The following is a 55,020-nucleotide window of genomic DNA, read 5'->3' on the forward strand; positions in this document are numbered from 1 at the left end:
CCGTGACCTTGCCGACCAGCCGGATCTCGTCCGAGCCCTCGCCGCCGTTATAGACGTCATGGCCGAAATTGGTGCCGCCGATATAGAAGTAGTCGTTGCCGCTGCCGCCGTTCAGCGTGTCGTTGCCGGACCCGCCGATCAGCGTATCGTTGCCCGCACCGCCGTTCAGCACGTCGTTGCCAGCACCGCCATCGACATTGTCGTTGCCGGCATAGCCGGTGAAGGTATCGTTGCCGTCGAACATGTAGATGCGGCTATAGCCCGACACATAGGTCATGCCGCTGATGTCGAACACGTCGTTGCCGCCGGTGCCCTCGACGCCGTAGCCATAGAAGTTCAGCGTCTCGGTGCTGATCACGTTGGCACTGGTCAGCGACAGGTTCGAGACCTTCAGGGTGCCGTTCAGCCGGATCTGATCCGCCCCGTCCCCGCCATCATAGATATCGTGGCCGATATCCGTGCCGCCGATCAGGAAGGTGTCGTCGCCCGATCCGCCATGCATCGTGTCATTGCCGCTGCCGCCGGTGATCGTGTCGTTTCCGCCCAGCCCGTTGATCAAATCCGCATTGGCGGTGCCCAGCAGGGTTTCTGAATTGTCCGTTCCGGTAATCGTCGCCATGAACCGTCTCTCGCGTAAATTGATAGAGATATGTGCGCCGAATAGCGCCGATCCCGCGGCCGATGTCAAAAGAAATTGGCGCGCCCGGCCCGTCTGGGCCATACCCCGCCGCCCGGCCCGGAGAATCGCGCCGGATCAGGCCCGGAACCGGGGTTTTCGAGGCGCGGAAGGATGCCTCGACGACTTTTGTGATCGCAGCGCCGAAGGCTGTGATCACAAAAGCGGGAAACCATGCGATTTTATGCAACTGCCCAAGCATAGTGCTTTGGGGGCGGCGCGGAGTGTGGCACAAGCCCCGCCAACCGACAACTGCGGGGAAGAACCATGAACATCCATGAATACCAGGCCAAGGCGCTGCTGCGCCAATACGGCGCGCCGGTCTCCGACGGGCGGGTGGTGATGAAGGCGGACGAAGCCAAGGCGGCGGCGGGGGAACTCGACGGGCCGCTCTGGGTCGTCAAGGCGCAGATCCATGCCGGCGGCCGTGGCAAGGGTCACTTCAAGGAAAAGGAAGCCGGTGAAAAGGGCGGCGTCCGCCTGGCAAAATCGGTCGAAGAGGCCGAGGAACTGGCCCGCCAGATGCTGGGCCGCACCCTGGTCACCCACCAGACGGGCGAGACCGGCAAGCAGGTCAACCGCATCTATATCGAGGACGGCTCGGACATCGAGCGCGAGCTTTACCTGGCGCTGCTGGTCGACCGCGGCACCTCGCGCGTCAGCTTCGTCGCCTCGACCGAAGGCGGCATGGACATCGAGGAAGTCGCCGCCTCGACCCCGGAAAAGATCGTCAGCTTCAGCGTCGATCCGGCCTCGGGGCTTTCGGATTTCCACGGCCGCCGCGTGGCCTTCGCCCTGGGTCTTTCGGGCGCGCAGGTCAAGCAATGCGTGGCGCTGGTCAAGAACCTGTATCGCATGTTCATCGAAAAGGACATGGAGATGCTGGAGATCAACCCGCTGATCGTGATGAAGGACGGCAACCTCAAGGCGCTGGACGCGAAGATGGGCTTCGACAACAACGCCCTGTATCGCCAGCCCGACATCCTGGCGCTGCGTGACGAGACCGAGGAAGATCCGAAGGAACTGGCGGCGTCCAAGTTCGACCTGAACTACATCGCGCTGGACGGCGAGATCGGTTGCATGGTGAACGGCGCCGGCCTGGCCATGGCCACCATGGACATCATCAAGCTGTTCGGGGCGGAACCCGCGAACTTCCTTGACGTGGGCGGCGGCGCCACCAAGGAAAAGGTGACCGAGGCGTTCAAGATCATCACCTCGGACCCGAACGTGAAGGGTATCCTGGTCAACATCTTCGGCGGCATCATGCGCTGCGACATCATCGCGGAAGGCATCATCGCCGCCGTGAAGGAAGTCGGGCTGCAAGTCCCGCTGGTCGTGCGTCTTGAGGGCACCAACGTCGAGCTGGGCAAGCAGATCATCGGCGAGTCCGGCCTGAACGTGATCGCGGCCGACGACCTGTCGGATGCGGCGCAGAAGATCGTGAAAGCGGTGAAAGGATAAGAAGATGGCCGTTCTCGTCAACAAAGACACCAAAGTCATCTGCCAGGGGATCACCGGGTCTCAGGGCACCTTCCACACCGAACAGGCGATCGCTTACGGCACGCAGATGGTCGGCGGCGTGACGCCCGGCAAGGGCGGCACCGAGCATCTGGGCCTGCCCGTGTTCAACAGCGTCCACGAGGCCGTGGCGAAAACCGGCGCCAATGCGACCGCGATCTATGTCCCGCCGCCCTTCGCGGCCGATTCGATCCTGGAAGCCATCGACGCCGAAATCCCGCTGATCGTCGCCATCACCGAGGGTATCCCGGTCCTCGACATGATGAAGGTCAAGCGCGCGCTGGAAGGCAGCAAGTCGCTGCTGATCGGCCCGAACTGCCCCGGCATCATGACGCCCGACGAATGCAAGATCGGCATCATGCCGGGCAGCATCTTCAAGCGCGGCTCGGTCGGCGTCGTCTCGCGCTCGGGCACCCTGACCTATGAGGCGGTCAAGCAGACCTCGGACGTGGGCCTTGGCCAGTCCTCGGCCGTCGGCATCGGCGGCGACCCGATCAAGGGCATGGAGCATATCGACGTGCTGCGCATGTTCCTGGACGACCCCGAGACCGAATCGATCATCATGATCGGCGAGATCGGCGGTTCGGCCGAGGAAGAGGCCGCCGAGTTCCTGGCCGAGCAGAAGCGCAAGGGCAAGTGGAAGCCGACCGCCGGCTTCATCGCCGGGCGCACTGCGCCGAAGGGCCGCCGCATGGGCCATGCCGGCGCCATCGTCTCGGGCGGCAAGGGTGACGCGGAATCGAAGATCGAGGCCATGAAATCGGCCGGGATCGTCGTCGCCGACAGCCCCGCGGGCTTGGGCGAGGCCGTGCTGAAGGCTCTGGGCCGGTAACTTTGCCGCAAGGCTTTTGACTTGGGCGCGGCCCCTGCCTACCTTACTTGGGGCCGCGCCAGACCTTACCAGCAGGTGCCAGATTGGACCGCCGTCGTCGCCAGATCGTCGCCAGAACCGCCGGGGCAGCGCCTTGCCCGGCTCGCGGCCCTGCCCTGCCAAGGCGAGGTGCGGCATGACCATGCAGCCCCCGCCGCCCGTGCAATGTCCCGCCGCGCCCATGGCGGCACAGGACCGGGCGCCCTGCATCCCGACCCATAACCGCGGCAGGCCGCTTGGCGGTCGCGCGCGCATCGCGCCGGCCTCGGCCGAGCGGCCGGCCTTGCCCGGCATCGCCCGTTTTCTCCGCCGCCATTCCGGGCGGCAGGGCCGCGACCCGGGCCACCATGCGCCGCACTGTCGGCCGATGGTGCCTGCCGAACCACCCAAGGACATCGCCCAAGGCCGTCGGGATTTGCCGCAATCGCGCGGCGCCCAGATGGCCGGGCGCACCCTGCCCGCCCTGCCGCGCCAGTCGCGCGCGGGGCTGTCGGCATGGTATCAGGACATTCAGACCAGGCTCATGACCGGGCGCGTCCCCGGCGTGGCCAGAACGATACGACCGCCCCAGATCAAGGCGCGAACGGACAAGGATTCCCCGGAGGCAAGCCAATGAACGATCAATCCCCCAACTCGGCCTTCCACGATTCAAGCTTCCTGCAAGGCCATAACGCGGCCTATGTCGAGCAGCTTTATGGCCAATGGGCCCAGAACCCCGCGGCGGTCGATCAGGCGTGGGACGCCTTCTTCCGCAGCCTGGGCGATGACGAGGCCGTGGTCACCCGCGAGGCCAAGGGCGCAAGCTGGCATCGTGCCGACTGGCCGCCGGTGCCCGCGGACGACACCACCGCGGCGCTGACCGGCGAATGGCCGATGCTGCCCAAGACCGAGGCCAAGGCTGCACTGGACAAGATCGCCGCCAAGGCCGGCGAAAAGGGCGTGAACCTGACGGACGATCAGCTCAAGCGCGCCGTGCTGGACAGCGTCCGCGCCATCATGCTGATCCGCGCCTTCCGCATCCGCGGCCACCTGCATGCCGACCTGGACCCGCTGGGCATGCGCGAGATCCCCGACCACGGCGAGCTGGACCCCAAGACCTATGGCTTCTCCGAGGCCGATCTGGACCGGCCGATCTTCATCGACAACGTGCTTGGCCTGCAGATCGCCACGATCCGCCAGATCGTGGACCTGATGAGCCGCACCTATTGCGGCACCTTCGCGCTGCAATTCATGCATATCTCGAACCCCGAGGAAGCCGCCTGGCTCAAGGAGCGGATCGAGGGCTACGGCAAGGAGATCGCCTTTACCCGCGAGGGGCGCCGCGCCATCCTGAACAAGCTGGTCGAGGCCGAGGGCTTCGAAAAGTTCCTGCATGTCAAATACATGGGCACCAAGCGCTTCGGCCTTGACGGCGGCGAGGCGCTGATCCCGGCGATGGAGCAGATCATCAAGCGCGGCGGCGCGCTTGGCGTCAAGGACGTGGTGATCGGCATGCCGCATCGCGGCCGCCTCTCGGTCTTGGCCAACGTCATGGGCAAGCCCTATCGCGCCATCTTCCACGAATTCCAGGGCGGCAGCTACAAGCCCGACGACGTGGACGGGTCGGGCGACGTGAAATACCACCTCGGCGCCTCGTCGGACCGCACCTTCGACGACAATACCGTGCACCTGTCCCTGACTGCGAACCCCTCGCACCTCGAGGCCGTGAACCCGGTGGTGCTGGGCAAGGTCCGCGCCAAGCAGGACCAGCTTTCCGACCACACCCACCGCACGGCAGTGCTGCCGATCCTGCTGCATGGCGACGCGGCCTTTGCCGGCCAGGGGATCGTGGCGGAATGCTTCCAGCTTTCCGGCATCAAGGGTCACCGCACCGGCGGCTGCATCCATATCGTGGTGAACAACCAGATCGGCTTTACCACCGCGCCGCATTTCAGCCGCACCTCGCCCTATCCGACCGACATCGCGCTGATGGTCGAGGCGCCGATCTTCCACGTCAACGGCGACGACCCCGAGGCGGTGGTGCACGCCGCCCGCGTCGCGACCGAGTTCCGGCAAAAGTTCCACAAGGACGTGGTCATCGACATCTTCTGCTATCGCCGCTTCGGTCACAACGAAGGCGACGAGCCGATGTTCACCAACCCGGCGATGTACAAGGCGATCAAGGGCCACAAGACCACGCTGCAACGCTATACCGAGCGGCTGGTCGCCGACGGGCTGGTCCCCGAGGGCGAGATCGAGGAGATGAAGGCCGCCTTCCAGTCGCACCTGAACGAAGAGTTCGAGGTCGGCAAAAACTTCAAGCCGAACAAGGCCGACTGGCTGGACGGCAAGTGGTCGGGGATCGAGGCCGAGCATGCCGAGGAAAACCTGGGCCAGACCGGCATCGCGCCCGAGACCATGGCCGAGATCGGCAGCGCGCTGACCCGGGTGCCCGAAGGCTTCGACCTGCACAGGACCGTGGGCCGGCTGCTGGAATCCAAGAAGCAGATGTTCGAGACCGGCAAGGGCTTCGACTGGGCGACGGGCGAGGCGCTGGCCTTCGGCTCGCTGCTGGTCGAGGGTCATCCGGTGCGGCTGGCCGGCCAGGATTCGACCCGCGGCACCTTCTCGCAGCGCCATTCCGCCTTTGTCGATCAGGCCACCGAGGAACGCTGCTACCCGCTGAACCACATCCGCGGCGGGCAGGCGCGCTACGAAGTCATCGACTCGATGCTGTCGGAATATGCGGTTCTGGGCTTCGAATACGGCTATTCGCTGGCCGAGCCGAACAGCCTGGTCATGTGGGAAGCCCAGTTCGGCGATTTCGCCAACGGCGCCCAGATCATGTTCGACCAGTTCATCACCTCGGGCGAAAAGAAATGGCTGCGCATGTCCGGCCTCGTCATGCTGATGCCGCACGGTTACGAGGGCCAGGGCCCGGAGCACAGCTCGGCCCGGCTGGAACGCTGGCTACAGATGTGCGCCGAGGACAACTGGATCGTGGCGAACTGCACCACGCCGGCGAACTATTTCCACATCCTGCGCCGGCAGCTCAAGCGACCCTTCCGCAAGCCGCTGGTGCTGATGACGCCGAAATCGCTGCTGCGCCACCCGCTGGCCGTGTCCACGGCGGACGAGTTCCTGACCGGCTCGACCTTCAACCGGGTGCTGGTGGACGATGCCGACCGCGGCAAGTCCGAGTTCAAGCTGGCCCCGGACGACAAGATCCGCCGCGTGGTGATCTGCTCGGGCAAGGTCTATTACGACCTCGCGCAGGCCCGCGACGCGGCCGGCGCCGAGGATGTCTATATCCTGCGGCTGGAGCAATTCTATCCCTTCCCGGCCCAGACCATGTCCAAGGAGCTGGAACGCTTCAAGGACGCCGAGATCGTCTGGTGCCAGGAGGAACCCAAGAATCAGGGCGGCTGGACCTTCGTCGAGCCCAATATCGAATGGGTTCTGTCGCGCATCGGCGCCAAGCATGGCCGGCCGCGCTATGTCGGACGCCATGCGGCGGCCTCGCCGGCCACCGGGCTTGCCTCGCGCCACAAGGCCGAGCAAGAGGCCCTGGTCCACGAAGCGATCACCATCGGGGCCTGACATGGCAGTGGAACTACGCGTCCCCACGCTTGGGGAATCGGTATCCGAGGCGACGGTGGCCACCTGGTTCAAGAAGCCGGGCGACCGCGTCGCCGTGGATGAAATGCTGTGCGAGCTGGAAACCGACAAGGTGACGGTCGAGGTGCCCTCGCCCGTCGCCGGCAAGCTGGCCGAGATCGTCGCGCCCGAAGGCGCGGTGGTCGCACCCAACGCGCTGCTCGCACAGATCATGGAACAGGGCGATGCCGGCCCGGAAGAAATGTTGCCCAAGGCTGATGCGGGCACGAAGGCTCAGGAAGGACAGAGGAATATGAGCGGAAAATCCGTCGATGTGATGGTGCCCACCCTGGGCGAAAGCGTGACCGAAGCCACGGTGGCGACCTGGTTCAAGAAGGTCGGCGACAGCGTCGCGCAGGACGAGATGCTGTGCGAACTGGAGACCGACAAGGTCTCGGTCGAGGTTCCCGCCCCCGCCGCGGGCGTGCTGGCCGAGATCCTCGCCCCCGAGGGCGCAACGGTCGATGCCAGCGCCAAGCTGGCCATCATCACCGAGGGTGCAGCCGGTGTCGCCAAGGCCGAGGCCCCTGCGGCCGCCGTGCAATCGCCCGGCGCCGGCCCGGAAACGCCCGCGCCGCGCAAGGATGTCGAGGACGCGCCCTCGGCCAAGAAGGCCATGGCCGAGGCCGGCGTCAGCCGCGACGCGGTCACCGGCACCGGCCGCGACGGCCGGGTGATGAAAGAGGACGTGGCCCGCGCGGCATCCGCGCCGCAGGCCGCCTCGCCCGCCCCTGCTCCGGCCCAGGCCCCGCGCGCGCCGAGTTCCGCCGACGACGCCGCCCGCGAGGAACGCGTCAAGATGACCCGCCTGCGCGCCACCATCGCCCGCCGGCTCAAGGACGCGCAGAACACCGCCGCGATGCTGACCACCTATAACGAGGTGGACATGAAGGGCATCATGGACCTGCGCAACACCTACAAGGACCAGTTCGAGAAGAAGCACAAGGTCAAGCTGGGCTTCATGTCCTTCTTCGTGAAGGCCTGCTGCCACGCCCTGAAGGAAGTGCCCGAGGTCAATGCCGAGATCGACGGCGGCGACGTGGTCTACAAGAACTTCGTCCACATGGGCGTGGCGGTCGGTACGCCGAACGGCCTGGTGGTGCCCGTCGTGCGCGACGCCGACCAGAAGAGCTTCGCCCGGATCGAGAAGGAAATCGCCGAACTGGGCACCCGCGCCCGCGACGGCAAGCTGACCATGGCGGAAATGCAGGGCGGCACCTTCACCATCTCGAACGGCGGCGTCTACGGCTCGCTGATGTCCTCGCCGATCCTGAACCCGCCGCAATCGGGCATCCTGGGCATGCACAAGATCCAGGACCGCCCGGTCGTCGTGGACGGCCAGATCGTCATCCGGCCGATGATGTATCTGGCGCTGAGCTACGACCACCGCATCGTGGACGGCAAGGGCGCCGTCACCTTCCTGGTGCGCGTCAAGGAGGCGCTGGAGGATCCGCGCCGCCTGCTGATGGATCTCTGATCCCTGCCTTCCGGGGGCGGCAGGCCCGCCCCCGGATCGCAAGGCGCCGCGCAACTCTTTCCGGCCCGTTTCCGTTGACCCGCACGGGACCGCCTTGCCGCTCATCCCGACGGGAAGCCGGGCCGAAACAGAGGAGTCTCCCATGACGCAGATGATCGCCCATTACAGCATTGCCGACTATGCCCGCTTCCGCACCGCCTTCGACGCTGATGCCGAGGATCGCGGCAATAACGGCCTGTCGCTTCTGCAATTGTGGCGCGAGAACGACCAGAGCGCCTGGGCGCTGTTCCAGGTCGGGGACGCCGCTGTCGCGAGGGCCTATCTGGAGGGCGCGGCGGGCGTCTTCAACAGCCAGGCCGGCGTCTCGGCCACCGCCTTCCACTTCGTCGAGACCGCCTGATGGCCGCCGAGACGACCGCACTGGCGTTGGCCGCCCTGCTGCAAGCCGTGCAGATCGGCCTCGCCGCCGCCTTGATGAACCGCGACGTCGGCGCAAACTGGAACGCAAGCCCGCGCGATCGCCAGCCGGAATTCTCGGCCCTGACCGGCCGGCTGCGCCGCGCCGTGGATAACCATTTCGAGGGGCTGATCCTGTTCACCATCGCCGTCGTGCTGGTGGTGCTTTCGGATGCCGGCTCGCCCCTGACCGTGCTTTGCTCCTGGAGCTATCTGCTGGCGCGGCTGCTCTACGTTCCCGCCTATGCCTATGGCTGGTCGCCCTGGCGCTCGGTCATCTGGGGGGTAGGCTTCATCGCCACGCTGGTGATGATCCTGACCACGTTATTCACCTGAATCGAACGGGCGGCACCGGAACGGGCGCCGCGAACTGCAAGGAGACCTGAATGTCCACCTATGACCTGATCGTGATCGGCGCCGGTCCCGGCGGCTATGTCTGTGCGATCCGCGCCGCCCAGCTGGGCCTGAAGGTCGCCTGCGTCGAGGGACGCGAAACACTGGGCGGAACCTGCCTGAACGTCGGCTGCATCCCCTCCAAGGCGCTGCTGCATGCCAGCCACATGCTGCACGAAACCCACGAGAACTTTGAAAAGATGGGCCTGATGGGCGCCAAGCCCAAGGTCGATTGGGGCAAGATGCAGGGCTACAAGGCCGAGACGGTCGGCGGCAACACCAAGGGCATCGAGTTCCTGTTCAAGAAGAACAAGATCGACTGGCTCAAGGGCTGGGCCAGCATCGAGGCGCCCGGCAAGGTCAAGGTCGGCGACACCACCCATGAGACGAAGAACATCGTCATCGCCACCGGCTCGGAGCCGGCCAGCCTGAAGGGGGTCGAGGTCGACAACGACGCCGGCATCGTCGTCGATTCGACCGGCGCGCTGTCCCTGCCGAAGATCCCCAAGTCGATGGTGGTGATCGGCGCCGGGGTGATCGGGCTGGAGCTGGGCTCGGCCTATGCCCGGCTCGGCGCCGAGGTGACGGTGGTCGAGTTCCTCGACGCCATCACCCCCGGCATGGACGGCGAGGTGCAAAAGCAGTTCCAGCGGATCCTGGCGAAACAGGGGCTGAAATTCGTCCTCGGCGCCGCCGTGTCCGGGGTCGAGGTCGAAAAGGGCAAGGCCGAGGTCAAGTACAAGCTGCGCAAGGACGACAGCGAGCATGAGATCAAGGCCGAATGCGTGCTGGTCGCGACCGGCCGCCGCCCCTATGTCGCGGGGCTGGGGCTCGACAAGGTCGGCGTCGCGCTGACCGACCGCGGCTTCGTCCAGATCGACGATCATTGGCAGACCAGCGTCAAGGGCATCTATGCCATCGGCGACGCGGTGCCCGGCCCGATGCTGGCCCACAAGGCCGAGGACGAGGGCATGGCGGTCGCCGAGGTCATCGCCGGCAAGCATGGCCATGTGAACTACGACGTCATTCCCGGCGTGATCTACACCACACCCGAGGTCGCCTCGGTCGGCCTGACCGAAGAGGCCGCAAAGGAAAGCGGCCGCAAGATCAAGGTCGGCAAATTCCCCTTCATGGGCAATGCCCGCGCCAAGGCGCTGTTCCAGGCCGAAGGCTTCGTCAAGATGATCGCCGATGCCGAGACCGACCGGGTCCTGGGCTGCCACATCATCGGCCCGAACGCCGGCGAGATGATCCACGAGGTCTGCGTGGCGATGGAATTCGGTGCCTCGGCCCAGGACATCGCGCTGACCTGCCATGCGCATCCGACCTGCTCGGAGGCGGTGCGCGAGGCGGCGCTGGCCTGCGGCGACGGCGCGATTCACGCCTGATCGGCGGATCGCCACCGAAACCGCCGCCGCGCTGCGGCGAAAATCCGCCGATGGGCCGCCCTGAACCGGGCGGCCCATTCTTTTGAATTCCCCGACTCTGGCGGCTGTGGCTAATCCTTCGGTCAATGAAAAGCCAAGGGGCAGTCATGAAATCCATTATCGCATTGTTGGCGCTGGGCGGCGTGCTGGCTGTTGGCGCCTGCGGCGACAATCGGGTCGATCCCGACCGCCGCTATCTGGTCGAACCCCGCGCCTCGGCCGCCCAGGTCGCCGCGCTGCATCCGAACGAGACGCCGGAACTGCGGCGGCTCATCAACAAATACGCCGCGGAATACGAGGTGCCGGTCGATCTGGTGCATCGCGTCATCATCCGCGAATCGACCCATCGCCCCGGGGCCCGCAACGGCCCCTATTACGGGCTGATGCAGATCCTGCCCGCCACCGCGCGCGGCATGGGCTATCGCGGCTCGCCCGCCGGGCTGCTGGATGCCGAGACGAACCTGAAATACGGCGTCAAATACCTGCGCGGCGCCTATATGGTCGCCGACGGCAACAAGGATGCCGCGGTAAAGTGGTATGCCCGCGGCTATTACTACGAGGCCAAGCGCAAGGGCCTGCTGGAAGCAACCGGCCTGCGCTGAGGCGAGGGACAGCGGATCGCGGGGGCGGCCTTCGGGCCGCCCTTTGCATTACAGCTTGCGATTGTAGCGGATAAAGGGCGACTTCTGCCCCACGCGGTCGTAAAGCATGCGGCCCGGATAGTTGTCCTCGGCCGTCAGCCAATAGACGGCGGGAGAGCCGGCACGATCCGCCTCGGCATAGACGGCCTCGATCAGGGCGCGGGCGATGCCCCGGCCGCGGGCCTCGGGGGCGGTAAACAGGTCCTGCAGATAGCAGACCCCTTCGTCGCGCCACAGGTTCGGGTGAAAGACGTAATGCGTCAGCCCAACCAGCCGCCCGTCCGCCTCGGCCACCAGCCCGTGAAAGTCGCGCGGATCGCGCGCCATCAGCCGGGAAAAGGCACGGTCGTAAAAGGACGGCGGCCGGTCGTCGAAGCCGTAGAATGCCTGATAGGCCTCGTAAAGCCGCTGCCAGCCCTTGCGGTCCTCGGGGCGCAGAGCGCGGATCATCGCTGCCGCCCTCAGCGTTGACGGCGGGCCATGAAGGCCAGCCGCTCGAACAGCGCCACGTCCTGTTCGTTCTTCAAGAGCGCGCCGTGCAGTTTCGGCAGCATCTCCCCGGCCGGACGCTTCAGGTCCTCGGGCGACAGATCCTCGGCCAGGATCAGCTTGAGCCAGTCCAGAAGTTCGCTGGTCGAAGGCTTTTTCTTCAGCCCCTGCACCTCGCGCAGTTCCAGGAACTGGCTCAGCGCCTCGTCGAGGATGCGATGCTTCAGGCCGGGATAATGCACCTCGACGATGCGCTTCAACGTCTCGGCATCGGGAAAGCGGATATAGTGGAAAAAGCAGCGGCGCAGAAAGGCGTCCGGCAGTTCCTTTTCGTTGTTCGAGGTGATGATGACCACGGGCCGGTGCCGCGCCTGAACCATCTCTCCGGTCTCGTAGACATGGAACTCCATGCGGTCGAGTTCCTGCAGCAGGTCGTTGGGGAATTCGATATCGGCCTTGTCGATCTCGTCGATCAGCAACACGACCTTGCCCGGCGCCTCGAAAGCCTGCCACAGCTTGCCCTTGCGGATGTAGTTCGCAATATCGTGAACCCGCGCCTCGCCCAGCTGGCTGTCGCGCAGCCGCGACACGGCGTCGTATTCGTAAAGCCCCTGCTGCGCGCGGGTGGTCGATTTCACGTTCCATTCGACGATGGGCAGGTCCAGGCTGGCGGCCACCTGCCGCGCCAGTTCGGTCTTGCCCGTGCCCGGCTCGCCCTTGACCAGCAAGGGCCGTTCCAGCGTGATCGCCGCGTTCACGGCCATGGCCAGATCGGGGGGCGCCACATAGGTTTCGGTCGAGGAAAACTGCATTCGCCTGTCCTTTGCGCAATCTGCGCGACCCTAGCCAGCACCCGCCGCCTTCGCAAGCCGCGGGGCACAACCTGTCGGAATGGCCTAGTGACAATTGGTCTGCCATACTTTATGGGGGCCGCAAGGATCGGGCATCCAGTCGCCCGGCTCCCGGAGGAACGATGAAAGCCCAGACCTTTCTGCCCGAAGATTATCGCCCCGCCGAAGACGAACCTTTCATGAACGAGCGGCAACTCGAATATTTCCGCCGCAAACTGATCGCATGGAAGCAGGAACTTCTGGACCAATCCGCCGAGACACTGGAAGGCTTGCAGGACAGCGCCCGCAACGTGCCCGATCTGGCCGACCGCGCCTCCGAGGAAACGGACCGCTCGCTGGAGCTGCGCACCCGCGACCGCCAGCGCAAGCTGGTCAGCAAGATCGACGCAGCGCTGCGGCGGATCGAAACCGGCGAATACGGCTATTGCGAAATGACGGGCGAGCCGATCAGCCTAAAGCGGCTGGACGCGCGCCCCATCGCCACCATGACGCTGGAAGCGCAGGAACGCCACGAGCGGCGCGAGCGCGTGCATCGCGACGACTGAACGCCGGCCCCTGCGGGGGCCGCTTTCGCAGGTAAGGCGCCATGTCCGGCCTGAAGCAGCATCCCGTCACCATCATCGGCGCAGGCGTGGCCGGCCTGACCGCCGCCTGCGCATTGGCGCAGCGCGGGGCGCAAGTCACGGTGCTGGAGCGCGCGGGCGCCCTGCGCGAGGTCGGCGCGGGCTTGCAGATTTCCCCCAATGCGGTGCGGGTGCTGGCGGCGCTGGGGCTGGAATCGCGGTTCCAGGCAATCTCGGTCCCCTCGGAGCGGGTCGAGCTTTGCGATTCCGTCGGTCGGCTTGTCGCGCGGCTGGACTTGGCACGCCACCGCCCACGCGACCCGTTCCGCCTTGTTCACCGCGCCCGGCTGGTCGCGCTGCTGGAGGAAGCGGCGCGTGAAGCCGGCGCCCGCATCGAGCTGGGCCATGAGGTCGCGGACCCGCCCGATGTGCCGCTGCTGATCGGCGCGGATGGCGTGAAAAGCCGTTTGCGCCCGCAGCTGAACGGCGCCGAGACACCCTTCTTCACCGGCCAGACCGCCTGGCGCGCCCTGATCCCGGCCGATCCCGATGCCGCGCCCATGGTGCAGGTCTTCATGGGGCCGGGACGGCACCTGGTCAGCTATCCGCTGGGCCACGGCCAGCGCAACATCGTCGCCGTCGTCGAGCGCCCCGACTGGCACGAAGAGGGCTGGTCCATCCCCGGCGACCCCACCGAGCTGCGCGCTGCCTTCGCCCGTTTCGGCGGTCCCGTGCCGGGCTGGCTGGAACAGGTTCGGGAGGTCGGCATCTGGGGCCTGCACCGCCACCCGGTCGCCGCGCATTGGCAGGACGGCAGGCGGGCGCTGATCGGCGATGCCGCGCATCCCACCCTGCCCTTCATGGCGCAAGGCGCGGTCATGGCGATCGAGGATGCCTGGGTGCTGGCCGCATGCCTTGACGCCGGTCCCGACCAGCAGGCGGCGCTGGCCCGCTTCCAGGCGCTGCGCCAGCCGCGTTGCCAGCGCATCGTCGAGGCGGCCAACGCCAATGCCCGCAACTATCACCTGCGCGGCCCGACCCGCGCCGTCGCCCATGCCGGGCTGCGCGCGGTTTCTCGCCTTGCTCCCGCCCGGCTGATCGAGCGTTTCGCCTGGCTCTACGATTACGAGCCGACGGCGGTTTAGGAAAACCGCCGCCGGCTTTCTGGTTGCCCAAAGACGTATGCCGAGGCCGCCACCAAGGGCAGCGCGGCAGCCAAGGCGCCCTTCAGGCCGCCTTTTCGACCGCCGCGACGATATCCTCCACGACCTCGCGCAGCACGGTTTCGTCCTCTGCCTCGGCCATGACCCGGATCAGGGGTTCGGTGCCGGACTTGCGGATCAGCACCCGGCCAGAGCCGTTCAGCCGCGCCTCGGCCCGCGCGATCTCGGCCTGCACGCTGTCCTTGGACAACGGATCGGCTCCGACGGCATAGCGCACGTTCTTCAGAAGCTGCGGCACCGGCTCGAACTGCGCCACCAGTTCCGAGGCGCGCTGGCCGCTGTCCGACAGCGCCGCCAGGAATTGCAGGCTGGCGATCAGCCCGTCGCCGGTGGTGGCGTAATCGGTCATCACGATATGACCCGACTGCTCGCCGCCCAGGTTGAAGCCCGCGCCGCGCATCCGCTCGACCACATAGCGATCGCCGACGGCGGTTCGTTCCAGCCGCAGCCCGCGGCCTTGCAGGAACCGTTCCAGGCCCAGATTCGACATCACCGTCGCCACCAGCGCGCCCCCGCGCAGCCGGCCCTGCGCCGCCCAGCGAGCGGCCAACAACGCCATGATCTGGTCGCCATCCGCCACCTGGCCCTTTTCGTCCACGATCATCACCCGGTCGGCATCGCCGTCCAGGCTGATGCCCATGTCGGCGCCATGCTCCAGCACCGCGCGGGCGCAGGCCTCGGGATGGGTCGAGCCCAGCCCGTCATTGATGTTGTGCCCGTTCGGGGAAACGCCCAGCGGGATCACTTCGGCGCCCAGTTCCCACAGCACGTCCGGGGCGGCGCGATAGGCGGCGCCGTTGGCGCAATCCACAACCACCTTCAGCCCCTCCAGCCGCTGGCCCGACGGGAAGGTGGTCTTGGCATATTCGACATAGCGCCCGCGCCCGTCGTCGATGCGCTTGGCGCGGCCGATGTTCTGCGGCTGGGCCGGGATGATCTCACCCGCCACGATGGCCTCGATCCGGGCCTCGGCCTCGTCGGACAGCTTGAACCCGTCCGGGCCGAAGAACTTGATGCCGTTGTCATGTGCCGGATTGTGGCTGGCCGAGATCATGATGCCCACATCCGCCCGCATCGAGCGGGTCAGATAGCCCACCGCCGGCGTCGGCACCGGCCCCAGCAGCAGCACGTTCATGCCGGTGCTGGTCAGCCCGGCGGTCAGCGCGTTCTCCAGCATATAGCCCGACAGGCGGGTGTCCTTGCCGATGACGACGCGGTGGTGATCCTCGCCGCTCCGGCGGAAATAGCGGCCGGCGGCCGCGCCCAGGCGCAGCGCCATCTCGGCCGTCATCGGATGGGTATTGGCGCGTCCACGGACGCCATCGGTGCCGAATAGTTTCCTGCTCATTTTGCCCCGCTCATCTTGTCTCTGCGGTTACGGCCCGCCAAAGAGCGAGGCCCTGCCGTGTTTCTGCCGCGTCATGGACGCGGTGGATCTGTATCCCCTGCGCGATCCCGGCCAGCGTCAGCGCCAGCGTTCCCGCCACCCGGTCGGCCGGGCGCTCTGCCCCGCCGATGCTGCCGATGAACCGCTTGCGCGAAACCCCCAGCAGCACGGTGCAACCCAACCCATGGTAGAGCGAGATGCGCCGCAGGATGGCCAGATTATGCGCCTGCGTCTTGCCGAAACCAATGCCGGGATCGATCACGATCCTGTCGCGGGGGATGCCCGCCGCCTCGGCCCGCGCGATACGCTCGGCCAGGGCGTCGTAGACGTCCAGCAGCACATCGCCATAGGTCGGGTTGTCCTGCATGGTTTCGGGAATGCCCTGGGCGTGCATCAGGCAGACCGGCACGCCGGCCGCCGCCACCAGCCCGGCCATGTCCGGGTCGAAGTCGAAGCCCGAAACATCGTTGACCAACCCCGCCCCGGCCACGATGGCGGCCCGCGCCACCCCTGCCTTGCGGGTATCGATCGAGACCGCCGCCAGCCCCCGCGCCGCGGCAATGGCGGGGGCCACGCGGGCGATTTCCTCGGCCACCGGCACTTCGCGGGCACCCGGCCTGGTTGATTCGCCGCCGATATCCAGGATCTCGGCCCCCTGCCCGGCCAGCAGCCGCGCCTGCTCGGCCCCGTCATAGCTTCCGCCGTCCGAGAAACTGTCGGGCGTGGCGTTGACGATCCCCATGATGCGGGGGCGATCCATGGAAAGGCCCAGAAGCGGCGCGCGAGGCGCGATCAGCGCCGCCAGCACCGCCTCGGGGACGCTGTCCACCACGCGGGGCACCTCGCCGCGGCGCAAAAGCTCGAATTGCGAAAAGCGCACCCAACCGCCGGCCAATTGCCAGCGACCCGTCTCACAGGGAATGGGGCGAAAATAATCGGTCATGCTGCGCGTCTGTAAGCCGGCGGGCGGGCGATTCAAGCACGAAGTCAAAGATGCCCGGTCGGGACGCGGAAACCCGCCGGCAGCACCGGCTCCGGCGCACCCTCCGGCAGGGCCCAGTCGAGCCGGATCGCCCCCAGCCGCTCGGCCAGCCACAGCGCCAGCGCATGCGGCTCGGCCGGCAGGCCGGCCACGTCGCGCACCATGCGGGCCGGAGCCCAAACCACGGCGCGGCCCTCGCTTGCCGCCCAGTCAAGCTCGGTGCGACTGTCGGCCACGGTCAGGCCGAGATGGCCGGCCAAGGCCCAGGCGGCCTGGTCCAGCGCCAGCAATTCGATTTCGCGCGCGTTGCCGCCCTGCGGCAAAGGCAGGCCGGGCGCGTCGGGGACCAGCGCCACCGCGCCCTCGGGCAGCACCAGTTCGCGGCCGTGAAAGATCACCCGGATCGGCGCCTGGACCTGATCGGCCTTGACCCGGGGCTGGCGGCGCACCAGCGTCACCCCCAGCGCCCCGGGGATGCGGTCCAGCTTTTCGACCGTGACCGACACCTGCGCCGCACGCGGATGCGCCAGGATCTGCGCGGCGATCTTTTCGGCCAGCGTCTCCAGCAGGTCATAGCGGCGATCCGCCAGCCCCGCCGCCACCGCGCCGGTCAAGATGTCATAGGAAAGGATCCGGTCCACCTCGTCGTTTACGCCGACGACATGGGTGGCCAGCTCGACCTCGATGTCGAAGCGCAGCCGCTGCGGGTGACCCCGCTCGGTCTGGAACGCGCCGATCTCGGCCGAAAGGACATAATCGCGCAGGTGGATACGGTCAGGCTGGTCCATGCCGCTCGTGTTTTCAGGAAAACGGCCCCGCCGCAAGGGACAGGGCCGCGCATCGGGCAGCAGATTTGCGTCGCCGCCTCAGTTCGAGGCCAGCCGGCGATCCGAACGATAGAAGATGTGGCTGCCGATGCGGGTCGTGCGCTCGAACCGCTTGGACCACGAGGGCCGGACCGCGCGGGTATGGAAATAGGTCGCGCCGTTCGTCAGCGTGCGCGGGGCGCCGGCCAGGGCGGCCATGGCGACCTTCTGCACCCGGGCATAGGTACCTTTTTCGCGGATGCGGGCGCCCTTGTTATAGGTGAACTGGCCACGCTGGTTCACCACGCCGCAGACGGTCTTTGGGAAACGCGGATGATCGACGCGGTTCAGGATCACCTCGGCGACGGCCTGCTGGCCCTGCACGCCTTCGCCGCGGGCCTCGAAATACAGCGCCTCGGACAGGCATTGCAGATCGGTAGGGTTGATCTGGACGGTCGCCTGGCGGGCGGCGCGTCCCTTCTTGGTTTCATATGCAACCTGGTGCTGCCCGTCGGCCATGGCCGGAACTGCTGCGACAGGCGAAAGAGCGACAGCCACACACACGGAAACGCGCGTCAGCCATGACTTGCTAATCGACATGTTGGTCCTGTTTTCGGTCCGGGCCCGGCCCGGTCTGGTTCGTCGGAAGGGCCGCCCCGAGGTCACCTCACGGGCGGCGGTCTGGCGTTAGAGGCCCGAAACAGGACGGGACGGGCCAGCCCACATGGGCGTGAGTGGCGAGATTCACCTGAAATCAAGGGATTCTGGCGGAAACTCGCCGATGACAAATTGGATAACGGGCAAGTTCCGGCCAAAACCGGCGAGTCCTAGGACTCAACCTCGACGCTCGATTCGGCCTCTTCCCGGCCCATGAGAATCGATTCCTGCGCCGCGGCCAGACGCGCCACCGGCACCCGGAAGGGCGAGCAGGAGACATAGTTCACCCCCGTCCGCAGACAGAAGGCGATGGATTCCGGGTTGCCGCCATGTTCGCCGCAGACTGCGATGGTGATGTCGGGCTTGTGGTCGCGGGCGCGCTCGGTGCCGATGGCGACAAGCTCGCCCACCCCATCGAAGTCGAGGATGTGGAACGGGTCCTCGGAATAGACGCCCTGGCTGACATAGGTGCCCATGAAGCGGCCGGCATCGTCGCGCGACAGCCCATAGGTCATCTGCGTCAAGTCGTTGGTGCCAAAGGACAGAAAGGCCGAATGCTCGGCGATGTCGCCGGCACGCAGCGCGGCGCGCGGGGTCTCGACCATGACGCCCAGGCGATAGGTGAAATCCTTGCGCGTCTCGTTGCGGACGGCGGCGGCCACGGCGTCGATGCGGGTCTTGACCAGCTCGACCTCGCGCCGGGCGCTGACCAGCGGGATCATGATCTCGGGCACCACCGGATCGCCGTTGCGGCTGGCCTCGATGGTGGCCTCGAAGATGGCGCGGGCCTGCATGTCGTAGATCTCGGGGACGGTGATCCCCAGCCGCACGCCGCGCATGCCCAGCATCGGGTTGAATTCCGACAGCGCCTCGACCCGGCGGGTCACGTCCGACAGCGGCAGGTCCAGCGATTCGGCCAGTTCCCTCATCCCCTCGCGGTCATGGGGCAGGAATTCGTGCAGGGGCGGGTCGAACAGGCGGATGGTGACCGGCAGCCCGGCCATGATCTCGAACAGTGCCGCGAAATCGCTGCGCTGCATGGGCAAGAGGCGCTCCAGCGACAGGCTGCGATCCTCGGGCTTGCCGGCAAAGATCATCTCGCGCATGGCGGGCAGGCGCTCGTCGTCGAAGAACATGTGCTCGGTGCGGCACAGGCCGATGCCCTGCGCGTTGAACATGCGGGCGGTGCGGGCGTCCTCGGGCGTGTCGGCATTGGCGCGGATCTTGATGCGGCAATGCGCATCGGCCCATTCCAGAAGCTGGGTGAATCCGTCGTCCAGCGCCGGCTCCAGCATCTCGGCGGCGCCGGCCAGCACCTCGCCCGAGGTGCCGTCGATGGTGATCTCCTCTCCCTCGTGGAACAGCCGGCCGCCGACCAGCATGGTGCGGGCGCGCGGGTCGATCGAGATGCCGCTGGCGCCCACGATGCAGGGCAGGCCGATGCCGCGGGCGATCACCGCGGCATGGCTGGTCATGCCGCCGCGCTCTGTCAGCACCGCGACGGCGGCATGCATGCCGCGGATGTCCTCGGGCACGGTTTCGCGGCGCACCAGCACGCAGCGTTCGCCCCGCGCCTCGGCAGCCTGGGCCGCGGCGGCGGTAAAGACGATGCGCCCGGTGGCGGCGCCGGGGCTGGCATTGATGCCGCGGGCGATCACGTCGCGGGGCGCGCGCGGGTCGACCTGATGATGCAGCAGGTCCGACAGCGCCCGCGGCTCGACCCGCATCACCGCCTCTTCCGGCGGGATGATGCCGTCGCGGGCCAGCGCCACCGCGATGCGGACGCTGGCGCGCGAGTTGCGGCTGACCCGCACCGCGTCGATGATCGACAGCCGGCTGTCCGAGACGACGAATTCGATCTGCATCTCCTCGCGCAGCCGTTCGCGGGCAGCAACGCCGAAGCGGACCAGATCGGCAAAGACCTCGGGCGCGGCTTCCTCGAGCGAGGGGCCGCGCGGGTCGCGGGTCAGGTAGAGCGTCTCGGCCCCCTCGCCCTTGGAGCGGCCCTGGGTCTGGCCGCGAAAGCGGCCGGTGATGCGCGGTGCGCCGGTCACGCTGTCGATGAACTGGATGGTGCCCGAGCCGGTGACGCCCGGCCCGATCGCCAGCGCCATGTCCTGCACCACCAGCCCCAGCGGCGCAAGCGGCGGCGCCCCCTTGGCCTGGCGCAAGAGCCGCGCGGTCGGCCCGTCCCAGGCCCGCGCCATGCTTCGCAGCACCTCGGCCAGCTGGCGCGCCGGATCCTGGGGAAATTCCTCGTCGGTCTCGTCCTCATAGGCCCGCAGCGCGGCCTCGAGCCCGCCCTCGCTATCCGAGAACATGTCCGGATCAAGCCGCGCGACATGGATCGCATAGGATTGCACGAAGCCCAGGTAGATCGCATCCGCCGCCGCCTTGCCGCGGGTCTGGACCAGCCGGGCGTGGCAGGCATGGTTGATGCCGACGTTCAGCACCGTGCCCGGCCCGCCCCAGGCCGGGTTCATCGCCGAGGGCCGCACGCTGACCAGCCCGTCGGCGCGTTCGACCATCGCGGCCAGGCGCGCGCGGTCGGGCATCTGGCCGGCGGCGATGGCGCGCACCGCCTCGGCCGACAGCGCAAAGCTGGTCGGGACCGGCAGTTCCATGCGGACCAGGCGCTGCAGGCATTTCGCGCGCCAGCCGTGGCGTGCGGTCTGGATCCCCGCCGAGGGGGTGATTTCGACGATGGCACCTGGATCTGTCAGCGCGGTCATGATGCCGTCACATTAGGCATGGCAGGCGCATTGCTGCAAGTGCGAAGAGCGGGGGCCGACTGCCCCCGCACCCCCGTGAGTATTTATGAAACGGTGAAGGGCCGAATCAGCCCTCGATCCGGCCGAAATCCGCGATCAGCCGGCCAGCGTCGCGGATGCGCGACAGCAGGTTCAGCCGGTTGCGACGCAGGATCTGGTTGTCGCTGTTGATCTGCACCGCCTCGAAGAAGGCGTCGATGGGCGCGCGCAGGCTGGCGATGCCTTGGGTCGCGGCCTGGAAATCCTCGAGCCGGACGGCCTCGCGGATCGCCGGTTCGGCCTTGTCGAGGGCGGCGAACAGGGTGCGTTCCTCGTCGGTCTCGGCGAATTTCGGATCGGCGCCGAAGCTGTATTCGACGCCGTCCATTTCCTCGGCCTGGGCAAGGATGTTGCCGGCGCGCTTGAGCCCTTGCAGCAGGTTGGTGCCGTCCTCGGTCTTCAGCACGTCCGAAAGCGCCGTGGCGCGATTGACCAGCAGCACCAGGTCGTCGTTGCCGGGCATCGACAGCACCGCGTCGATGATGTCGTGGCGGACGCCCTGGTCGCGCAGATGGACCTTGAGCCGGTCGTGGAAGAAGGCAAGGAGGTCGGCGGCATCGGCATCGGGCCGGGCCTTGGCAAAGGTCTGGCCCAGATTTGCGCGGACCCCGTTCACCAGCAGCAGCCGGATCACCCCCAGCGCGGCGCGGCGCAGGGCGAAGGGATCTTTCGAGCCGGTGGGCTTCTCGTCGATGGCCCAGAACCCGGTCAGCGTGTCCAGCTTGTCGGCCAGTGCCACCGCCACTGAGACGGGCGCCGAGGGCACCGCGTCCGAGGGGCCGAGCGGCGAGTAATGGTCGCGGGCGGCATCGGCCACCGGCTCGGGCAGGCCGGCCTCCAGCGCGTAATAGCGGCCCATGATGCCTTGCAGCTCGGGGAACTCGCCGACCATGGCCGAGCGCAGGTCGAGCTTGGCGATCCTGGCCGCCTGTTCCGCCTGATCGGCATCGGCGCCGACCAGCGGCGCGATCTCGAGCGCCAATGCGGCGATGCGGGCGATGCGGTCGGCCTGGCTGCCAAGCTTGCTCTGGAACGTCACCGAGCGCAGCCCCTCGGCCCAGTCGGCCATCCCGGCCTTCGCCTCGCGCAGGTCGTTTTCCCAGAAGAAGGCCGCGTCGGACAGGCGGGCGGCCAGCACGCGCTGGTTGCCTTTCAGGATCGTCTCGCCATGGTCCGGGGTCTCGATATTCGCCACGGTGACGAAGCCCTCGATACGCCCGGTCTTGGGATTGCGGGCCGAGAAGAACTTCTGGTGCTCCTTCATCGAGGTTTGCAGCACCTCGGGCGGCAGCGCCAGGAAACGGTCCTCGATGGCACCCATCAGCGGCACCGGCCATTCGACAAGGCCGGCGACTTCGGAAAGCAGGCCCTCGTCCGGCACGATCTCCCAGCCGCGGGCGAATGCGAGGTTCGCCGCCTCCTGCCGGATCGCGGCCTCGCGCTCGGCGGCGTCCAGCATGACGCGGGCGCGGCGCAGCTTGGCGGCATAGTCCTCGAAGCCCGAGACGGCGATCTCGTCGGGGGCCATGAAGCGGTGGCCGCGGGTGGTGTTGCCGGCACCGATGCCCTCGATCTCCAGCGGCACCACGCTGGCGCCGGATTCGTCCGAAAGCAGGCAGATGATGGAATGCAGCGGCCGCACCCAGCGCAGGCTGCCCGAGCCCCAGCGCATCGACTTGGGCCAGGGGAAATCGCGGATCGCACGCTCCAGCACCTCGGCGACGATCTCGGCGGCGGGGCGGCCGGGCTTCGTGACCACCGCGAACCAGACCTGGCCCTTCTTGTCGTCGCGCGCCTCCAGTTGCTCGCGCGTCAGGCCGGTCGAGCGCAGGAAGCCCTCCAGTGCCGCCTCGGGGGCGTCGGTGCGGGGGCCCTTGCGTTCCTCGCGCGTGGTGGGGCTTTGCGCGGTCAGCCCCTCGATCGCCAGCGCCAGCCGGCGCGGGGTCGAAAAGGCGCCGGCCGATTTGTAGGTCAGGCCGGCCTCGACCAGCCCGTCGGTGACGAGTTTCTTCAGATCCCCGCGGGCGCGGGCCTGCATCCGCGCCGGGATTTCCTCCGAGAAAAGCTCGATCAGAAGGTCGGGCATCAGTCCATCACTCCGCGTTCGGGGGTCTTGTCGTTGAATTGGTGCCAGGCAAAGGCGCGGCCGTCGGGATAGACCACGATAACCCGGTCCACGTCGGGGCGGATCTCGGCCTGGCCCAGCACGGCGCGGGCCGCACCCGATTCCAGGTCGGCGGTCAGCGCCCTGGCGGAATAGCACTTGAACCAGCCCGGCCCGTTCAGCGGCGTCGCACCGGCATAGGGCGCGGCATCGGCCAGTTCGGCCGGGTCCAGCGTGAAGCAGGCGCGATAGCGGATGGGCGAGCTTGTCGCGTCGATGGCCTTGAAATCCGCGACCGCGACCGGATGGGTGGCGCCCTGCGCATCGGTGACGACGATGTCCTGCGCGCCGCTGATCTCGTCCACCTGATCGTAGAAGCCGTAGACCTGCAGATACCAGACCGCAAGGCCGGCCATCACCGCCACCAGCACCAGCATCGAGGCGACGATCTTGCCCGAGCTCATGCTGCGTCCTCCGCTTGCAGGGTGGCGGCCTCGGTGGTGACGAACAGGTCGGCGCAGCGTTTCGCCAGCGCGCGGACGCGGCCGATATAGGCCTGGCGTTCGGTGACCGAGATCACGCCGCGCGCGTCCAGCAGGTTGAACAGGTGGCTGGCCTTGATCGCCTGGTCATAGGCCGGATGCGCCATCGGGATGCGCCGCCCGGCGCTGTCCGTCTCGGCCGCAGTCAGGATGCGATCGCATTCCGCCTCGGCATCCTTGAAGTGCTGCAGCAGCATCCCGGTATCGGCCTGCTCGAAGTTCCAGCGGGAATATTCCCGCTCGGCCTGGCGGAAGACGTCGCCATAGCTCAGCGGGATCGGGCTGCCGGGCGGGTTGAAGGGCATGTCCATCACATGCTCGACCCCCAGCACATACATCGCCAGACGCTCCAGGCCATAGGTCAGCTCGCCCGAGACCGGGCGGCAGTCATGCCCGCCGACCTGCTGGAAATAGGTGAACTGGCTGACCTCCATGCCGTCGCACCAGACCTCCCACCCCAGGCCCCAGGCGCCCAGCGTCGGGCTTTCCCAGTCGTCCTCGACGAAGCGCACGTCGTGGATCATCGGGTCGAGGCCGATGGCCGCAAGACTGCCCAGGTAAAGCTCTTGCAGGTTCGGGGGCGAGGGTTTGATGATGACCTGATACTGGTAGTAATGCTGCAAGCGGTTCGGGTTCTCGCCATAGCGGCCGTCGGTCGGACGGCGCGAGGGCTGGACATAGGCCGCGGCCCAGGGCCGGGCCCCAAGGCTGCGCAGCGTGGTCGCCGGGTGGAAGGTGCCGGCGCCGACCTCCATGTCATAGGGTTGCAGCACCGCACAGCCCTGCGCGGCCCAATAGGATTGCAGGCGCAGGATCACGTCCTGAAAGCAGACGGGTTTCGCCGTCTGATTGTCCTTTGGGCTGGTCATCGGGGCTTCCTTCGGCATAACTGGCAGGAAATGTCTGCCGCCTTCTAGGCAGAGGGCGGCGCAGGGTCAATGAGAGGGACATGCCCATGCGGCGCTTTGCATTCGTCATCGGTGCGGCTCTGCCGCTGGCCCTTGCCACGGCGGCGCAGGCCGAGGATGTGGTGATCCGCATCGAGGCCAAGCGCGGCACCGACGCCGCCCGCGCCACCGCCGAGGGCTGGAGCACCGAGTTCCCCGATGTCGTGACCTTCCCGCTGGCCGATGGCTGGGTCGGCATCGCGCTGGGGCCGATGCCGCGCGAAGAGGCGGTCCCCCGGCTGGAGCAGCTGAAGCAGGAACGCAAGGTGCCGGGCGACAGCTTCCTGTCCGCCGCCGAGGGGCGCGAACTGACGCGCATCGGCGCAGCCGCGGGCACCACCATCCCGGCGGCAGCGGAAACGCCGGCCGGCAATGCCTCGACCTTCCCGCAGGGCGCCGCCCAAGAGCAGGCCGAGCCGGCGGCCGGCGACCTGGCTGGCGAGGACGCACCAGCCGAACCCGAGACCGCCGCCGAGCCCGCGCCGGCACAGTTCGTCTTGCGCCTGGAATCCACCACGGACCGCGCCCGGGCCGAGGAAATGCTGGCGAAATGGCGCGAAACCCTGCCCGAAGCCGGGCTGTGGACCCTGCCGAACGGCCGGCTGGCCATCGGCTTCGGCCCGATGGACGAGGCGACCGGCACCGCCTGGCTCAAGGCGTTCAAGGATGCCGGCGCGGTGCCCAAGGACGCCTTCCTTGCGCCGGGCGAGGACATGGGAGAGATCGCGATCATCGGCAAGGTGCCGGATCTGGGCGCACCCCCTGCCCCGGACGCCGCATCGGTGCCCATGCCGCCGCTGGAGGACATCCAGCGCGCACTGCGTTGGGCCGGCCATTACGACGGCGGCATCGACGGCAAGGATGGCCCCAAGACCCGCGCCGCCATTGCCGAGGAGATCGTGCGCCTGCGCGCCTCGCCCGATACCGCGACCGCCATGGCCGAGCTGATCCGGCGGCGCGAGGCGTGGCGGGCCGAGATGGGGCTGGCCGAGTTGCGCGATGCCCATACCGGCCTTGCCCTGCCCGCGCCGATGGAAAAGCTGCAATTCGACCGTGCCGAGCGCGCGCTGTCGATCTATGGACCCAAGGACGGCTCGGGCGCGGCGCTGATCCTGTTCTCGCAGCCCGGCGGCCAGCAGGAGATGCTGGACCTCGCCGGCCTCGTCACCGCGCTTGGCTGGGTACCGGCGCCCGAGCGCAAGGTGGAACGCGGCAGCGTCGTGCTGGATGGCAGGAACCAGACCCATATCGGCCATGCCGAGGGTCGGGTGGTCGATGGCCGCGTGCAGGGCTTCGTGCTGATCTGGCCGATCTCGGACCCCGAGGGCCAGCACCGGCTGGCGGCCGAGATCTCGGACAACCTGGCCCGCTTTGCCCCCGGCGCGGGCGAGGCGCAGCCCGAGGCGCCCGCCATCGCCCCGGCCCTCGCCCCGACCGTCGCCCAGGACTAGCTGCGCCAGAACCGCGGCAGGAACAGCACCAGCACCGAGATCAGCTCCAGCCGGCCCAGATACATCCCCCAGATCATCAGCCATTTCGAGGCGGTGGGGAAATCCGTCACCGCACCCTCGGGCGTCAGTTCCGGCCCCCAGACCACGCCGACATTGGCGATCGCGGTCCAGGCCGCGGTCAGCGCCGTGCGCGGATGCAGCCCGGTCAGCGCCAGCCCGACGATCAGCAGGCCGAAGCTGAGGATGAACAGGGTAAAGAAGGCCATGACCGAATCGACCACGTCCTCCTCCAGCGGGCGGCCGCCGTAGAGCAGCGGAAACACCCGATGCGGCGACTGCATGCGCCTGAGCTGCGCCTTGACCGCCTGGAACAGCACCAGATAGCGGAACACCTTGACCGAGCACGAGGTCGAGCCGGTGCAGCCGCCGATCAGCCCGACCACGATCAGGATGACGAAGGGGAAATGCCCCCATTGCGTCACGTCGGTCGAGGCGAAGCCCGTGCCGGAAAAGGTCGAGACGACGTTGAACGTGGTCTCGCGGATCACGTCGAGGGGGTTCTTCGCCTCAAGCCACAAGAGCCGGTAGAGCACCACCACCGCGATGGCGTAGAAGGTCCAGCGCAGATAGGCCCGGACCTGGATGTCGCGCCAGATCGGCTCGGCCGAGCCGCGGATCAGCTGCACCATGCGGATGAAGGGGATCGAGGCCAGGATCATGAAGAAGGCGGCGGCATATTCCGCCGGCCCGATGAAGGGCGCGAAACTGGCGTCGTAATTGGAGAATCCGCCGGTCGAGCAGGTGGACAGCGCCAGCACCAGCGCGTCGAAGCCCTTCATGCCCAGCAGGATATAGACCACCATGCAGCTTGCAGTCATGGCGATATAGACCCCGGTCATCTCGCGCGCGATGTCGAAGGCGCGGGGCAGGATCTTGCCCAGGGTATCGAAGCCTTCCGAGCGAAAGAACTGCATGCCCCCGACCTTCATCGCCGGCAGGAAGATCATGGCGACGACGATGATCCCCAGGCCGCCCGCCCAGTTCAGGAAGGCCCGCCACAGATTCGTGCCCTTGGGCAGGTTGTCCAGATCGGGGAATGCCGTGGTGCCGGTGGTGGTGACGCCCGACATGGCCTCGAAATAGGCATCGGTAAAGCCGACATGCGGTGCGCCCAGCATGAACGGCAGCGCACCCGCCACCGGCACCACCAGCCACAGCATCGCAGTCAGCAGAAAGACCTGCTGGATGGTCAGCGACTTGTCCACCTGCCGGGTGGACAGCGCCACCAGCCCGCCGGCCAGCGTGGTCAGGATCCCGCATTCCAGGAAGATCAGCCAATGCGGATCGCCGTGCCACCAGTCGACCAGCATGGGCAGCGCCATCGCCGCCCCCAGCGTGACGACGACCTTGCCGACGATATTGGCCACGGGACGGATATCGATCATGCCGCCTTGCTTGCCCCGCCGCCCTGCAAGCGTCAAGCGCGCGACGCTTGCGCGAGCCCGCGCCAACCCCTATAGAAAGGCGCAACGCGGGTGTAGCTCAATGGTAGAGCAGCAGCCTTCCAAGCTGAATACGTGGGTTCGATTCCCATCACCCGCTCCATCCTTTCCCCTGCACGCCGCACCCGCCCGCCCGAAACCGGCTTTTTCCGTTTACCAAATACCCCGGGGGGAGCGTCTCGGGCGCCCCGCCCAGGGGCGCATGAGGCGCGGGGGGCAGAGCCCCCTGCCGCCGCGCCCTTCCGTTCCCGCCCGCCAGGCCCTATATCCTGCGGGCAAGCCGCCCGACCAACCGCCCGACGCGCCGAAAGGAAGCCCATGTCCCAGAAAGCGATGCAGCGCCTGTCCTTCTTTCTGCTGATGGGCCTGACGCTCTATGCCTCCTTCCTGGGCGCGGGCTGAAGGGGGCGGCGATGGCAAAGCGTTTCGGCGGCCGTTTCTCGCCCCAGCCCCGGTTGGACGGAACCGACCCGCGCCCGCCCGCGCGTCCCGCACCGGGCGAGATCCGGCATCCGCTGGAATCGCGCACCCGCTGGGTCACCATCATGGCGATCCCCTTCCTCATCAGCGCCTTCTGGCAGGATCCGGCCGGACTTGCCCTGCATCTGATCGCCTTCGGCAGCATCGCCTCGGGCATGTGGATGACGCGCGAGGGATTGCAGGCCGAAGCCGCCTATGACGCCCGCCGCATCGCGCGTCGCCCGGCGATCCCGCGCAAGCTGTTCGGCGGCATCCTGACCGGGCTCGGCCTTGCCATCGGCTCCTATGTCCCGGGCGCCGAGGCCGGTGCCGGGGTGATCGGCGTCGCCGGCGCCATGCTGCACTGGCTGGCCTTCGGCAGCGACCCGATGCGCGACAAGGGCATGGAGGGCATCGACGGCGTCCGTCAGGACCGCGCCCAGCGCATCGTCGCCGAGGGCGAGGCGCATCTGAAGGCCATGCAGGACGCCATCCTGCGCACCGGCGACCGCCGGCTCGAGGCCCGCGTGGGCATGTTCGCTGCCGCCGCGCGCGAACTTTTCGCCCATGTCGAGGACAATCCCGACAATATTGCCGCCCTGCGCCGCTATCTCAGCGTCTATCTGCAGGGCGCGCGCGATGCGACGGTCAAGTTCGCCGATCTCTATGCCCAGACCCGCGACCCGCGCGCCCGCCAGGATTACGAGACGCTGCTGAACGACCTGGAAGGCGAATTCGCCGCCCGTCGCGCCAAGCTGCTGGAGGGCGGCCGCTCGGATCTGGACATCGAGATCAGCGTGCTGCGCGACCGGCTGGCGCGCGAGGGGGTGCGACCTCAACCCACGCCCTCCGAGCCCGCCGAATTGCAGCGCCCGATGACCCTCGACGACCTGCTGATCCCGCGCGAATCCGAAAAGCCGCGCCGCTAGACCATGCCCCGTTTCGCCTTGTTGATCGAATATGACGGCAGCCCCTTTGCCGGCTGGCAGGCCCAGGCCGAGCGGCCCAGCGTGCAAAGCACCATCGAGGCGGCGCTCGGCCGGCTCGACCCCGGCTTCGCTGCCGGCGCGCGGATCGCGGCAGCCGGGCGCACCGACGCCGGCGTGCATGCCACCGGCCAGGTCGCCCATGCCGATCTGGCGCGCGACTGGGATCCGTTCCGGCTGTCCGAGGCGCTGAACTGGCATCTCAAGCCCGCCCCCGTCGCCATCCTGGCCGCGGCGCGGGTGGCGGACGATTTCCACGCCCGCTTCTCGGCGCATGAGCGGCGCTATCTGTTCCGGCTGGTCGCCCGCCGTGCGCCGCTGACCCATGATCGCGGCCGCGCCTGGCAGGTGCCGCATCGGCTGGACCTAGCGGCCATGCGCGCAGGCGCGGCGCATCTGCTGGGCCGGCACGATTTCACCACCTTCCGCTCGACCATGTGCCAGGCGAACAGCCCGGTAAAGACGCTGGACGAGTTGACCATCGACGAGGCCGAGATCCCGCAGGGCCGCGAATACCGCTTTTTCCTGCGGGCGCGGTCCTTCCTGCACAATCAGGTGCGCTCGATCGTCGGCACGCTGGAGCGGGTCGGCGCCGGCGCCTGGCCGCCCGGGCGCGTGGCCGAGGCGCTGGCCGCATGCGACCGCGCCGCCTGCGGGCCGGTCTGCCCGCCGCAGGGGCTTTACCTGACCGGCGTGGGCTACGAGACCCCGCCCTTCTCCGACAGCCGCTGATCCGGCACCCGCGCGCGGCGCAGGCATGGCCTGGCAGATAGCCGACGGGATGGCGCTATCGTCGCCGGCGCCTTACGCCCTACGTCTTGCGCGTTCCCGTTTCCGTGCCGACTGCACTGGCAAGCCTATGGACCAAGCAGCGGCCTGCCGCCGGAACGCGGGCGGCGGGTGAAATGGGATGCGGAAAACAGCCGGTCCTACTTGCGGCCGCGCCGGCGGGGCCGCTCGTCCTTGTAAAGCACCGTCAGGACGGTGCGCCAGATGATCCACAGATCCAGCGCCAGCGTCCGGTTCCTCTGATAGATCAGGTCGATCTTCAGCTTGGTCGGCAGGCAGCGCCCGGCATAGGCGGCCTCGGTCGCCTCGGCGCTCTTGCAGCGGCGCAGGATGCGGTCCTCGTGGCGATGATAGATCAGCGTCGCAAGGCCGGTGACGCCGGGACGGCTTTTCAGCACCTGGCCATAGACGGTGGGATAGCGTTCGACATATTCGCGGATGGTCGGGCGCGGGCCGACGAAGCTCATGTCGCCCTTGAGGATGTTGAACAGCTGCGGCAATTCGTCGATGCGCGTGCGGCGCATGAAATGGCCCAGCGGCGTGATGCGCCATGCCTTGTGCGCGCCGGTGACGCCGAAATCGCCCTCTTGCCGCAGCATGGTGCGGAACTTGAGATGGGTGAAGGTCCGCCCCGGCGCGACCATGCGCGGCGCGGCGTAAAAGATCGGCCGTCCCTGCACGATCAGCAGGATCAGGGCAAAGACCGCCATGACGATGGACAGCGGCACCAGCAGGACCAACGCCAGGACGATGTCGAACAACCGCTTCGACAGGGGCATGGTCGCCACACGGGTCGCATGCACCTCGCCCTTGAACCACGACATCTCGGGCTGGGGCAATGTGGCGAACCGTGCGATATCGGCCTTTTCCCAATCTTGGTGAATCGTCACATTTCCGTCCCGCGTTTGGCGCTATGGCTAACCTTTCCCGCCTAGCATAGCACTCTCGATTCTTGAATGGCTTCAAGGGTCAAACTGCGCCAGACTTGCGCAAGCGTGTCCTTTCGGCCAGTCTTTGCTCATTCTTGGACAACCGGGGCGGGATTCATGCGGAAATTTCTGGTGGTTCTGGACGATTCACGCGAATGCCTGAACGCTATCCGCTATGCTGCGCTGCGCGCGGCCAAGACCGGCGGCGGGGTGCAGGTGCTGGCGGTGATTCCGGCCAACGCCATCCAGCACGGCATGGGCGTCGCCGACGTCATGCGCGCCGAAGCCTATGAGCGGATCGAGGCGCATTACGAGGTCTTTGCCAAATGGATGCGCGACCGCCCCGGCATCGAGCCCGAGCTGGTGGTGCGCGAGGGCGAGCCGGGGGCCGAGCTTCTGGCCCAGATCCACGACGACCCCGAGATCGGCGTGGTGGTGCTGGCGGCCTCGACCGAAAGCGCGGGGCCAGGGCCGCTGGTCACCCGGCTGACGCGCGAGGTGGCCAGCCTGCCCTGCCCGGTCACCATCGTGCCCGGCGACATCTCGCGCGAGCGGCTGGAACAGATCACCTGACGGGCCGGACGCTGCGGCGAATGGTCGCTGGCCCTGCCCGCGGCCGCCGCATCGCTTCGGCCGCGCCGCCCAGGATGGCGCAAACGGGTCGCCGGCGCCCGTGCCGGCAAATTTCGCCGCAGTCGCAAGGCTTGCCCGCCCAGGCGGCATGTCGGTCCGACTTGACTTGACTACCCTTCGATCCCCATATCCCCGGACAAAGGAGCCCGCGCCATGTTCATCCAGACCGAGACCACCCCGAACCCCGCGACGCTGAAATTCCTGCCGGGCGAAACCGTCCTGGGCAGCGGCACCGCCGATTTCCCCGCACCCGACACCGCGGCCGCCAGCCCGCTCGCGCGCCGCATCTTTGCCGTGCCGGGCGTGACCGGGGTGTTCCTCGGTTCGGATTTCGTGACCGTGACCAAGGCCGAGGATGCGGTCTGGGACCACCTGAAGCCCTCGGTCCTGGGCGCGATCATGGAGCATTACCAGTCCGGCGCCCCGGCCATCGAGGGCGCGACCGCCAGTGGCCATAACGACCAGGACGGGCCGGACGCGGAAATCGTCAACCAGATCAAGGAGCTGCTGGATACCCGCGTGCGCCCGGCCGTGGCGCAGGACGGCGGCGACATCACCTTTCACGGTTTCGATCGCGGCGTGGTCTATCTGCACATGCAAGGCGCCTGCGCCGGCTGCCCCTCGTCCACGCTGACGCTGAAGATGGGCATCGAGAACCTGTTGCGCCATTACATCCCCGAGGTGACCGAGGTGCGGCCCGTTGGCTGACGCGCTCTCGCTGGGCTTCGACACATCGGCCGCGCATTGCGCGGCCGCTTTGCTGCAAGGCGACCGCGTCCTGTTCCATCGCCACGAAGAGATGGCCCGCGGCCAGGCAGAGCGGCTGTTTCCGCTGCTTGACGAGGTGCTGGCCGCGGCGGGGATCGGCTGGCGCGACCTCTCCGTCATCGGTTGCGGCATCGGGCCCGGCAATTTCACCGGCATCCGCATCTCGGTCGCGGCGGCGCGGGGGCTGTCGCTGTCGCTGGGCATCCCTGCCATCGGCGTCAGCGTGACCGAGGCCGCCGCGCATGGCCTGCCCCGCCCCTGCCGCGTCGCGGTGCCCTCGCGCACGGGAGAGGTGATCTGGCAGGATTTCGGCACCGGGCAGGCCACCGGCCCGCAGCAATGCGCTTCGCATGACCTGCCGCCCGGCCCGGCGCCCCTGCCGCCGGCAATGCCCTTGGCCGAGGCCATTGCCCGCTTCGCCGCCGCGCGTCGCGACCAGCCAGACCTGCCGCGTCCGGCGCCGATCTACCTGCGCCCGGCCGACGCCGCGCCGGCGCGCGACCGCGGCCCGTTGATCCTGTCATGACCCCCGACGATCTGGCGGCACTGCACGACCGCTGCTTTGCCACGCATCCCCGGCCCTGGTCGGCAGCGGAGTTCGAGGCGCTGCTGGCCGGCCCGCCGAATTTCCTGCTGACCCGGCCGCAGGGCTTCCTGCTGGGCCGCGTCATCGCGGACGAGGCCGAGTTGCTGACGCTGGCCGTCGCACCCGAGGCGCGGCGGCAGGGGCTGGCCTCGGCGCTGCTTGCCGAATTCGCCGCCACGTCACGGGCGCGGGGCGCGCGCGAGGCCTTTCTGGAAGTCGCCTCGGACAATGCGGCCGCCATGGCGCTTTATGCCCGCGCAGACTGGGAAATCATTGGAAAACGACGGAATTACTACGCGCCCGGCGTGGATGCGGTGCTGATGCGGCGCACGCTCTGACCCAAGACAAGGTTGTTGACGGATTCCGGCCCATGCGTCCTAATCCCAACATCCCGGGCTGACTCGCCCGCAAACCGTCTTGAGGTCCGACATGTCCCTGATGAAATCCCTGCTCGCCGGCGCCTGCCTGACCTTGCTGCCCGTCGCAGCCCTGGCCGATCCGGCGCTGATCTTCGACCTGGGCGGCAAGTTCGACAAATCCTTCAACGAGGCGGCCTATAACGGCGCCGAGCGCTGGAAGGCCGAGACCGGCGGCACCTACAAGGAACTGGAGATGCAGTCCGAGGCGCAGCGCGAACAGGCCCTGCGCCGGCTGGCGCAGTCGGGCGCCAATCCCATCGTGATGACCGGCTTTGCCTTCGGCGAGGTGCTGAACAAGATCGCGCCGGACTATCCCGATACGAAATTCGTGATCATCGACATGGTGGTCGAACAGCCGAACGTGCAATCCGTCGTCTTCACCGAGGAGCAGGGCTCGTATCTGGCCGGCGTGGCGGCCGCCAAGGCCTCGAAATCCGGCACCGTGGGCTTCATCGGCGGCATGGACATCCCGCTGATCCACAAGTTCGAATGCGGCTATGCCCAGGGCTTCAAGGCCGCCAACCCGGACGGCAAGCTCATCATCAACTATACCGGCACCACGCCGGCCGCCTGGAACGACCCGGTGAAGGGGGGCGAGCTGCTCAAGGCGCAGGTCTCGCAGGGGGCGGACGTGGTCTACGCCGCGGCGGGCGGCACCGGCATCGGCGTCCTGCAGGCGGCGGCGGATGCCGGCGTGCTGTCGATCGGCGTGGACAGCAACCAGAACCACCTGCATCCGGGCATGGTGCTGACCTCGATGGTCAAGGGCGTGGACAATTCCGTCTATGAGGCCTTCAAGGCCGGGACCGAGGTCGAGCCGGGCGTCCGGGTCATGGACCTGGCCTCGGGCGGGGTGTCGCTGGCCATGGACGACAACAACAAGCCGCTGATCTCGGACGAGATCGCCGCCGCCATCGACACCGCCGCCAAGGCCATCGACGCGGGCGAGATCAAGGTGCACGACTACATGACCGACAACACCTGCCCGGTGCAGTAATGCCGGCGGCCGGCGCGCTGCACGGGGCCCCGGCGATCGAATTGCGCGGGATCTCCAAGGCTTTCGGGCCGGTGCAGGCCAACAAAGACATCGACCTGGTCGTGCCGCGCGGCACGATCCACGGCATCATCGGCGAGAACGGCGCGGGGAAATCGACGCTGATGTCGATCCTCTACGGTTTCTATCGCCCCGATGCCGGAGAGATCCTGATCGGCGGCAAGCCCATCGCCATCGCCGACAGCCAGGCCGCGATCCGTGCCGGCATCGGCATGGTGTTCCAGCATTTCAAGCTGGTGCAGAACTTCACCGTGCTGGAAAACGTGATCCTGGGCGCCGAGGACGGCGGGCTCTTGCGCCCTTCGCTGTCCCGCGCGCGCGGCGCGTTGAAGCGGCTGGCCAGCGAATACGGGCTGCAGGTCGATCCCGACGCGCTGGTCGAGGAACTGTCGGTCGGCCACCAGCAGCGGGTCGAGATCCTGAAGGCGCTGTATCGCCAGGCCGACATCCTGATCCTTGACGAGCCGACCGGCGTGCTGACCCCGGCCGAGGCCGATCACCTGTTCCGAATCCTGCGCGGGCTCCGCGACGAGGGCAAGACCATCATCCTGATCACCCACAAGCTGCGCGAGATCATGGAGATCACCGACAATGTCTCGGTCATGCGGCGGGGCGAGATGGTGGCCTCGGTCAAGACCGCCGAGACCGGCCCCGCGCAACTGGCCGAGCTGATGGTGGGCCGCAAGGTGCTGTTGCGGGTGGAAAAGCCGCCCGCCCGCCCCGGCGCGCCGGTGCTGGAGGTGCGGGGATTGCGGATGGTCGATGCCGACGGCGTCGAGCGGCTGCGCGGCATCGACCTGGAGATCCGGGCGGGCGAGATCCTGGGCATCGCCGGGGTGGCCGGGAACGGGCAGACGCAGCTGCTGGAGGTTCTGGGCGGCTTTCCCGAGGCAGGGGCGAAGCTTCAGGGCGAGATCCGGCTCAACGGCAAGCCGCTGCCGCTGGGCGGCGCCGGGGCCGACGGTCGCGCCCGCCGCCAGGCCGGCGTCGGCCATGTCCCCGAGGACCGGCAGGCCGAGGGGCTGATCATGGATTTCACCGCCTGGGAGAACGTCGCCTTCGGCTATCACCACGCGCCGGAGTTCCAGAACGGCATGCTGATGGACAATGCCGCCATCCGCGCCGATGCGATGGGCAAGATCCAGCATTTCGACATCCGCCCGCCGAACCCGGACCTTGCCGCCAGGAATTTCTCGGGCGGCAACCAGCAGAAGATCGTGGTGGCGCGCGAGGTCGAGCGCAATCCCGACCTGCTGCTGATCGGCCAGCCGACGCGCGGGGTGGATATCGGCGCCATCGAGTTCATCCACAAGCGCATCGTCGCGTTGCGCGATGCGGGCAAGGCCGTGCTGCTGGTCTCGGTCGAGCTCGACGAGATCATGGCGCTGTCGGATCGCATCGCCGTCATGTTCGACGGCCGCATCATGGGCGAACGCCTGGCCGACGAGGCGACGACCGGCGATCTGGGCTGCCTGATGGCCGGGGTCGATCCCGCCCTGACGCCGCCCGAGGCGGCGATCCCGCCGGCGGCCGCGCCGGGGACGGATGCCGGCGGCGGTGCGGGATGAGCCGTCGCATGCCTCCGGCGGGAGTATTTGGAAAACGGAGAAAACCGAGAAAGGCGGGCTGATGGAGCGAATGCCGAAATGGGCGGATGTGATCCTGACGCCGCTGATCTCGCTGGCGCTGGCCTTCGGCATCTCGGCGCTGGTGATCCTGGCCATCGGGGAAAGCCCGGTCGAGGCGCTGAAGGTGATGGTCCAGGGTGCGCTGGGATCCAGCTATGGCTGGGGCTTCACCCTGTATTACACCACGAATTTCGTCTTTACCGGCCTGGCGGTGATGGTCGCCTATCATGCGGGGCTGTTCAACATCGGCGGCGAGGGACAGGCGGCCCTGGGCGGGCTTGGCGTCGCGCTGGTGGTGCTGGCCCTGCCCTGGCCCCATTGGGCCCTGGCGCTGCCGGCGGCGGCCATGGGGGCTGCGCTGTTCGGCGCGCTTTGGGCGCTGGTTCCGGCCTGGTTGCAGGCCCGGCGCGGCAGCCATATCGTCATTACCACCATCATGTTCAACTTCATCGCCGCGGCGCTGCTGAATTACGTCCTGGTCAACCTGCTGCGGCCGGTGGGCAGCATGGACCCGGCCTCGGCCCGGTTCCCGGCAGCGGTCCATCTGCCCAAGCTTTCGGACATGGCGCTGGGGCTTGGCATCGAATGGGGCCGGAACACGCCCGCCAACGTCACCTTCTTCGTCGCCGTCGCCGCCTGCGTGCTGGTCTGGCTGCTGATCTGGCACACCCGGCTGGGCTATGAGATCCGCGCCTTCGGCAAGTCCGAGCCGGCGGCGCTTTACGCCGGGATCTCGCCGGTGCGGATCACGGTCCTGGCCATGCTGATCTCGGGCGCACTGGCCGGGCTGATGGCGATCAACAACGTCATGGGCGAGGCCGAGCGGCTGATGCTGAACGCCGTCGAGGGCGCCGGCTTCATCGGCATCGCCGTGGCGCTGATGGGGCGCAACCATCCGCTTGGCGTCCTGCTGGCGGCGCTTCTGTTCGGCTTCCTCTATCAGGGCGGGGGCGAACTGGCGCTGTGGACCTCGATCCCGCGCGAGCTGATCGTGGTCATCCAGGCGCTGGTGATCCTGTTCACCGGGGCGCTGGACAACATGGTGCGCATGCCACTGGAGCGGCTGTTCACGGCGCTGCGCCGGAAGGGGGCATGATGGATTTCGCGACCGTGATCCAGATCCTCGATTCGGCCGTGCGGCTGATGACCCCCCTGCTGCTGGCCTGCCTGGCCGGGCTTTATTCGGAACGGGCCGGCGTCTTCGACATCGGGCTGGAGGGCAAGATGCTGATGGCGGCCTTTACCTCGGCCTCGGTCGCCTATGCCACCGGCAACGCCTGGCTGGGGCTGCTGGCGGGCATCGGAGGCGCCGTGGCGATGGCCGGGCTGCATGGCCTCGCCTCGATCAGCTTCCGGGGCAACCAGCTGATCTCGGGCGTGGCGATCAACTTTCTCGCGTCGGGGCTGACGGTGCTTCTGGGGCAGAAGATCTTCGGGCTGGGCGGTCGCACGCCGTCGCTCTCGGGCGCGGCGCGGTTCGGCGAGATCACCCTGCCCTTTGCCGACACCCTGCGCCCGGTGCCGGTGATCGGCCCGATCTATGCCGAGCTGATCTCGGGCCACACGATCCTGGTCTATGTGGCCTTCGCCATGGTGCCGCTGACCTGGTGGGTGCTCTACCGCACCCGCTTCGGATTGCGGCTGCGCGCGGTGGGCGAGAACCCGGCCTCGGTCGACACCGCCGGCGTGTCGGTCACCCGGCTGCGCTATGGCGCCGTGATGATCTGCGGCGTGCTGTGCGGCATCGCCGGGGCCTATCTGGCCACCGGCATCTCGGCCGGCTTCGTCAAGGAGATGACCGCCGGGCGCGGCTTCATCGCGCTGGCGGCGCTGATCTTCGCCAAGTGGCGGCCTTGGAGCGCGCTTTTCGCCACCTTCCTGTTCGGGCTGATGGAGGCGGTGGCGAACCGCTTTCCGAACCTCGACCTGGGGATCATCACCGTGCCCTCGATGTTCATGAACGCCCTGCCCTATATCCTGACCGTCATCATCCTGGCCGGCTTTGTCGGCCGTGCCATTCCGCCGCGCGCGGGAGGAGAGCCCTATGTCAAGGAACGCTGAGCTTGCGCGGCTGATCCGCGACCGCGCCGGGGACGAGCCGCCGGAATACGGGCTGATCCTCGGCTCGGGGCTTGGGCATCTGGCGGCCGCGGTCGAGGGCGTCGCGATCCCCTATTCCGACCTGCCGGGCTTTCCGCATGCCGGGGTGTCGGGCCATGTGCCGCAACTGGTCGTGGGACGGTTGGACGGGCGCCGCGTCGCGGTCCTGGGCGGGCGGGCGCATTACTACGAATCCGGCCGCGCCGATGTCATGCGACTGCCGCTGGAGGTGCTGAAGGCGCTGGGTTGCGACCGGCTGATCCTGACCAATGCGGCAGGCAGCCTGCGGGCCGACATGCCGCCGGGATCGCTGATGCTGCTTTCGGATCACATCGCCTTTGCCGGCACCAACCCGCTGATCGGCGAAGCCAGCGAGGCGCGCTTCGTGCCGATGACCGATGCGCATGATCCGGCGATCCGCGCCGGTCTGAAGGCCGCCGCCAAGGCAGAGGGGATCGCGCTGCCCGAGGGGGTCTATTGCTGGTTCTCGGGGCCTTCCTTCGAGACCCCGGCCGAGATCCGCGCCGCCCGGGTGCTGGGCGCCGATGCGGTCGGCATGTCCACCGTGCCCGAGGTGATCCTGGCGCGCTTCCTGGGCCTTCGCTGCGCCGCCGTCTCGGTCATCACCAACATGGGCGCGGGTCTTTCGGACGAATCGATCAGCCACGAGCATACCAAGGCCATGGCGCCGCTGGGCGCGGCCAAGCTGGAACGCATCCTGCGCCGCTTTCTCGGCCAGGGCGCCTGACCCCCGCTTCACCGTTCTTCAAATACTCCCGCCGGAGGCGACCGGGCTTGCCGCCGGCGCCGGCCTTGGCAAGGTCAGGCCCGCCAGCGCCGCCTCGACCCGCGCCGCTGCGGCATCCAGGTCGTCCAGGCCGTCCAGCGCCACCACCGGGCCGCGACCGTCGTCATGGCGCGCGCGGTGCCTTTCATAGCGCGGGTCGTAATGGTCGCGCATCAGCCCTTCGGCCAGCCCGCTCCAGTCGGCGGCAGCGATCATGCGCAGCCAGGCTTCGATCCGGTCGGCCGGGTGCAGCGGGCGCAGCAGGTTCACGATCCGCGCCACTGCCTGGGGATCGGCGCAGGTATCGGCATAGGCGCGGGCGGTATAGGCGGCGCGGGCCTCGACCGGGACGGCAAGGCGGAGGCGCGGCGCGGCGACGATCGCCTGCCAGATGCCGCGCGGCAGGTTCAGGTCGCCGATGCGCGAGCTTTCCGCCTCGACCAGCAGCGGCCGGCCGGGGTCCAGCGCCTCAAGCGCCATGGCAAGGCGGCATTCGAACAGCTTCTGGCTGGGCTGGCCGCCCGGCATGGCACCGAACAGGCTGCCGCGGTGGTTCGCAAACCCCTCAAGGTCGATGACCTGATGGCCCCGGGCGGCGAGGCGGTGCAGGATCTCGGTCTTGGCGCTGCCGGTATTGCCGTCCAGCACCACCACCGGGGCAGCGACGGCTGCAGTGACGCGCTCGACCACCAGCGCCCGCCATGCCTTGTAGCCGCCCTCGATGCGCCCGACCCGCCAGCCGATCTGCTGGAGGATGGTGGCAAAGGCGCCCGAGCGCTGCCCGCCGCGCCAGCAATAGACCAGCGGCCGCCAGCCTCCGCCGAAACCGGCCAGCGGCCCGGCGATATGGCGCGCGGCATTGGCGGCGACCATGGCGCCGCCCAGCTTGCGGGCATCGAAGGGAGAGACCTGCTTGTAGATCGTGCCGACCTGCACGCGCTCCTCGTCCGAGAGCACCGGCAGATTGATCGCGCCCGGCAAATGATCCTCGGCGAATTCGAGGGGCGAGCGCGTGTCGATGATGGTGTCGAACCCGGACAGCGCCGGATCCGACAGCGATTTCAGGCGGATGTCCACTTAGTAGACATAAACCGGCGTGCCGATCGGCACCTGCTCGAACAGGTCCATCACCGCCTCGTTGCGCATGCGGATGCAGCCGTTCGAGACGGCGCGGCCGATCGAGTTCGGCTCGGTCGTGCCGTGGATGCGGATCGAGGTGTCGTTGCCCTTGGCGTCGTAAAGATACAGCGCCCGCGCACCCAGCGGGTTGGTCGGGCCGCCCGGCATGCCGTCCGCCCAGCGGGCATATTGCCCGGGATTGCGCTTGATCATCGCCGGCGTGGGGGTCCAGCTGGGCCATTCGGTCTTGCGCCCGACGGTGGCGCGGCCTTTCCAGACCAGTTCGGCCTTGCCGACGGCGACGCCGTAGCGGACCGCCCGGCCCGGTGCGACGACGTGGTAAAGGAAGAAGTCCTTCGAGACCACGACGATGCTGCCGACCTCGAAATCGTTGCGGATCGAGACTTCGGTCGGGGCATAGGGGTCGCGCTTGGGCTCGGCCTGCGTGGTCAGCGCCGCGGGCTGCGCCTGTGCCAGGGCCAGCGAGGGCACGGCCACCAGCGGCAAGGCGGCCATCAGCATCTGTCTGCGGTTCATCTGTCCGTCCTGAATCCTTGCGTTTCTTGATCATGCGCCTAACCGCTTGGGCGCCCGGGATCAACTCAAAGCGCCGTGACGCGGTTGAAACGCGCGGCAAGCGTGCCTAGCTTGCATCGGGAAAGGACCGCCCGCCATGACTTGTGCGACCTGTGCCGCCATTCCCCGCCCGCCGCGCCGGCCCGCCACGCGTGCCCCGCATCTGTGCCGGGGCCGGGGCGGGCGCGGTTGCCGCTGCCATGTCGCGGCCCGCCCGCATCTGGCCCGCCCCGTGCTGGCCGGCGACGGCCATCCGCTGCGCTGGCGCCGGGAACCAGGCGACGGGCCGCAGCCCGGGCAGATCCTGCACCATCCGCCGCAATATCCGCAGGCTCCGCCGATCCCTGTCTGAATCGCGTCTTTTTCGCCATTCTGACAGGACAATCCGATGAAACATCACCAGAACGATGCCGAGCTGACCGTCACCGGCATGAGTTGCGCCTCTTGCGTGGGCCGCGTCGAAAAGGCGTTGGCCGCCGTGCCGGGCGTCGAAGAGCCGCGGGTCAACCTGGCCACCGGCCGGGCGCATTTCCGCCTGACCGCGCCCGAGGCCCTGCCCCGCGCCGTCGAGGCGCTGGCGGGCGCCGGCTATCCCGCCGCACCGCTTGAAACCCGCCTGAGCATCGAGGGCATGAGCTGCGCCTCTTGCGTGGGCCGCGTCGAAAAGGCGCTGGCGGCGCTGCCCGGCGTGACTTCGGCGCAGGTCAACCTGACCACCGCCAGCGCCACCATCCATCATTCGCCCGGCGTCGCGCCGCAGGCGCTGGCCGATACGGTGACCGCCAAGGGCTATCCCGCCGAGCTGCAGGCCGAGGCCGGCCATCACATGCACGACCATGGCGGCGATGCGGCGAGCATGAAGCGCAACTTCCTGGTCGCGCTGGTGCTGACCCTGCCGGTCTTTGTCGCCGAGATGGGCGGCCATGCCTTTCCGGCCTTTCATCATTGGCTGCACATGGCGCTTGGCCAACAGACGCTCTGGGTGCTGGAGTTCCTGCTGACCACCGCCGTCCTGGCCGGGCCGGGACGGGTGTTCTTCCGCGTCGGCTTTCCCGCGCTCATGCGCCGCGCGCCCGAGATGAACAGCCTTGTCGCGCTTGGCGCCTCGGCGGCGTGGCTTTACTCGACCGTGGCGACCTTTGCACCAGGCGTGCTGCCGGCGGATTCGGTGCATGTCTATTTCGAGGCCGCCGCCGTCATCGTCACGCTGATCCTGCTGGGCCGCTGGCTGGAGGCGCGCGCCAAGGGCCGCGCCGGCAACGCCATCCGCCGGTTGATCGAACTGGCCCCCGACAGCGCCCATGTCCAGCGCGACGGCCGGATCGTGGAAATCCCGGTGGCCGAACTGCACCCCGGCGACATCGTGCACCTGCGCCCCGGCGAACGGGTGGCCGTGGACGGGGTGCTGACCGAGGGCAGCGGCGCCATCGACGAATCCATGCTGACGGGCGAGCCGGTCCCGGTCGCCAAGCAGCCCGGCGACACGGTCACCGGCGGCACGGTGAACGGCAATGCAGCACTGGCCTATCGCGTGACCGCGACCGGCGGCAACACGGTGCTGGCCCGCATCATCCGCATGGTCGAGGACGCGCAGGCCACCAAGCTGCCGGTGCAAGCGCTGGTGGACCGGATCACCGCGGTCTTCGTCCCGGTGGTGATCGGGTTGGCGCTGCTGACCTTCGTGCTGTGGATGATCTTCGCCGGCTCGCTGGGACAGGCGCTGGTCGCGGCGATCTCGGTCCTGATCATCGCCTGCCCCTGCGCCATGGGGCTGGCGGTGCCGGTCTCGATCATGGTCGGCACCGGGCGCGGCGCCGAGTTGGGCGTGCTGTTCCGGCGCGGCGACGCGCTGCAAAGGCTGGCCGAGGCGCGCATCGTCGCCCTGGACAAGACCGGCACGCTGACCCAGGGCGCACCCGCCCTGACCGCCATCGAGGCCGAGGACATCGAGCCCCTGGACGCCCTGCGCCTTGCCGCCGCTGCCGAGGCGCGTTCCGAGCATCCGCTGGCGGCCGCCATCGTCGGCGCCGCCCGCGACAAGGGGCTGGACCTGCCCCCGGCCGAGGCGGTTCAGGCCGCTGTGGGGCGCGGACTTTCGGCGCGGGTCGAGGGGCGGGCGCTGCTTATCGGCAATGCCGCCGCGCTGACCGAGGCCGGCATCACCCCCTCGCCCGCCCTGATCGCCGCGGCCGAGGGCTGGGCGGCGAACGGCGCGACCCCCGTGCATCTGGCAGTGGACGGCCGTCACGCCGCCGCCATGGCGCTGGCCGATCCGATCCGCCCCGAGGCGGCCGAAACCATCGCCGAACTGCACACGCTTGGCCTGCAAACCGCGATGATCTCGGGCGACGTGCGGGCCACGGCCGAGGCGGTCGGACGCAAGCTGGGCATCGACACGGTGACGGCGGGCGTCCTGCCCGAAGGCAAGCTGGCCGCCATCCGCGAGATGGGGGGCGGCACGGTCTTTGTCGGCGACGGCATCAACGACGCACCGGCGCTTGCCGCGGCCGAAACCGGCATCGCCATCGGCACCGGCACGGATGTCGCCATCGAATCGGCCGAGGTGGTGCTGGTCGGCGGCGATCCGATGGGTGTCGCGCGGGCTATCCGCCTGTCACGCAGCGTCATGCGCAATATCCGGCAGAATCTGTTCTGGGCCTTCGGCTACAATGTCGCCCTGATTCCCGTGGCAATGGGGGCGCTGGTGCCCTTTGGCGGGCCGCAGATGTCACCCATGCTGGGGGCCGGGGCGATGGCGCTTTCCTCGGTCTTCGTGGTCAGTAACGCGTTGCGATTGAGGCGTGCCGCATGATGCTGAGAACCCTTGTCCTGATCCTGGCCCTTGCGGCCGTGCCGGCGGCAGCGACGCCGCTGCGCATCTTGGCCTTCGGCGACAGCCTGACCGAAGGCTACGGCCTGCCCCGCAAGGACGGGCTGGTGCCGCAATTGCAGGACTGGCTGAGGGCACGCGGCCATGACGTGCTGGTGCTGAACGGCGGGCTCTCGGGCGACACCACAGCGGGCGGGCGGGTGCGGATCGGCTATTCGCTGGCCCGCCACAAGCCCGATGCGGTGATCGTCGAGCTAGGCGGCAACGACCTGCTGATGGGCTTTGCCCCGCAGATGGTCGAGGGCAACCTGGATTCGATCCTGGGCCAGGCCGGCAGGGGCGGCCGGCCGCTGCTGCTGGTCGGCATCGCCTCGCCCGACCACGACGACCCCCTGCGCCGCGACTGGGCCGGGATCTGGCCGCGCATGGCCACGCAGCACGATGCCCTGCTGATGGAGAACCTGTACCAGCCGCTTTTCGACCTGCCGGGCGACGGCTACAAGGCCATGCTGCAACCCGACGGGCTGCATGCCTCGGCCAAGGGCGTCGGCCTGATCGTGCAATCGCTGGGCCCCAAGGTCGAGGCGCTGATCGAAAAGGCCGAAGCCCGCCGCTAATGCGCGTGGCCGGGCATGCGTTTATTGTCCACCGGCAGGTGGGCCTGAACCTCGCCGCAGGAACCGAAATCCAGCGTCAGCGCCAGCTGATCGCCATCCGCAAGCGGATGCTTCAGTCCCATCAGCATCACATGATCACCGCCCCGCACCAATTCGTGCCGGGCACCGGCGGGGATCTGGATCGGATCGGCCTTGACCATCCGCATCACGCCCCCTTCGTCGCGATGCGTGTGCAGCTCTGCGCGCTCGGCCGCGTCCGAGGCGACCGAGGAAAGCGTGCAGGCAGCGGCGCCGCGATTCTCGATCACCATGAAGGCGGCGCCGGATCGGGGATTGGCGGCGCGGGCATAGCCGTCATGGACCGCCAGCGCCGCATCCTGCGCCGGCGCGGCAAGGGGGATCAGGCCAAGGCAAAGGGCGGGCAGCAGCGGTTTCATCTCTTCATCCTCGCGCATCGGGCCAAGCCTAGCGCCGGATGAGGCCGGCCGCATCCCCATTCCGCCGCGAGGGGTGCGCACCATGGAAAAGGCCCGCCGGTCGGGGCGGGCCTTGATGCGATGCCTTGCCGGGGATCAGAGGCGCGAGGCCACGTTTTCCCAGTTCACCAGGTTGTTCAGGAAATTTTCCAGGTATTTCGGCCGGGCGTTGCGGAAGTCGATGTAATAGCTGTGCTCCCACACGTCGCAGCCCAGAAGCGCGGTCTGGCCGAAGCAAAGCGGGTTCACGCCGTTCTCGGTCTTGGTGACCTTCAGGCTGCCGTCCTTGTCCTTGACGAGCCAGGCCCAGCCCGAACCGAACTGGCCGACGCCGGCCTCGGCGAATTTCTTCTTGAATTCGTCCACCGAACCGAAGGCTTCGGTCAGGGCCTTTTCCAGCTCGCCCGGGATGGCGCCGGGGTTCGGGCCCATCATTTCCCAGAACTGGGCATGGTTCCAGTGCTGGCTGGCATTGTTGAAGATGCCGTTCTGCGCCACGGCGCCCGACTGGTAGGTGCCCTTGACGATGTCCTCGAGGCTCTTGCCTTCCCATTCGGTGCCTGCCACCAGCTCGTTCAGCTTGTCGACATAGGCCTTGTGGTGCTTGTCGTGGTGGTATTCCAGCGTCTCCTTGGACATGCCGCCAGCAGCCAGCGCGTCGTGAGCATAGGGAAGATCGGGAAGCGTGAAGGCCATTTTCGATTTCCTTTCCAACGGTTTCGGATTGTTGTTCTGGCACAGCTGCCAAACGGGGAAAAGCCCTGTCGGCCGCTAAACGCCTTCGACGCGGCGCGGGTTCCTGCCCTATCCGCCGCCGGGAGAGCCGCAGACCCCGGTTCCGGTCATGACGTTGTCGTAGCCAAGCGCCGTCGCCGTCACCCGCGCGCTGCCATCGGCCTTTTGCACCGTCAGCCGATAGTCCAGCCGGTCGGTCCGCTGTCCCGAGGCATTGCGCACCCCGGCCAGCGCCCAGCCATAGCTGCGGCTGGTGCGGTCGTCGGCGGTGATCCGCGCCTCGATCGGCTGGCCGACGAGCCGTTGCAGGATCGGGTCGAAAACCTCGATCCGGCCCTGGCGCGGGCCGGCGGTCTGGCGGGTCAGCATGATGAACTCGGGCACCCAGCCGGTGCCGCTTTCATCGACCATCTGGCACATCATCACCACCGGCGGCTCTTGCCCCCAGTCCTGCGCCCGGACGGCGGGAACCGGCATCACGAGGCCGGCAAGCAGAAGGGCGGGCAGAAGCAGGGCGGAACGCATGGAATCAACCGGATGGAATTTCACTCTCCATCCATACGCCGCCCTGCCGCAGCCACAAGCCCCGGCGCGGCCCTAGCGCGGGTCGAGCTGCGTGCCCGGCACCGCCGCGCCGGTCAGGATGCCGCGCAGGTAGTCGGTGACCGAGCGAAAGCCGATCAGCACATAGCCGTCCGTCTCGCGCCAGATGCCGCAGGCGACCTGCGCCGCGCGGGTGCGGCGCAGCCCGTCCTGGGGCATCGCCGCCAGATCGGCCGGGCACAGCTTCATCAGCACGTCCAGCGCCTTGGCGCCCTGGATGCGGAACACCGCGCGCATGTCGCTGACATCCAGCACCAGCGCGTGCTCGGTCGCAAGCGCGTCCTGCAACGCGGCCAGCGCCTCGGCCGTCTCGGCCCGCGGCAGCACCAGCAGCAGCTCGTCCGGCGACATCCAGCCCAGGGTCCGGCTGCCGTCGGTGGTGATGCGGCCCTGTCCGGGCAGCGCAACCCCTGCCGCCTCGGCGATGGCATCGCCCGCGCGTGACAGGTCGGCGCGGATCTGGATCATGCCCCAGTCCTGCACCTGCGAGATCCTTGCCAGTGCCTCAGCCATTCGCCCGGCTCCCTTCCTTGTCGTAGAAGACCGGATCGACGATCCGCGCCTTGTAGCTTTCCTGACCCGCGACGGGGAACTCCAGCACCTCGCCCATGCGCTCGGGGCCCTGCCGCACCAGCCCCATGGCGATGGGCCGGTCCAGGGTCGGCGACATGTAGGTCGAGGTCACGCGGCCCTGCACCTTGCGCTGGCCGTTGGCATTCGCGCCCTGATCGACCGCATAGACGCCGTCGGGCAGCACCCGTCCATCCAGGCTTTCCAGGCCCACCAGCTTCCAGCGGCCGGGATCGGTCATGAAGCTGCGCTCTTGCGCGCGCTTGCCGATATAGTCGGCCTTCTTCTTGCTGATCGCCCAGGACATGCCCAGATCCTGCGGGATCACCGTGCCGTCGGTTTCGTCGCCGATCATGATGAACCCCTTTTCGGCGCGCATGACGTGCATGGCCTCGGTGCCGTAGGGGGTGACGTTCAGGTCGCGGCCGGCCTCATGCAGCTTTTCCCAAAGCTCCAGGCCCCGGTTCGCGGGCACCGCCACCTCGAAGCTGAGCTCGCCCGAAAAGCTGATGCGATAGACGCGGGCGGGGATGCCGGCGATCTCGCCCTCGATCCAGCCCATGAAGGGCAGCGCCTCGGGCGAAAGGTCGATCTTGCCGCCCAGCCGTTCCAGCAGCACGCGGGCCTTGGGGCCGACCACGGCGACCTGCGCCCATTGCTCGGTGACGTTGGCGGTCCAGACCTTCCAGTCCCACCATTCGCATTGCAGCCAGTCCTCGAAATGGCCGTGCATGCGCTCGGCGCCGCCGGTGGTGGTGTGGACAAGCCAGGTGTCCTCGGACAGCCGCGCGGCCACGCCGTCGTCGATGAGAAAGCCGTTCTCGCTGCAGATCAGGCCATAGCGGCACTTGCCGATGGGCAGGCTGGACATCATGCCGGTATACATCATGTCGAGGTACCTGCCCGCATCGGGTCCTTTGACGATGATCTTGCCCAGCGTCGAGGCGTCGAGCGTCCCGACCGAGGCGCGCACCGCCCGGATCTCGCGCGCCACCGCGTCGCCATGGCTTTCGCTGCCCTTCGGATAGCAATAGGGGCGGCGCCAATGGCCGACCGGCTCGAAGAACGCGCCCTGCGCTTCGTGCCAGCCATGCATGGGCGTCTTGCGCAAGGGCTGGAAGATCTCGCCCCGCGCCTCGCCGGCGATGGTGCCCAGGGTCAGCGGCGTATAGGGCGGGCGGAAGGTCGTCGTGCCCGTGGCCGGGATCGGCTGGTTCAGCGCATTGGACAGAACGGCGAGTCCATTGATATTGCTTACCTTTCCCTGGTCGGTCGCCATGCCCAGCGTGGTGTAGCGCTTGGTATGCTCGACGCTGTGATAGCCTTCCTGCGCGGCCAGTTCGACATCCGAGACCTTCACGTCGTTCTGGAAGTCGAGCCACATCTTGAATTTCATCTTGCGCGGGGCGTGGGCCGGCATGACCCAGACCGGCATGGTGGCCGATTCCGCCTGCGCGCCGGTCAGTTCCGGGACCAGCAGGTCGCCCGCCGCCGCACCCACGCAGCTTGCCATCGCCTTGCCGTCCGCGCCGGTCGGCGGGCGGTTCGGGTCCGGGGCGAACATCGACTGCGCGTCGGACCAGTTCAGCTTGCCGCCGCAATGGCTCCACAGATGCACCACCGGGGACCAGCCGCCGGACATGGCGACGCAATCGGCATCGATGGTCTCGGTGACCTGACCCGAGCCGGAATGCGCGCAAAGCTTGACCGCCTCGACGCCGTGGCCGCCCTTGACGCCGGCGATGGCGCTGCCGGTCAGCACGCGCACGCCCCGCGCGCGCACCGCCGCGGGCAATGCACCCTCGGCCGTGCTGCGGGCATCGATCACCGCGGCCACGTCCAGCCCCGCATCCAGCGCCACCAGCGCGGTGCGATAGGCGTCGTCGTTATTGGTCACCACGACGATCCTGCGGCCCGGCGCGACGCCGTAATCGTTGATGTAGTCGCGCACGGCCGAGGCCAGGATCACGCCCGGCACGTCGTTGCCGGCAAAGCTCAGCGGCCGTTCCAGCGCGCCGGTGGCGACGACCACATGGCCGGCGCGGATGCGCCACAGGCGCTGGCGCGGAATGCCGGCGTTCGGGTCGTGATCGGCCAGCGATTCCCGCACCAGCAGATAGCCATGGTCGTAAAGCCCCGTCGCCTGGGTCGAGCGGCGCAGGGTGACGTTGGCCATGCCCTGCAGTTCCGCCAGCAACGCGTCGACGCGGGCCTGGCCGTCGGCATGGTCGGTGGGGGTGCGGCCGCCGAAATGCGGGGTCTGCTCGACCAGCCAGACCGACTTGCCGTCGCGGGCCGCGTCGCGCGCCGCGGTCAGCCCGGCGATGCCGCCGCCGACCACCACGACATCCACATGGGCATAGGCCTGTTCGTATTTGTCCGGGTCGGCCTCGGTCGGCGCCTTGCCCAGGCCGGCCGAGCGGCGGATGATCGGCTCGAACACATGCTTCCAGAACGGGCGCGGATGCATGAAGGTCTTATAGTAGAACCCCGCCGGGAAAAAGCGATAGAGCCAGTTGTTGATCGCGCCGATATCGGCGTTCAGGCTGGGCCAGGCGTTCTGGCTGGCGGTGACCATGCCGCCGACCAGCGGCGTGGTGGTGGCGCGCTGGTTCGGCTCGAACCGGCCGCCCTGACCCAGGCCGAGCAGCGCGTTCGGCTCTTCGGCACCCGAGGCGATGGGGCCGCGCGGGCGGTGATACTTGAAGCTGCGGCCCATCATCAGCTGGCCGTTCGCCAGCAAGGCCGAGGCAAGCGTATCGCCCGCGACCCCGCGCATCTGGCGGCCGTCGAAGCGAAAGGGCAACTGATAGGCGCGGTCGATCAGGCGGCCGCCGCGCGGCAGGCGAAAGGGTCCAGTCTCGGTCATGCGTTCAGGCTTTCGGCGGAGGTGTCAGCAGGGGTCTGGGTCGTGGGCTCGGCCAGCCAGTCGGGCTGCCAGTCCGGGCGATGCGCCTGGATGGCGGCGACGATCTCGGGCGTGGGATGCGGGGTCTGGGCGCTGTAGGTGCCAAAGACCTGAAGCGTCGCCGTGTCGCGCGCGGCCATGAACCACTTGCCGCAGCCATAGGCATGGCGCCAGCGTTCGAAATGCACCCCCTTGGGGTTCTTGCGGGCGAAAAGATAGGCCTCGAACTCCGCATCCGTCGAGCCGGGGCCGAAGCGCTTCAGATGCGCCTCGCCGCCGGGCTGGAGTTCGGTTTCCTCGGCCGCGATGCCGCAATAGGGACAGGTCAGGGTCAGCATGGATCACTCCTTGGGCGGCAGGTCGCGCAGGCAGGCCGGCGTCCCGATGGACGGCCGGACGCGCAGAAGGTCGATGGAAAGCTGGGAGGCGTCGGGAAACCCGCGGCCGGGACTCGCCCGCAGATGCGCAAGGCCGCTGCGGCTGGCGCGGATCGCGGGGGCGGCTTGCGCAGGGGAATAGGGCTGCGCGTTCAGGCGCAGGGATGCCGGGCCCGGATGGCGGCGCGGCACGGCATGGCAAGGAACCGAGGGGCGAAACGCCCCCCGGCCCTCGGGAGAAGGGGCGCCCGAAGACGCCGGGACAAGCGCCTTAGTTGGTGGAAGGCGCCGCAGGCTCGGCCGGAGCCGGAGCAGCGGGATCAGCCGGAGCAGCGTCGACCGGCGGTTCGACCGAGACAGCGCCGTCGTCAACAGGCGCGGGTTCGGACGAGACGGCCGGCGCGGCCGGCGGTTCGGTCGCAGTCGGCTCGGTGCCCGAGGACACGAACCAGTAAATGACGACCAGCACGACGACGACGACGCCGACGATGAGCCAGAGGTTGCTCTTGTTCTGTTCGGCCATGAAGAAAGCTCCTTGGTCATGGTGACGTAACTAAACAATTCACCAAACAAGAAAGAGTTTCCCATAGGTTGCAGGGAATTTTCTGCGGGCGGAGCGGGATGGGCAAAAATCGGCCCAAAACCCGGGGTTGCCGGCAGGATCATGCCCGCACCGCCCATCAATGCGCCACCCCCGCGGCAACGCTTTCGTCGATGAAGCGGCCTTCGGCAAAGCGGCTGAGCCCGAAATCGGCGGCCAGCGGGCCGGGCTGGCCCTTGGCGACCAGCTCGGCCATGGCCCAGCCCGAGCCGGGGATGGCCTTGAAACCGCCGGTGCCCCAGCCGCAGTTGACGAAGATGTTGCCGACAGGCGTGGTCGACAGGATCGGCGAGCGGTCGCCGGTCATGTCCACGATACCGCCCCATTGCCGCAGCATCTTGAGCCGCGAGAGCATCGGGAAGGTCTCGATCAGCGCACGCACGGTTTCCTCGACATGGTGCCAGGAACCGCGCTGGGTATAGTTGTTGAAGCCGTCGGTGCCGCCGCCGATCACCATCTCGCCCTTGTCGGATTGCGACAGGTAGCCGTGGACGGTGTTGGCCATGATGACGATGTCGCAGCAGGGCTTGATCGGCTCGGAAACCAGCGCCTGCAGCGCCAGCGATTCGATGGGCAGGCGGAAGCCGGCCATCTCGGCCAGCACCGAGCTGTGCCCGGCGGCGATCAGCGCCAGCTTGTCGCATTCGATCCGGCCCTTGCCGGTGTTCACCGCGACGACCTGACCGCCCTGGGTCTCGATCCCCGTCACTTCGCAGTTCTGGATGATGTGCATGCCCATGGCCGAGCAGGCGCGGGCATAGCCCCAGGCCACGGCATCGTGCCGCGCGGTGCCGCCGCGCTCCTGATAGAGCCCGCCCAGGACCGGATAGCGCGGCCCCTCGATATTGATGATCGGCAGCATGTCCTTGATGCGCTTGGGGCTGACCCATTCGGTCGCCACACCCTGCAACTGGTTCGCGTAGACCGTGCGCTTGTAGCCGCGCACCTCATGCTCGGTCTGCGCCAGCATCAGAAGGCCGCGCGGGCTGAACATGATGTTGTAGTTCAGGTCCTGGGACAGATTCTCATAGAGCTTCAGCGCCTTGTCATAGATCGCCGCCGAAGGATCCTGCAGATAGTTCGAGCGGATGATGGTGGTGTTGCGGCCGGTATTGCCGCCGCCCAGCCAGCCCTTTTCGATCACCGCGACATCGGTGATGCCGAAGTTCCTGCCAAGGTAATAGGCGGTGGCGAGGCCATGGCCGCCGGCGCCGACGATGACGACCTGGTATTTCTTCTTGGGCTCGGGACTGGCCCAGGCGCGTTTCCAGCCGGTATGCAGCCGCATCGCCTCGCGCGCGATGGCGAAGACCGAATAGCGGCCGGTGCTGGAACTTGCAGATGCGGGCATGGCGGAACCTCTTGCGACTCGACCCTTGCAGAGTGAAGCGAGGGCGGTTTTCGGGCAAGCCACGTTGCGACGGGCCGATTGTCGAATTGCGTCAGAACCCGGCGCAGATGTCCCGCAGCCGGTTCGCGATTTGTCGCAGGGCTTTGACTTTCTCGCCCTGCCGAAAACCGCTATCACCGGGCCAGCCAAAGAGAGGAAGCCGATGTTCTGGATCATCTGCGCCGCACTGGCGGGGGTGGTGGCCGTGGCCATCGCCGCGCCGCTTCTGCGCCGGCAGGACGAGGGGGCCGAACCCGCAGCCGCCTATGACCTGCGAATCTATCGCGACCAACTGCGCGAGGTCGAGCGCGATCTGGAACGCGGCGTGATCGACGCGGCGGATGCCGAACGGCTGCGGGTCGAGATCGGGCGCAAGGTGCTGGCCGCCGACCGCGCGCTGGAACGCACCGGCAGCACTCGGCGCAGCGCCGGCGGCTGGGCGGCTCTGGTGGGGCTGGCCCTGCTGCTGGGCGGCGCCTTCCTGACCTATCAGCGCCTTGGCCAGCCCGACCGCCCCGATGCCCCCATCGCGCAACGCATCGCCCAGGCGCAGGCGCTTTACGACAGCCGCCCCAGCCAGGCCGAGGCCGAGGCGCAGACCCCCAGGCCCGCACGCCCCGAACCGGACGCCGATTATATCCTGCTGATCGAGCGGCTGCGCGAGGCGGTGCAGAAGAATCCCAACGACCCGCGCGGGCTTGAGCTTCTGGCCGAGCACGAGGAGCGGCTGGGCAATCTGGTCGCCGCCAAGGATGCGCAGCGCCGGCTGGTCGCCCTGCGCGGCGACGAGGCCAGCGCCGAGGACCTGTCGCGGCTGGCCGGCCTGACGATCGAGGCGGCGGGCGGCATCATCACCCGCGACGGCGAAGAGGCCGTGGCCCGGGCGCTGGCGCGCGATGCCCGCAATCCGCAGGCGCGCTTCATGGCAGGGCTGCTGCACCTGCAGAACGGCCGCCCCGACCAGGCCTTTCCGGTCTGGGCCCGGCTGCTGGCCGAGGGGCCGGAGGACGCGCCCTGGATCGCGCCGATCCGCGGCTCGATCCAGGACCTGGCCTGGTTCGCCGGCCACCCGGACTATACCCCGCCCGAACCCGCCGCCTCCGGCACGCCGGGCATGCCCAGCCTGCCCGCCATGCCCGGCCCGGATGCCGATGCCATGGCCGCGGCCGAGGATATGACGGCCGAAGAGCGCCAGCAGATGGTCGAGGGCATGGTCAAGGGGCTGGAGACCCGGCTTGCCACGCAGGGGGGCACGCCCGAGGAATGGGCGCGGCTGATCTCGTCCCTGCCGGTGATCGGGCAAAAGGACCATGCCGCCGATATCCTGGGCGAAGCGCGCAAGCTGTTCGCCGGCGACCCCACGGGGCTGGAGGTGATCGAGGCGGCGGCAAGACAGGCCGGGCTGAAATGATCTGCGAGAACGTCGAAACCTTCGCCGAGGCCCTACCCCGCACCGGCGCCGTGGCCGGGCTGGACCTGGGCACCAAGACCATCGGCGTCGCGGTCAGCGACGGGCTGCGCGGCGTCGCCTCGCCGCTGACGGTGATCCGGCGCACGAAATTCACCGCCGATGCGCAGGCGCTGCTGAAAATCGTGCAGGACCGGGCGCTGGTCGGGCTGGTGCTGGGCCTGCCGCGCAACATGGACGGCAGCGAGGGACCGCGGGCGCAATCGACCCGCGCCTTTGCCCGTAACCTGGAGCGGCTGACGCCGCTGCCGATCACCTTCTGGGACGAGCGGCTTTCGACGGTCGCGGCCGAACGGGCGCTGCTGGAGGGGGATACCTCGCGCAAGCGCCGCGCCGAGGTCATCGACCAGGTGGCGGCCGGCTATATCCTGCAAGGCGCGCTGGACCGGCTGCGCTTCCTGGGCCGGACGGAATGAAGCCCTCGACCCCCTGCATCGACATCTGCAAGATCGACCCGGCAAGCCGGCTTTGCACCGGCTGCCTGCGCAGCATCGACGAGATCGCGGGTTGGGGCCGCATGACCGAGGCCGAGCGGCTGGCCATCATGGCCGAACTGCCCGCCCGCCGACCGGCGGATTAACGCGTCACCACCCGCACCTCGCGGATCGCTGCCTTGAGCCGCACCCGCGTCTCGACCGGCTCGCGCGCCACGGCATCCAGGATCGCCCGCATGTCGCCGCGCAGCCCGTGCAACTGGTCGACCAGCGACAGCACCAGGGCCAGCGCCTCTTCGTCGAGATGATAGCCCTCGGCCAGATCGACGACCAGGTTCAGCCGCGCCAGGTCGATCTCGCGAAACAGCGGACCCTGTTCGGATTGCACCGGCACGACGACGCCGGCGCTGATATAGCGTTCCAGTTGCTCGGACGTCAGGCCGCCGACCGACTCCAGCGTCTGGGTCAGGGTGTAATGGGGCTGGGTCATTTTCCCCTCCTCGGATCATAGGCATGGTTCTGGCGCCAGTCCTCCATGAAGCGCGCCAATTCGCTGTCGATCTGGGGCGGCATGACGATCTTCAAGACGACATGCTGGTCGCCGCGCCGCCCGTCCGCGCCCTTGATGCCGCGCCCCTTCAGGCGCAGCTTGCGGCCGGAACTGGCGCCGCGCGGAACGGTCAGCATGACCGGGCCGTCGATGGTCTGCGCCTCGACCTTGCCGCCCAGCACCGCCTCGTCGATGGTGATGGGCAGCGTGGTTTCCACGTCGTTGCCGTCCCGGTGCCAGTCGGGATCCTCGGCCACGATCAGGGTCAGCAGCGCATCGCCCGGCTCGCCATTGCCCATGCCGGGGCCGCCCTTGCCGCGCAGCCGGATCACCTGGCCGTCATGCGCGCCCTCGGGGATCTTGACCTCCAGCACGCTGCCGTCGGGCATGGTGATCCGGGTCGAGCCGCCGCGCGCGGCGGTCATGAAGTCGATCTCCAGCGTGAATCGCTGGTCGGAACCGCGCATGTCGAAGCTGCGCGCACCGCCGCGCCGCCCTCCACCGCCGCCGCCGCGCCCGCCGAACAGGTCCGAGAACACGTCGGACAGATCGTCGAAACCGTGATGCTGGCGATAAGGGTTGTCGCCCGATTCGGCATATTCGCGATAGTAATGCCGCTGCGGCTGCTCCTGCCCCTGGGCATCGATCTCGCCCCGGTCGAAACGGGCACGCTGTTCGGGGTCCTTGAGCAGGTCATAGGCCGAGGAAGCGGCCTTGAAGCGTTCATGCGCGGCAGGGTCGGGATTCAGGTCCGGGTGGTCGGTCTTGGCGATCCGGCGATAGGCCTTCTTGATGTCGTCCTGGCTGGCGTTCTTGCCCAGCCCCAGCGCCTTGTATGGATCGTCGGCCATGGCCGCGCCTTCCTTTCTTCACCTGTCGTCACGGGAACGCGGGCGCGCGTCCCGGGTTTCATGCCCGTCCCGGCCCGGTCGCGGGGCCGAGAAACTGCCGCCCGGCAGAAAACCCGCGCCAAGCGGCAGCGCCGCGGCCCCCAGCGTGCGGGCGCGGCGGCCAAGGGTTCCGGCGCGCACCTCGGGCAAGGTGACGCCGTGGTGGCGCATCGCAGCCAGGCTGGCGGCCGTCCCCTGGACTAGCGCAGCCCGCAGGGCGGCCGGCATGGCACCGTCGATCACCACCAGCGGCAGGTCCAGCACCGCCACTGCCCCCAGCGCCGCATGGGACAGCACCCGCGCCGATTCGTCCAGCCATTCCCGGGCGA

Annotated in this window: 56 protein-coding genes and 1 tRNA gene (1 of these 57 only partly in view); 30 read left to right on the top strand and 27 right to left on the bottom strand. The window is 68.2% G+C overall.

Annotated elements, in window-relative coordinates:
* The coding region (locus BLT64_RS27620) for a calcium-binding protein (protein ID WP_217633913.1) at positions 1–619 on the bottom strand (619 nt) is incomplete at its 3' end.
* A gap of 324 nt (positions 620–943) precedes the next feature.
* Between BLT64_RS27620 and sucC the strand changes: the two genes are divergently transcribed.
* The 9 genes from sucC (at position 944) to BLT64_RS11050 (ending at position 11,056) form a co-directional block, all read left to right on the top strand.
* Positions 944–2,137, top strand: a complete 1,194-nt coding sequence (gene sucC / locus BLT64_RS11010; protein WP_011746904.1) for an ADP-forming succinate--CoA ligase subunit beta — start codon at positions 944–946, stop codon at positions 2,135–2,137.
* Positions 2,138–2,141: 4 nt separating this feature from the next.
* On the top strand, positions 2,142–3,026 hold the full coding sequence (gene sucD / locus BLT64_RS11015; protein ID WP_011746903.1) for a succinate--CoA ligase subunit alpha: 885 nt from the start codon (positions 2,142–2,144) through the stop codon (positions 3,024–3,026).
* A 175-nt stretch (positions 3,027–3,201) separates the two neighbouring features.
* Entirely contained in the window at positions 3,202–3,681 is a 480-nt protein-coding gene (locus BLT64_RS11020) for a hypothetical protein (RefSeq protein WP_041529760.1), read from the top strand.
* Entirely contained in the window at positions 3,678–6,644 is a 2,967-nt protein-coding gene (locus BLT64_RS11025; RefSeq protein ID WP_011746900.1) for a 2-oxoglutarate dehydrogenase E1 component, read from the top strand. The genes BLT64_RS11020 and BLT64_RS11025 overlap by 4 nt, the downstream gene beginning before the upstream one ends.
* Before the next feature lies 1 nt (position 6,645).
* A complete protein-coding gene (odhB, locus tag BLT64_RS11030) occupies positions 6,646–8,178 on the top strand; it encodes a 2-oxoglutarate dehydrogenase complex dihydrolipoyllysine-residue succinyltransferase (protein ID WP_011746899.1) in 1,533 nt (510 codons plus the stop codon).
* A gap of 142 nt (positions 8,179–8,320) precedes the next feature.
* On the top strand, positions 8,321–8,578 hold the full coding sequence (locus BLT64_RS11035; protein WP_011746898.1) for a hypothetical protein: 258 nt from the start codon (positions 8,321–8,323) through the stop codon (positions 8,576–8,578).
* Positions 8,578–8,970, top strand: coding sequence for an MAPEG family protein (locus BLT64_RS11040; RefSeq protein WP_011746897.1), 393 nt, complete (start codon positions 8,578–8,580; stop codon positions 8,968–8,970). The genes BLT64_RS11035 and BLT64_RS11040 overlap by 1 nt, the downstream gene beginning before the upstream one ends.
* Positions 8,971–9,020: 50 nt before the next feature.
* A complete protein-coding gene (gene lpdA / locus BLT64_RS11045; RefSeq protein WP_011746896.1) occupies positions 9,021–10,415 on the top strand; it encodes a dihydrolipoyl dehydrogenase in 1,395 nt (464 codons plus the stop codon).
* Between the two features lie 146 nt (positions 10,416–10,561).
* Positions 10,562–11,056, top strand: a complete 495-nt coding sequence (locus tag BLT64_RS11050; RefSeq protein WP_011746895.1) for a lytic transglycosylase domain-containing protein — start codon at positions 10,562–10,564, stop codon at positions 11,054–11,056.
* 48 nt (positions 11,057–11,104) lie between these two features.
* Here BLT64_RS11050 and BLT64_RS11055 read toward each other — a convergent pair whose 3' ends face one another.
* On the bottom strand, positions 11,105–11,545 hold the full coding sequence (locus BLT64_RS11055) for a GNAT family N-acetyltransferase (RefSeq protein ID WP_011746894.1): 441 nt from the start codon (positions 11,543–11,545) through the stop codon (positions 11,105–11,107).
* Between the two features lie 11 nt (positions 11,546–11,556).
* Complete coding sequence (locus BLT64_RS11060; RefSeq protein ID WP_011746893.1) at positions 11,557–12,396, bottom strand: AAA family ATPase; 840 nt, start codon at positions 12,394–12,396, stop codon at positions 11,557–11,559.
* 161 nt (positions 12,397–12,557) lie between these two features.
* Here BLT64_RS11060 and dksA point away from each other — a divergent pair, with 161 nt between their 5' ends.
* Together dksA and BLT64_RS11070 are read left to right on the top strand one after the other, a co-directional pair.
* Complete coding sequence (gene dksA / locus BLT64_RS11065; RefSeq protein WP_011746892.1) at positions 12,558–12,980, top strand: RNA polymerase-binding protein DksA; 423 nt, start codon at positions 12,558–12,560, stop codon at positions 12,978–12,980.
* Between the two features lie 41 nt (positions 12,981–13,021).
* A complete protein-coding gene (locus BLT64_RS11070; protein ID WP_011746891.1) occupies positions 13,022–14,143 on the top strand; it encodes an FAD-dependent oxidoreductase in 1,122 nt (373 codons plus the stop codon).
* A gap of 82 nt (positions 14,144–14,225) precedes the next feature.
* Here BLT64_RS11070 and glmM read toward each other — a convergent pair whose 3' ends face one another.
* The 8 genes from glmM to BLT64_RS11110 form a co-directional block, all read right to left on the bottom strand.
* Positions 14,226–15,569 carry a phosphoglucosamine mutase gene (gene glmM / locus BLT64_RS11075; protein ID WP_011746890.1) on the bottom strand — a complete coding sequence of 448 codons (1,344 nt, stop codon included), beginning with the start codon at positions 15,567–15,569 and terminating at the stop codon, positions 14,226–14,228.
* A gap of 10 nt (positions 15,570–15,579) precedes the next feature.
* On the bottom strand, positions 15,580–16,551 hold the full coding sequence (gene folP / locus BLT64_RS11080) for a dihydropteroate synthase (protein ID WP_011746889.1): 972 nt from the start codon (positions 16,549–16,551) through the stop codon (positions 15,580–15,582).
* 44 nt (positions 16,552–16,595) lie between these two features.
* Positions 16,596–17,378 (bottom strand): dihydroneopterin aldolase, encoded by a 783-nt coding sequence (locus tag BLT64_RS11085; RefSeq protein WP_049792293.1) that lies wholly within the window; start codon positions 17,376–17,378, stop codon positions 16,596–16,598.
* Between the two features lie 78 nt (positions 17,379–17,456).
* Positions 17,457–17,915, bottom strand: coding sequence for a cell wall hydrolase (locus tag BLT64_RS11090; protein ID WP_307724466.1), 459 nt, complete (start codon positions 17,913–17,915; stop codon positions 17,457–17,459).
* 308 nt (positions 17,916–18,223) lie between these two features.
* Positions 18,224–20,785, bottom strand: coding sequence for a putative PEP-binding protein (locus BLT64_RS11095; RefSeq protein ID WP_011746886.1), 2,562 nt, complete (start codon positions 20,783–20,785; stop codon positions 18,224–18,226).
* Between the two features lie 106 nt (positions 20,786–20,891).
* Positions 20,892–22,949, bottom strand: a complete 2,058-nt coding sequence (gene glyS / locus BLT64_RS11100; RefSeq protein WP_011746885.1) for a glycine--tRNA ligase subunit beta — start codon at positions 22,947–22,949, stop codon at positions 20,892–20,894.
* Complete coding sequence (locus BLT64_RS11105) at positions 22,949–23,431, bottom strand: DUF6446 family protein (RefSeq protein WP_011746884.1); 483 nt, start codon at positions 23,429–23,431, stop codon at positions 22,949–22,951. Before BLT64_RS11105 ends, glyS begins: the two co-directional genes overlap by 1 nt.
* Positions 23,428–24,378 carry a glycine--tRNA ligase subunit alpha gene (locus BLT64_RS11110; RefSeq protein WP_011746883.1) on the bottom strand — a complete coding sequence of 317 codons (951 nt, stop codon included), beginning with the start codon at positions 24,376–24,378 and terminating at the stop codon, positions 23,428–23,430. The genes BLT64_RS11105 and BLT64_RS11110 overlap by 4 nt, the downstream gene beginning before the upstream one ends.
* Before the next feature lie 86 nt (positions 24,379–24,464).
* On the opposite strand from BLT64_RS11110, the gene BLT64_RS11115 reads away from it, so the two are divergent.
* On the top strand, positions 24,465–25,907 hold the full coding sequence (locus tag BLT64_RS11115) for a peptidoglycan-binding domain-containing protein (protein ID WP_081465018.1): 1,443 nt from the start codon (positions 24,465–24,467) through the stop codon (positions 25,905–25,907).
* On the opposite strand, the gene BLT64_RS11120 is transcribed toward BLT64_RS11115, so the two are convergent.
* Positions 25,904–27,352: a TrkH family potassium uptake protein gene (locus BLT64_RS11120; protein ID WP_011746881.1), complete on the bottom strand. Its 1,449-nt coding sequence runs from the start codon at positions 27,350–27,352 to the stop codon at positions 25,904–25,906. The genes BLT64_RS11115 and BLT64_RS11120 overlap by 4 nt on opposite strands.
* 86 nt (positions 27,353–27,438) lie before the next feature.
* On the opposite strand from BLT64_RS11120, the gene BLT64_RS11125 reads away from it, so the two are divergent.
* The 3 genes from BLT64_RS11125 (at position 27,439) to truA (ending at position 29,586) form a co-directional block, all read left to right on the top strand.
* A tRNA-Gly gene (locus tag BLT64_RS11125) sits at positions 27,439–27,512 on the top strand.
* A gap of 310 nt (positions 27,513–27,822) precedes the next feature.
* Entirely contained in the window at positions 27,823–28,797 is a 975-nt protein-coding gene (locus BLT64_RS11130; RefSeq protein WP_011746880.1) for a 5-bromo-4-chloroindolyl phosphate hydrolysis family protein, read from the top strand.
* Positions 28,798–28,800: 3 nt separating this feature from the next.
* Complete coding sequence (gene truA, locus BLT64_RS11135) at positions 28,801–29,586, top strand: tRNA pseudouridine(38-40) synthase TruA (RefSeq protein ID WP_011746879.1); 786 nt, start codon at positions 28,801–28,803, stop codon at positions 29,584–29,586.
* 197 nt (positions 29,587–29,783) lie between these two features.
* Here truA and BLT64_RS11140 read toward each other — a convergent pair whose 3' ends face one another.
* Positions 29,784–30,533: a sugar transferase gene (locus tag BLT64_RS11140; protein ID WP_011746878.1), complete on the bottom strand. Its 750-nt coding sequence runs from the start codon at positions 30,531–30,533 to the stop codon at positions 29,784–29,786.
* 156 nt (positions 30,534–30,689) lie between these two features.
* On the opposite strand from BLT64_RS11140, the gene BLT64_RS11145 reads away from it, so the two are divergent.
* From BLT64_RS11145 to BLT64_RS11185, 9 genes are all read left to right on the top strand, one after another.
* Entirely contained in the window at positions 30,690–31,145 is a 456-nt protein-coding gene (locus tag BLT64_RS11145) for a universal stress protein (RefSeq protein WP_011746877.1), read from the top strand.
* 213 nt (positions 31,146–31,358) lie between these two features.
* Entirely contained in the window at positions 31,359–31,913 is a 555-nt protein-coding gene (locus BLT64_RS11150; RefSeq protein ID WP_011746876.1) for a NifU family protein, read from the top strand.
* Positions 31,906–32,499 carry a tRNA (adenosine(37)-N6)-threonylcarbamoyltransferase complex dimerization subunit type 1 TsaB gene (tsaB, locus tag BLT64_RS11155; protein WP_011746875.1) on the top strand — a complete coding sequence of 198 codons (594 nt, stop codon included), beginning with the start codon at positions 31,906–31,908 and terminating at the stop codon, positions 32,497–32,499. The genes BLT64_RS11150 and tsaB overlap by 8 nt, the downstream gene beginning before the upstream one ends.
* Positions 32,496–32,897, top strand: coding sequence for a GNAT family N-acetyltransferase (locus BLT64_RS11160; protein ID WP_011746874.1), 402 nt, complete (start codon positions 32,496–32,498; stop codon positions 32,895–32,897). The genes tsaB and BLT64_RS11160 overlap by 4 nt, the downstream gene beginning before the upstream one ends.
* A 91-nt stretch (positions 32,898–32,988) precedes the next feature.
* The gene (locus BLT64_RS11165; protein ID WP_011746873.1) at positions 32,989–33,975 is read left to right on the top strand and encodes a BMP family lipoprotein; all 987 of its coding nucleotides are present in this window, start codon (positions 32,989–32,991) and stop codon (positions 33,973–33,975) included.
* The gene (locus BLT64_RS11170) at positions 33,975–35,600 is read left to right on the top strand and encodes an ABC transporter ATP-binding protein (RefSeq protein WP_011746872.1); all 1,626 of its coding nucleotides are present in this window, start codon (positions 33,975–33,977) and stop codon (positions 35,598–35,600) included. Before BLT64_RS11165 ends, BLT64_RS11170 begins: the two co-directional genes overlap by 1 nt.
* Positions 35,601–35,661: 61 nt before the next feature.
* Positions 35,662–36,756 (top strand): ABC transporter permease, encoded by a 1,095-nt coding sequence (locus tag BLT64_RS11175; protein WP_041530076.1) that lies wholly within the window; start codon positions 35,662–35,664, stop codon positions 36,754–36,756.
* Positions 36,756–37,721, top strand: a complete 966-nt coding sequence (locus BLT64_RS11180) for an ABC transporter permease (RefSeq protein ID WP_011746870.1) — start codon at positions 36,756–36,758, stop codon at positions 37,719–37,721. The genes BLT64_RS11175 and BLT64_RS11180 overlap by 1 nt, the downstream gene beginning before the upstream one ends.
* Positions 37,705–38,508, top strand: coding sequence for a purine-nucleoside phosphorylase (locus BLT64_RS11185; protein WP_011746869.1), 804 nt, complete (start codon positions 37,705–37,707; stop codon positions 38,506–38,508). The genes BLT64_RS11180 and BLT64_RS11185 overlap by 17 nt, the downstream gene beginning before the upstream one ends.
* 18 nt (positions 38,509–38,526) lie before the next feature.
* Here BLT64_RS11185 and mnmH read toward each other — a convergent pair whose 3' ends face one another.
* Positions 38,527–39,624 (bottom strand): tRNA 2-selenouridine(34) synthase MnmH, encoded by a 1,098-nt coding sequence (gene mnmH / locus BLT64_RS11190; RefSeq protein WP_011746868.1) that lies wholly within the window; start codon positions 39,622–39,624, stop codon positions 38,527–38,529.
* Complete coding sequence (locus BLT64_RS11195; RefSeq protein ID WP_011746867.1) at positions 39,625–40,203, bottom strand: L,D-transpeptidase; 579 nt, start codon at positions 40,201–40,203, stop codon at positions 39,625–39,627.
* Positions 40,204–40,339: 136 nt separating this feature from the next.
* Here BLT64_RS11195 and BLT64_RS26350 point away from each other — a divergent pair, with 136 nt between their 5' ends.
* From BLT64_RS26350 to BLT64_RS11205, 3 genes are read left to right on the top strand one after another with little or no spacing between them, the layout of a single operon-like run.
* Positions 40,340–40,594 (top strand): hypothetical protein, encoded by a 255-nt coding sequence (locus tag BLT64_RS26350; RefSeq protein ID WP_104491189.1) that lies wholly within the window; start codon positions 40,340–40,342, stop codon positions 40,592–40,594.
* Positions 40,595–40,630: 36 nt separating this feature from the next.
* Positions 40,631–43,054, top strand: a complete 2,424-nt coding sequence (locus BLT64_RS11200) for a heavy metal translocating P-type ATPase (protein WP_011746866.1) — start codon at positions 40,631–40,633, stop codon at positions 43,052–43,054.
* Complete coding sequence (locus BLT64_RS11205; RefSeq protein ID WP_011746865.1) at positions 43,051–43,689, top strand: arylesterase; 639 nt, start codon at positions 43,051–43,053, stop codon at positions 43,687–43,689. The genes BLT64_RS11200 and BLT64_RS11205 overlap by 4 nt, the downstream gene beginning before the upstream one ends.
* Here the strand turns inward: BLT64_RS11205 and BLT64_RS11210 are convergent.
* The 9 genes from BLT64_RS11210 to BLT64_RS11250 all read right to left on the bottom strand — a co-directional run bounded on the left by BLT64_RS11210 (position 43,686) and on the right by BLT64_RS11250 (position 51,310).
* The gene (locus tag BLT64_RS11210; RefSeq protein ID WP_049792348.1) at positions 43,686–44,126 is read right to left on the bottom strand and encodes a copper chaperone PCu(A)C; all 441 of its coding nucleotides are present in this window, start codon (positions 44,124–44,126) and stop codon (positions 43,686–43,688) included. The genes BLT64_RS11205 and BLT64_RS11210 overlap by 4 nt on opposite strands.
* A gap of 135 nt (positions 44,127–44,261) precedes the next feature.
* Positions 44,262–44,861, bottom strand: coding sequence for a superoxide dismutase (locus BLT64_RS11215; protein WP_011746863.1), 600 nt, complete (start codon positions 44,859–44,861; stop codon positions 44,262–44,264).
* Positions 44,862–44,969: 108 nt separating this feature from the next.
* Positions 44,970–45,425 carry a hypothetical protein gene (locus tag BLT64_RS11220; RefSeq protein ID WP_011746862.1) on the bottom strand — a complete coding sequence of 152 codons (456 nt, stop codon included), beginning with the start codon at positions 45,423–45,425 and terminating at the stop codon, positions 44,970–44,972.
* A gap of 72 nt (positions 45,426–45,497) precedes the next feature.
* Positions 45,498–46,016, bottom strand: coding sequence for a sarcosine oxidase subunit gamma (locus BLT64_RS11225; protein WP_011746861.1), 519 nt, complete (start codon positions 46,014–46,016; stop codon positions 45,498–45,500).
* Positions 46,009–48,942, bottom strand: coding sequence for a sarcosine oxidase subunit alpha family protein (locus BLT64_RS11230; RefSeq protein ID WP_011746860.1), 2,934 nt, complete (start codon positions 48,940–48,942; stop codon positions 46,009–46,011). The genes BLT64_RS11225 and BLT64_RS11230 overlap by 8 nt, the downstream gene beginning before the upstream one ends.
* Positions 48,939–49,319 carry a sarcosine oxidase subunit delta gene (locus BLT64_RS11235; protein ID WP_011746859.1) on the bottom strand — a complete coding sequence of 127 codons (381 nt, stop codon included), beginning with the start codon at positions 49,317–49,319 and terminating at the stop codon, positions 48,939–48,941. The genes BLT64_RS11230 and BLT64_RS11235 overlap by 4 nt, the downstream gene beginning before the upstream one ends.
* A gap of 3 nt (positions 49,320–49,322) precedes the next feature.
* A complete protein-coding gene (locus tag BLT64_RS11240; RefSeq protein WP_041529757.1) occupies positions 49,323–49,550 on the bottom strand; it encodes a hypothetical protein in 228 nt (75 codons plus the stop codon).
* Between the two features lie 79 nt (positions 49,551–49,629).
* Entirely contained in the window at positions 49,630–49,881 is a 252-nt protein-coding gene (locus BLT64_RS26825; protein WP_011746858.1) for a hypothetical protein, read from the bottom strand.
* A 157-nt stretch (positions 49,882–50,038) separates the two neighbouring features.
* Positions 50,039–51,310 (bottom strand): sarcosine oxidase subunit beta family protein, encoded by a 1,272-nt coding sequence (locus tag BLT64_RS11250; protein WP_011746857.1) that lies wholly within the window; start codon positions 51,308–51,310, stop codon positions 50,039–50,041.
* Between the two features lie 202 nt (positions 51,311–51,512).
* Here BLT64_RS11250 and ccmI point away from each other — a divergent pair, with 202 nt between their 5' ends.
* Genes ccmI through BLT64_RS11265 form a run of 3 tightly spaced genes read left to right on the top strand, consistent with a single transcriptional unit; the run spans position 51,513 to position 53,397 of the window.
* Positions 51,513–52,760 carry a c-type cytochrome biogenesis protein CcmI gene (ccmI, locus tag BLT64_RS11255; protein ID WP_011746856.1) on the top strand — a complete coding sequence of 416 codons (1,248 nt, stop codon included), beginning with the start codon at positions 51,513–51,515 and terminating at the stop codon, positions 52,758–52,760.
* Positions 52,757–53,233 carry a Holliday junction resolvase RuvX gene (ruvX, locus tag BLT64_RS11260; protein WP_011746855.1) on the top strand — a complete coding sequence of 159 codons (477 nt, stop codon included), beginning with the start codon at positions 52,757–52,759 and terminating at the stop codon, positions 53,231–53,233. The genes ccmI and ruvX overlap by 4 nt, the downstream gene beginning before the upstream one ends.
* Entirely contained in the window at positions 53,230–53,397 is a 168-nt protein-coding gene (locus BLT64_RS11265; protein WP_011746854.1) for a DUF1289 domain-containing protein, read from the top strand. Before ruvX ends, BLT64_RS11265 begins: the two co-directional genes overlap by 4 nt.
* Here the strand turns inward: BLT64_RS11265 and BLT64_RS11270 are convergent.
* The 3 genes in view from BLT64_RS11270 to BLT64_RS11280 are tightly spaced (at most 18 nt apart) and all read right to left on the bottom strand, a layout consistent with a single transcriptional unit that may run on beyond the window.
* The gene (locus BLT64_RS11270) at positions 53,394–53,741 is read right to left on the bottom strand and encodes a hypothetical protein (protein WP_011746853.1); all 348 of its coding nucleotides are present in this window, start codon (positions 53,739–53,741) and stop codon (positions 53,394–53,396) included. The two genes, BLT64_RS11265 and BLT64_RS11270, sit on opposite strands and share 4 nt — an antisense overlap.
* Positions 53,738–54,652: a DnaJ C-terminal domain-containing protein gene (locus BLT64_RS11275; protein ID WP_011746852.1), complete on the bottom strand. Its 915-nt coding sequence runs from the start codon at positions 54,650–54,652 to the stop codon at positions 53,738–53,740. The genes BLT64_RS11270 and BLT64_RS11275 overlap by 4 nt, the downstream gene beginning before the upstream one ends.
* Before the next feature lie 18 nt (positions 54,653–54,670).
* Positions 54,671–55,020, bottom strand: partial view of an ROK family transcriptional regulator gene (locus tag BLT64_RS11280; RefSeq protein ID WP_011746851.1) — the 3' portion only. It continues 841 nt past the right edge of the window; 350 of the gene's 1,191 nt are visible here — the last part of the coding sequence; its start codon lies off the right edge, out of view; it ends in the stop codon at positions 54,671–54,673.

Origin of the sequence: Paracoccus denitrificans (assembly GCF_900100045.1) — a bacterium.
In the GTDB taxonomy this organism is placed as follows: domain Bacteria; phylum Pseudomonadota; class Alphaproteobacteria; order Rhodobacterales; family Rhodobacteraceae; genus Paracoccus; species Paracoccus denitrificans.

Excerpts from the sequence above, each read along its gene's own strand:
- BLT64_RS11205 (WP_011746865.1), top strand. The coding sequence starts at position 43,051 with ATGATGCTGAGAACCCTTGTCCTGATCCTGGCCCTTGCGGCCGTGCCG.
- BLT64_RS11180 (WP_011746870.1), top strand. The coding sequence starts at position 36,756 with ATGGATTTCGCGACCGTGATCCAGATCCTCGATTCGGCCGTGCGGCTG.
- BLT64_RS11120 (WP_011746881.1), bottom strand. The coding sequence starts at position 27,352 with ATGATCGATATCCGTCCCGTGGCCAATATCGTCGGCAAGGTCGTCGTC.
- glmM (WP_011746890.1), bottom strand. The coding sequence starts at position 15,569 with ATGAGCAGGAAACTATTCGGCACCGATGGCGTCCGTGGACGCGCCAAT.
- BLT64_RS11235 (WP_011746859.1), bottom strand. The coding sequence starts at position 49,319 with ATGCTGACCCTGACCTGTCCCTATTGCGGCATCGCGGCCGAGGAAACC.
- BLT64_RS11250 (WP_011746857.1), bottom strand. The coding sequence starts at position 51,310 with ATGCCCGCATCTGCAAGTTCCAGCACCGGCCGCTATTCGGTCTTCGCC.
- BLT64_RS11270 (WP_011746853.1), bottom strand. The coding sequence starts at position 53,741 with ATGACCCAGCCCCATTACACCCTGACCCAGACGCTGGAGTCGGTCGGC.
- BLT64_RS11170 (WP_011746872.1), top strand. The coding sequence starts at position 33,975 with ATGCCGGCGGCCGGCGCGCTGCACGGGGCCCCGGCGATCGAATTGCGC.
- ruvX (WP_011746855.1), top strand. The coding sequence starts at position 52,757 with ATGATCTGCGAGAACGTCGAAACCTTCGCCGAGGCCCTACCCCGCACC.
- BLT64_RS26350 (WP_104491189.1), top strand. The coding sequence starts at position 40,340 with ATGACTTGTGCGACCTGTGCCGCCATTCCCCGCCCGCCGCGCCGGCCC.
- BLT64_RS11185 (WP_011746869.1), top strand. The coding sequence starts at position 37,705 with ATGTCAAGGAACGCTGAGCTTGCGCGGCTGATCCGCGACCGCGCCGGG.
- BLT64_RS11085 (WP_049792293.1), bottom strand. The coding sequence starts at position 17,378 with ATGGACCAGCCTGACCGTATCCACCTGCGCGATTATGTCCTTTCGGCC.
- BLT64_RS26825 (WP_011746858.1), bottom strand. The coding sequence starts at position 49,881 with ATGGCCGAACAGAACAAGAGCAACCTCTGGCTCATCGTCGGCGTCGTC.
- BLT64_RS11225 (WP_011746861.1), bottom strand. The coding sequence starts at position 46,016 with ATGGCTGAGGCACTGGCAAGGATCTCGCAGGTGCAGGACTGGGGCATG.
- BLT64_RS11265 (WP_011746854.1), top strand. The coding sequence starts at position 53,230 with ATGAAGCCCTCGACCCCCTGCATCGACATCTGCAAGATCGACCCGGCA.
- BLT64_RS11035 (WP_011746898.1), top strand. The coding sequence starts at position 8,321 with ATGACGCAGATGATCGCCCATTACAGCATTGCCGACTATGCCCGCTTC.
- BLT64_RS11145 (WP_011746877.1), top strand. The coding sequence starts at position 30,690 with ATGCGGAAATTTCTGGTGGTTCTGGACGATTCACGCGAATGCCTGAAC.
- dksA (WP_011746892.1), top strand. The coding sequence starts at position 12,558 with ATGAAAGCCCAGACCTTTCTGCCCGAAGATTATCGCCCCGCCGAAGAC.
- BLT64_RS11090 (WP_307724466.1), bottom strand. The coding sequence starts at position 17,915 with ATGGCCGACGGGCAGCACCAGGTTGCATATGAAACCAAGAAGGGACGC.
- glyS (WP_011746885.1), bottom strand. The coding sequence starts at position 22,949 with ATGCCCGACCTTCTGATCGAGCTTTTCTCGGAGGAAATCCCGGCGCGG.
- BLT64_RS11130 (WP_011746880.1), top strand. The coding sequence starts at position 27,823 with ATGGCAAAGCGTTTCGGCGGCCGTTTCTCGCCCCAGCCCCGGTTGGAC.
- BLT64_RS11115 (WP_081465018.1), top strand. The coding sequence starts at position 24,465 with ATGCGGCGCTTTGCATTCGTCATCGGTGCGGCTCTGCCGCTGGCCCTT.
- BLT64_RS11210 (WP_049792348.1), bottom strand. The coding sequence starts at position 44,126 with ATGAAACCGCTGCTGCCCGCCCTTTGCCTTGGCCTGATCCCCCTTGCC.
- BLT64_RS11105 (WP_011746884.1), bottom strand. The coding sequence starts at position 23,431 with ATGAGCTCGGGCAAGATCGTCGCCTCGATGCTGGTGCTGGTGGCGGTG.
- BLT64_RS11020 (WP_041529760.1), top strand. The coding sequence starts at position 3,202 with ATGACCATGCAGCCCCCGCCGCCCGTGCAATGTCCCGCCGCGCCCATG.
- odhB (WP_011746899.1), top strand. The coding sequence starts at position 6,646 with ATGGCAGTGGAACTACGCGTCCCCACGCTTGGGGAATCGGTATCCGAG.
- BLT64_RS11230 (WP_011746860.1), bottom strand. The coding sequence starts at position 48,942 with ATGACCGAGACTGGACCCTTTCGCCTGCCGCGCGGCGGCCGCCTGATC.
- BLT64_RS11275 (WP_011746852.1), bottom strand. The coding sequence starts at position 54,652 with ATGGCCGACGATCCATACAAGGCGCTGGGGCTGGGCAAGAACGCCAGC.
- lpdA (WP_011746896.1), top strand. The coding sequence starts at position 9,021 with ATGTCCACCTATGACCTGATCGTGATCGGCGCCGGTCCCGGCGGCTAT.
- BLT64_RS11070 (WP_011746891.1), top strand. The coding sequence starts at position 13,022 with ATGTCCGGCCTGAAGCAGCATCCCGTCACCATCATCGGCGCAGGCGTG.
- sucC (WP_011746904.1), top strand. The coding sequence starts at position 944 with ATGAACATCCATGAATACCAGGCCAAGGCGCTGCTGCGCCAATACGGC.
- folP (WP_011746889.1), bottom strand. The coding sequence starts at position 16,551 with ATGACCGATTATTTTCGCCCCATTCCCTGTGAGACGGGTCGCTGGCAA.
- BLT64_RS11060 (WP_011746893.1), bottom strand. The coding sequence starts at position 12,396 with ATGCAGTTTTCCTCGACCGAAACCTATGTGGCGCCCCCCGATCTGGCC.
- ccmI (WP_011746856.1), top strand. The coding sequence starts at position 51,513 with ATGTTCTGGATCATCTGCGCCGCACTGGCGGGGGTGGTGGCCGTGGCC.
- BLT64_RS11200 (WP_011746866.1), top strand. The coding sequence starts at position 40,631 with ATGAAACATCACCAGAACGATGCCGAGCTGACCGTCACCGGCATGAGT.
- BLT64_RS11220 (WP_011746862.1), bottom strand. The coding sequence starts at position 45,425 with ATGCGTTCCGCCCTGCTTCTGCCCGCCCTTCTGCTTGCCGGCCTCGTG.
- BLT64_RS11040 (WP_011746897.1), top strand. The coding sequence starts at position 8,578 with ATGGCCGCCGAGACGACCGCACTGGCGTTGGCCGCCCTGCTGCAAGCC.
- BLT64_RS11215 (WP_011746863.1), bottom strand. The coding sequence starts at position 44,861 with ATGGCCTTCACGCTTCCCGATCTTCCCTATGCTCACGACGCGCTGGCT.
- BLT64_RS11055 (WP_011746894.1), bottom strand. The coding sequence starts at position 11,545 with ATGATCCGCGCTCTGCGCCCCGAGGACCGCAAGGGCTGGCAGCGGCTT.
- BLT64_RS11110 (WP_011746883.1), bottom strand. The coding sequence starts at position 24,378 with ATGACCAGCCCAAAGGACAATCAGACGGCGAAACCCGTCTGCTTTCAG.
- BLT64_RS11165 (WP_011746873.1), top strand. The coding sequence starts at position 32,989 with ATGTCCCTGATGAAATCCCTGCTCGCCGGCGCCTGCCTGACCTTGCTG.
- BLT64_RS11095 (WP_011746886.1), bottom strand. The coding sequence starts at position 20,785 with ATGACCGCGCTGACAGATCCAGGTGCCATCGTCGAAATCACCCCCTCG.
- BLT64_RS11175 (WP_041530076.1), top strand. The coding sequence starts at position 35,662 with ATGGAGCGAATGCCGAAATGGGCGGATGTGATCCTGACGCCGCTGATC.
- truA (WP_011746879.1), top strand. The coding sequence starts at position 28,801 with ATGCCCCGTTTCGCCTTGTTGATCGAATATGACGGCAGCCCCTTTGCC.
- BLT64_RS11150 (WP_011746876.1), top strand. The coding sequence starts at position 31,359 with ATGTTCATCCAGACCGAGACCACCCCGAACCCCGCGACGCTGAAATTC.
- BLT64_RS11160 (WP_011746874.1), top strand. The coding sequence starts at position 32,496 with ATGACCCCCGACGATCTGGCGGCACTGCACGACCGCTGCTTTGCCACG.
- BLT64_RS11025 (WP_011746900.1), top strand. The coding sequence starts at position 3,678 with ATGAACGATCAATCCCCCAACTCGGCCTTCCACGATTCAAGCTTCCTG.
- BLT64_RS11195 (WP_011746867.1), bottom strand. The coding sequence starts at position 40,203 with ATGAACCGCAGACAGATGCTGATGGCCGCCTTGCCGCTGGTGGCCGTG.
- sucD (WP_011746903.1), top strand. The coding sequence starts at position 2,142 with ATGGCCGTTCTCGTCAACAAAGACACCAAAGTCATCTGCCAGGGGATC.
- BLT64_RS11050 (WP_011746895.1), top strand. The coding sequence starts at position 10,562 with ATGAAATCCATTATCGCATTGTTGGCGCTGGGCGGCGTGCTGGCTGTT.